Raw genomic sequence first — 57,671 nt, forward strand, 5'->3', positions numbered from 1 at the left:
GGCCACGCTCGGCTGGTCCGACACCGTCGTGGACGTGCCGCCCGGCGAGTACCGCTTCGTCCACCACTCCGGTGAGCGCGGCTTCGACCGTGACAGTGCCGACACCGTGGTCTTCGCTCACGTCGAGCGCATCTGAACGCCGCGCGGACCAGCCGCGGAGGGAGGCCCGCCACGCGCCGCCTCCCGCTCCGCCCGCACAGCGACACAGCCAACTTCCCCGGAGCTTGCCGCATCTACGGCAGAGCCTCCCGACGAAAGGAACACCGCGTGGGCGACAAGGTCATCTCCGAGAAGCACGTAGGCGAGTACGTGATCGACGGCCGGCGCGTGGAGATCACCCGTCTGGTCTGGCGTGACGCCGCCGGGCTGAGCTACGACATCACGGACGCGGAGACCGGCGACCTCCTGCGGGACGAATCCTTCGACGAGTACCCCACCGAGGAGCAGGTGCGCGACGCGCTCGCGGACTACAACTCCCCCGCGGAGGACGAGGAGGAACCCTCACCAGTCGGTTACTGCCGCTTCTGCAAGAGCGCGATCGCGCCCGCATCGTCCGGCCACCTCATCCACGCCGCGGAAGACGGTTCCAACCCCTGGTGCTGCGACGACTGCTGGGACCCCCGCCTGGGCTGATCGCTACCGGCCGCCGGAGTCGGCGGCCGCACACCGCACCGGGCTGGACGGCCGGTCGGGACACCCAGAGCACGAACCACCATGAAGAAGAAGGAGACCATGCCGACCGCCACCCCCCTTCCGCCCGAGACCGAGCAGCCGAGCATGAGCACGGTCAGGTGCGACTCGTACGCCTACACCCGCCAGCGCGGTGGCTGTGGAGCGGCCGCCACCAAGCTGCTGACCGTCACGTTCACCGAACGCCGCACCCGGCGCTACCGGCTGTGCGACCGTCACGCCGCCGGCGTGCACGAGGACGTGGCCGACCCCCTGTTCGCCTACCTCGGCTGCACCGGCGTGAGCGAGGCCCCCATCGCCCCAGCAGACAGCGCGACTTCGGCGGGCCGCTGACATCCGGCTGAACGGGCCTGGATCAACCGACGACCCGTCAACCCTCACCGCGCATGACACATAAAACTTGACACTAAAGCCCTATTTATATAGACTAATGAACGCCTCGAGAGTGTCCGTTCTGCCTCTCAGCCCAGCCCGCCGCCCCGCGTTCGCGTTCTCTGCCGGACGTCGGCCCGGTCGGCTCCATCTGTCCAGCGAGCCCGCCCTGCCGGCGGTTGCCCGCAGCTGCCCAGAAGGGAATGTCCGTATGAGCCAGAGCGCCGCCGGCGAGCATGAGGAGACCTACCGCGGCAGCCACATCCGCGTCGTGACCGTGCCGGAGCGCGAAGTGGGCGCCGGTGCAACGATCCTCACCCACCTCGCGCTGCGGGTGAACGGACAGCCGGTCACCACCCGGGCCCGCACCGTCAAGGCGGCGGTGAGGCGGGGCCGCCAGGCCGTCGACCGCGCGCTGCTGGATGCCCGGCTGCTGCCGGTCCTGCGCACGCTGGCCGCGGTGGGCCCCGGCGCCGCCGAATTGGTCGCCGCGGGCAAGGTCGGCGAGGGGGACACGGTGTGGGTCCACAGCTGGGGCCTGTGGCGGCGGGGGCAGGTCACCCGCATCGCACGGGTCAACGTGACCGTCTCCTACGTCACCGCGTCCTCCGACACGGTCCGCCACAAGACCGTCCACCCGCGGGACCTGCGCCGCGAGGCCTCCGCCGCGACGCCGTCCGCGGTGCCCGCGGTGCCCGCGGTGCCCGCCCGGAACGAAGCCGTGGACGACTGCCGCCGCTGCGGCAAGCGCATCGGGCTGTACAAGGGCCTGTGGTGGGGCGGGGACGACGACTTCATGTGCCCGGACGGGGAGACCCAGCACGCCCCCCGCGGACTGTGGCAGCAGCGCACGGACCGCCGGTCACCGGAACAGCTCACCGCCGCCCAGGGCTACTTCATGCGCTCGGTGAACGGCGGCACGGCGCGGCGCGTGCCGGCCCGCGCGGCGCTGGGCGAGATCGAGGCGGCGCTCGACGACGGCGTCCTGGTCGAGGACCTGCCCGGCGAGGCGGCCCTCCTCCCGTTCCGCGACCGGCGCGGCCGCATCGAGGTGCGCCCGGCGACCGCCGAGGAGAGCGCCGAGCCGGCGGTCGCCGACCATGACGTCTACGGACCGGGCAGCGAGGTCACCGTCCGGCCGGTGACGTGGGACCGGCAGAAGCGTGCGCACGTCGTGGGGACGGAGTTCGCCGCGAAGGTGGCGCACGGCGTCAACGGCGGCCGGTACAAGGTGCGCTGGTCCGGTGGCGAGGGCGTCTTCACGCTGGACGAGCTGCGCCCGGCGGGCGCGACGCGCCGGCCTGTCGAGGCGCTGCGGGCCGGGTCGCACGCGGTGTGGAACACCGGCGCCCGGGCCGGGGACACCACGTCCCAGCGCTGGCCGACCAGCCCGTTCGTGTACGAGTGCCGCGACTGCCGTACGCGCGGCACCCGTGGCGACCTTCCCAGCCGGCCGTGCACGGCGCAGGTCGAGACCGCCCTGTCGCTGAGCCGGGCGGAGGCTCTGCTGCCGGAGGCGTTCGCGCGGTGGGAGAGCCGGGTCACCACGGCGCGCGGTACCGACATCGGCGTCTTCCGCCGGGGTGTCGCGGTGGAGATGGCGGCGGCCGAACTGCGCGCCGGCGCCTCGCACTCCTGGGAGGACGACGGCCTGACCCTGCGCCGTGAGGGCTTCACCACCGTGCTGGAGCCGTACCGCAGCCCGCAGGAACGCGCGGCCGAGGCCGAGGCGCGCGCCGCCGAGGACCTGCGCTGGGAGAAGATCCTCGCCGACACCGAGGACGTCGCGTTCGAGGACCTGAAGGTCGGGGACGTGCTGGTGCGCGGCCACGGCGACGGGCGCCGCGCGCAGGTCGTACGGCCCGCCGAGGAGTTCACCGACCGGTTCGGGCGGACGATGCGCCGCCTGTGGTGCCGGGCCGTGGACGGCGGCGACCGGGAGGGCTGGGTCGAGTTCGGGCCCGGCGGGCGCACCCTGCGCCAGATCAACCGGGACGGCCATAACACCCCGGCCCTGCCCGAGGACGGCCAGCTCGCCGACTGCGCGCACTGCGGCGAGCCGATCACCTGGTCCTACGAGGACCCGGAGCCGGGCAGTGACAACGCCGTCGGCGCCTGGGCCGACGGCAGCGGCGCCGAGCAGTGCCCGGCCCGCCGGGACCTCGCGGACCCCGCCCACACCCCTGCCACCGACGGGGCGCTGGGCATGGGTGACGTCCGGGCCCGGTTCCGCCGGGCCATGGACCGGCTGGCGCACACCGACGCGGACGACCGCCTGGTCAGTCTGCTGATCCACGCGGCGGTGCTCTTTCCCGTCCTGGACGGGCGGGCCGACCTCACCGAGGTGCCCGAGCAGTTCCGCGCGGTGATGCACGCCGCCGCGTCGGTGACGCACCCGCCCGCCCTGGCCGCGCTCGCCCGCCGCGCCGGCCACCTGTGGGAAGGCGGCGCGGAAGGCGCCGAGGGGAGCCGGGACGCGTTCGTGGGCTGCCTGCCCGAGCACGCCGGGCACCCGGCGGTCCGGGCCGCGCTCGCGCAGGCCCGCAGTGCGGGTGTTCCGCTGGCGGTCATCGGCCGGGACTGGCGCTGGGGCTACGGGGAGCACGGCGCGCTCGGGCTCTTCGTCGTCCCCACCGGCGAGCGGACCGTGGAGTGCGAATGGTTCATCGACGGCTACAGCAACGAGACCGGGAAGCGGCCCGCGCAGGTCGGCAGCCTGCGCCCGGTGCGCAACGCTGCTCTCGCCGAGGTGCGCCGCAGCCTCTCGGACACCGGATGGAACGTGTGGGACAAGGCCAGCCGCCGCACGCACACCCACCGGCTGCTGAGCGTGCTGGCCACCATGCCGGACGCGAACGCGCCGGAGGGCTGAACGCGCTCCCCCACCGCGCTGCGGGCCGGGCGATGAACGCCTCCCGGCCCACGGCGCAGATCGAGCACAGGGGTGTGCGGCCTGCGGGCTTCAGCCCGTAAGGCCCTGGTGGGAGGGCCTTTCGCCGGTTCTCCCGGCCCCTCCGGAACATGGTTGACCATAATTCTTGACAGAGTTCAGCTTTATGTGTCATCATAATTCTTGACGGCGTTCAGCAATAGGGGAGAACATGGCCAGCAAGAAGGACACCCGACAGCTCATCAAGAAGCTGGAGAGCCAGGGCTTCGACGTGACACTGCGCAACGGCCACTACCGCGTCTTCAAGGACGGCAAGTTCGTCCAGGTCATGCCGAGCACCCCCAGCGACTCGCGAGGCCTGAAGAACGCGATGGCGTACTTCAAGCGCGCGGGCTTCCAGCCCTGATCTGCCGGAGGGCGCCGGGGCAACCCGGCGCCCCGGCCGTCGCGCCGTCACCGACGACTCCCGATGAAGAAGAGGAAGACATGACCGACTCCCCGCACTCCGTCTACGTGGAGTTCGCGGTGCCCGACGCGCCGGCGGACCTCTACGAGGGGCTGATCGACGCGCTGCTCGAGCGCCACCCGCACAGCGGGCCGAGCGCCGGCCCGGCCGGCAACGGCAACCTCAGCGTGCGCCTGTTCGTCGACGCCGCCAGCGTCGTCGACGCCGTCACCCGCGGCATCGAGTACGCCCAGGCCGCGGCCATGACCCAGGACATCACCCCCGACACCGTCATCGGGGCCGAGGTCATCACCGAGGCCGAGCTGGACCGCCGCAACGCCCAGCCGGCGGTGCCCGAGCTGGCCGGCGTCACCGAGGCCGCAGACATCGTCGGCGTCACCAAGCAGCAGATCAGCAGCCTCGCGAAGCGCATGCCCCTGCGCCGGCACGTCGTCCAGGAACTCGCCGCCGGCCCCGTCTTCCTCGCCGACGGCGTGCGTGCCTACGCCGCCACCGAGCACAACGCGACCCGCGGCGCCCGGATCTCCGACCTCGACCTCTCCCCTGTCGAGCGCGCGATCCTCAAGCTCCTGCACGCCATGGCCACGCAGCTCCCGTGGTCGGCGGACACGCCGGCGGAGCACAGCGCCGACCAGGCGCTCCACGTCGAGGAAGTCCTCGACGAAGGCCGCCTGCGCGTGCACCCGCGGCCCGCCGGCGACGTCGACCTGGAGGCCGTCCTGGGCCGGCTGGTCGAGCACCGGCTGCTGAAGACCCGCAAGCCCTACCGCGCCGAGCAGCTCCCCGACCACGACACCGACATCGTCGTCACCGTCACCGACAAGGGCCGCCGGCACGCCGGAGCGGCCGCCGCCGGCACCAACGCCCGCTGAACCGCCCACCACACCGCACTGCGACCAAGGGGGACACCACACCGTGAAGGACGACACCGGGAGCAAGGAAGACCGCGCGAGCAGCAAGCTCGTCGTGCCGCGGCTGACCATCGACCCGGACCTGCCGGCCGCGGTCCAGGAGGTGCTGCGCGCCGCGAAGCCCGCCGAGCTGCGCGATCCGGATCCTGCCGACGGCAGCATCTGGCGCGAGTTGAAGCTCCCCCTTCGGTGGGAGACGGGCATCGTGTGCGCCTGCGGTATCGCCTTCTTCAGCGGCGCCGGCCCGGATTCCCCCTTCAAGGGGCTCATGTGGCCTGCGGTCGGCGTCGGCGTCACCTGGCTGGTGCTCATGTCGATCATCCCGGTCGTAGGAGGCCTGGTGACCCGCAACCGGCTCCGCCGGATCCAGCAGGCTCGCGAGCAGTACGTCCTGGACACCGACCTGGTCCCCGCCGCCGGGCAGCTCCTGGCCCGCGCCGGCCACGCCGTCGCCGCCGTGCGCCGTTCGAAGGTGCACCGGGACGACTACCTCGACCGCCAGCGCAACGACGTGGTGCTGCCGGAGCAGGTCTGGGAGATCGCCGAAATGCTCCGCGCCTACAGCCGCGTGGAACGCTCCACCCCTACGTGGGCGAAGGGCCAGGAGGTCCGGCCCGTGCTGGATGCCCACCGCGCGGTACTGCAGACCACGCTGGACGGCATCGAGCGGCGGATGACGGCGCTGGAGACGTACGCCGAGCAGACCGCCGAGGCCGACTGGCGCTACGCCGAGTTCCTCCAGATCCAGCAGATCTCCGCGGCCGGCAGCGACCTGCTGGAGCTGCTGGCCCGCAGCGTCCGCGACGACCTCGCGGTCGCCGAGATCGACGGCCTGACCGAGCAGGCGACCACGGTGGGCGAAGCGTTCAAGACCGCCCTCGCCGAGGCCCGCGAGTCCGCGCACGCCCTGGCCGCCCCGACAGCCGCCTGACCGTCCCCGGCACCGGCCACCGCGGTCCTGCGCTGGCACCACCCCTCCGGAAGAGGAACCGATATGCACGATGATCTGCCGACGGTGACGTCCGTCGACGACGTCCGCGCGCTCGCCGAGCTCGCCCACGCCGGCCAGGTCGACAAGATCGGCACCGCGTACTTCACGCACGTCCAGGCCGTGGCCGACGGGCTCGCCCCGTTCGGCGACGACCTCGTCATGGCCGGCCTCCTGCACGACGTCGTCGAGGACACCGCCTGGACCGCCGAGCGGCTGCTCGCCGCGGGCGTGCCCGGCCGGGTGGTCGCGATCGTGGAGGCGGTGACCAACCAGGACGGCGTGCCGTACGAGGACAAGATCCGGCGCATCACCCGTGATCCGCTGGCCACGCTGGTGAAGATCGCCGACAACGCGCACAACTCCCGCCCCGACCGGGCCGCCCAGCTGCCGGCCGCCAAGCGCGACCGTCTCGCGGCGAAGTACCGGGCCGCCCGGGCCGAGTTGTGGCCGGCCGCGCACCGGAGCGACATCGAGGCGATCGTGCGGATCGTCAATCCGGCGCTGCTCACCGAGCTGGGCGAACACGTAGCGGGCGCGCCGGCCACGGACCCCGGCACTTCCGCCGGCAGCGCCGGACCCGCGTCCGTCACCTCGCAGAAGGGGTAGGGGGACACGGTGGCGACGGTGACGGCGGCGGATCTGCTGCGGATCGTTGAGGCCGTACCGCCGCGCCGGGCGCGCGCGAGCGAAGGAGTCCGTCTCGTCTACGACCAGGTCCACCTGACGATGTCCGCCGAGGACCGCCCGGCCGAGGAGTTGGCGCGGGCTGAGGTGGTCGGGTACCGGACGGCCCCGTGGGAGCTGACGATGTACGCGGTCAGCACGATCTCGGTCCGCGTCTGGCTGCTCGCGATGGAGGCCACCACGCCGGTCGACGTCAGCCCGTTCTGGGGCGGCCCCGGGCCCGTCCTTGTGGTCTTCACCGCCGGTGGCGCCTCCATACAGTTCCCGGTCATCGTCTGCCCCTCGGCGCCTTCGGCCTGATCAGCCGGCATTCCTGCCTCTCCGCCAGCTGGCCGCACATCTGGACCACCGCCTCGTGCCGCAGGTCTTTCGCGGAGTCGGCGCCCGCCGGGTCCACCCGCACTCCCGGCCTCGACGTCGCCGCGCGCAGTCTCCGGGCCCGCGGGGTGGCGGAGGTCTCTGTCCACAGGCAACTCCCCCGAACCTGACCCCTTGATCAGGCAGAGCACGAAGGCCAGTCAGGGGAGTTGAACGTGTGCAGGTCACTGGCACAGGGCGGACGACGGTGCCGCGGAAGCAGTCTGGCGATGCGACGGGCCCGGTACGCCACCAGTACGTCCGCCGCCGCGCGTATCTACCGGCAGGCCCTGGATGAGGGCGAGATCGACTACGGCGGGGCTGCCTGGGAGGCGCACGAGCGGGCGCAGGCCAGCGCCGAACGCGCCCGGGCCGCGGCCCAGTCCGGCGACCACGATGCCGCCGAGCGAGCGGCGATCGACGCCAAGAACCACATGAACCAGGCGGCCGCGGTGGTTCGGTACCACACGCAGGGGTCTGTGGCCCGGGTCGTTGAGTCCCGCAAGACGAACAAGCAGGTCGACAAGGCTCTGCACGCGGCCAACCCGCACTACCAGCAGGGCGTCCACGCCTACTCGCACAACTGCAGCCACGTTGCCCAGGCGTATGAGCTGCGTCGGCGCGGGCTGGATGTCGAGGCTGGCCCCGACTCGACGGACGGCCGCAACGTGGGCGAGCTCGGCGATGCATGGGGTGGGAGTTTCAGCTTCTGCGACAGCTCGGCCTCAGATGTCGGCCGGTCGGAGGTGGAGCGCGCCTTCGGCGAGCCCGGCTCCCGCGGGATGGTCGCGGTGTGGTGGAAGAACGGCGGCGGCCACGCCTTCACCGTCGAGAACGTCGGCGGCAAGGTCCGGTTCGTCGACGGGCAGCCGACCCCGCCGGTGACGGACGCTTCCCACTACTTCTCACTCGCCAAGGCCAGCGCGTTCATCCGGCTCGACGACAAGCCGACCCCGTCGAAGAAGACGCTGGAGCCCTTCATCGCCAGCTGAGCCGATGTCGGATTCCGGCCGGGCTCGCGTACGGGGACACGAAGCGCGTCGTCATCGCTGAAACCGACCGACACGTGGTCACCACGCTGCCAGCTGGGGTCCCGGCGTTCTGCACCGTGTCGGCTCGGCGCCCGAGCGCGAGAGGCTACGTGCCGCCGCCGGGGCTGCGCCGGCCTGTCGCCTCGTCGACGATCGCCCTGAGCTGTCGGCGCTGGCGGTCCTCTTCCGCGATCCGGGTGGCAAGCACGGCTCGGTCGGTATGGGGTTCGACGGCGGCCAGGACCAGGCGTTGCAGCTCGGCGGGGTCGAGCGCCTCGACTTCCCACTGCACCGGTCGGGCCGGGTCGAGTTGGTGCCGGCGGGCGAAGGCCGGCCAGCGCGGGTCACCGGCCTTGCCCGTGGCGGCCGGCAGGGCGTGGTCGCGGACTTGGTCGTGGGTGAGCAGGACCCGCTCCACGGAGTCCCAGCAGGCGGTGCGCGCCACCCAGTCGCGTTCGATATCGGCGCCGGAGGCGTCGAAGTCCCCGACGTAGAGCAGCGCGGTCGGGCGCGGGTCTCGGGATGTGCGTTCGCGGACGACCTGGACGTAGGTCTGGCTGCCGAATCCCCTGACGACAAGTACGGGGATGCCTGTGTCCTGCAGCCAGCCAGTGAGCTGGGCTCGCAGGGTGTCCTTTTCGCAGGCCACGTATACGGCTGCCTTCTGTCCTGTTGTGCGGTCCAGTGCGAACCAGTCTGGGATCGCGCGCAGGAACGTGGTGGCGTCCGGCCATGCGGGAGGGACGTGGATCTCGCGCAGAGGGTCGATGAGGTCGGGGAAGCGCTGCTGGCGGCGGGCCTGCGCAAGCTGCGCGGACAGGCGCCGGTAGGCCGGGGGCGTGTGCGGGATCGCCCCTTCGGAGACGAGCCGGTAGTAGACCTGGCGCAGGGTGCAGCCGCCGGCCGCCTGGTAGCTGGTGACGATGGCGGCAGCGCGTTCCACGATGCGCGCCCACTGGAGTCTGCCCACACCGGTACTTGTACCCGTCCGCGCCGGGAGGGGCTGGGCGGCAGGCCTGCGGCGGGTCGGCACGGACTCCTCTGGCCTTGCCCGGCAGGCCGGGAGGAGCTCCCGAGTACGCGCCCCTGGCCGAGCGCTCCCCGGCTGTGCCGGTTCAGTCCTGGCGTGGGACCCAGCCCGGGGAAGGGTCGCCCGGCGTGGTGAGGACGTGGGCGAGGTTGTCGGCGGTGGTGTAGGGGACGCGGGGGTCGGTGACGAACGCGGCGGGCTCCACAGCGCGGGTCACCATCAAGGGCAGGACCCGCCAGGGGTGTTCGGGGTCGGCCCGGCAGGCCGCCGCGGCCGGTGCGGGGAAGGCGGCGATGGTGGCCGTCTTGGCCAGGAGCTTGTCGCGGTAGCGGGTCGTGAAGCGCTGGATGTGCTGGAGGACTGCGTGCGGTGCCACGGCGGGCACCGGGTTCTTGGCCTCGATCACCCACAGTCTTCCGCGGTCCGGGTCGGCGATGAGCAGGTCGACTTCGCCGGTCAGGCCGGGGATGCCGAGGGAGGCGGCGGTCTTCTCCAGCAGGCGGAAGCGGTGGGGCAGCCCTGCCTGCTGGGCGATCTCCTTGAGGTCGCTCTCCAGGAGCTCGTCGAGCTGCTGACGGTGGCGGAGCAGGGCCGTCCCGACGGGATCGGGGACATCCGGACGGGGCAGTCGTCCTTCGTCGATGTAGCCGGCGTAGAGCTCCTGGGCGGCGTGGACGAGCCAGGGGAGGACGAGCAGCCGGTCCCCGGCGGTGATCAGGGGGTGGGTCATGGGGCGGGTGCGCCGCTCGACCTCGGTGTAGGGGTGCGCTCCGGCGCCGGCCGCGTTGCCCGGGTGCAGGGTCAGCCGCTCGGTGGCGGCGCTCAGCTCCTCTTCGGGCAGGTTCGACCAGGCGGCGGCTTCCCGTACGAGGTCTTCGGCCGTGACGGCGGTGGTGCCTTGCGGGCCGGTGGGCCAGTCGGCGGCGGTGGCCAGCACCGTGCCCAGGGCGGCCAAGCCGCAGTTCCAGTGCTGGCGCAGCAGCCGGTCGGCCTGGGCGAGGTGGCTGCGGGGCGGCAGGTCGGCCTGGGCATACTCGGTCGCCGTGCGGATGCCCGGGCCGGCCAGGACGGTGGCGGCGTCGAGCGGCTCGGGATCGGCGCTCGCGGCCCGGTGAATGCGGTGCTGCTGGCGGGCGCTTTGGTAGGCGTGGGCGTCGTAGCCGAGGTGGGCGGCGAGTTCGGCGTCCGCGCGCTGACTGTCGGCCGAGTCGGGGGTGTCGGTGAGAGTGAAGACGCCGGTGGGGTGGATCTGCAGGTGGAGGTCGTGCAGGCGTCGGGCGGCGGCGACCGCGGTGGTGCCGCAGTGGCGTACGAGCTCGGCCAGGGCGACGAGCTCGGCGACCGCGATCGTGTCGACGGGCTTTTCGCCGGCGGGCGGGGTGGCGATCGCCTGCTGGAGCAGGAGTTGCAGTGCGGAGGTCGCGTTGGCGCCGTCGCTCTGGCGCCGGCCTGCCTCCTCGATCCAGTTCTCCGCCCACGGCGCCGTCAGGTTCGCGGCGGCCTCGGCGTCGCCGCGCGTGCGGCTGGACCATGCGGCGTTCAGGTGGCGTGCCACCTCGTCGACCAGGTCGGGCCGGTGCGCGCGGACCTGCTCGGCGAGCATCTCCTCCAGCGCGTGCAGCAGTTGTTCGGCGGGACCGCCCCGGGCGTAGGCCTGCGGGCCGCTCCATGTGCCGGCCGGGATCCGGGCTCGGCGGACGGCCGCGGCCGCGGTGCGCAGGGCGCGGGCGTGCAGGTGGGGCGAGCGCGGCAGGGTGTAGGCGGGGGCGGTAGCGGGCCAGGAGTTGGTGGCGCCGCTCAGGCGCAGGACCGGGTGGGCTGTGTCCCATTCCGCCAGGTAGGTCTCCCGGTCGGTGCCGGGGCCGGCGCCGCGGGCCTGGCGGATCTGGTCGAGCAGGTGGTGCAGCACCTGGCCGACGATGTGGTGTCCCTGGCGGCCGTCGCCGGTGAACGCGGCCAGCAGCGGAGGGTCGATGTCGACGCCGATGCGGGCACGGTCCGGATCGGCGCCGACGTGCAGCAGCAGCCGCTCCCCCGCTTCCGGGTCGCCGTCGGGTTCGGTGTCCACGCCTGCGGTTGCCGGGGGCTGGTGGGGCTCGGCGGTTGCGGTCAGCTCGATGACGATAGGGGTGCCGTCGGGGAGCGTGGCGTGGTCGGCGACCGTCGGGCAGGTGACCAGGGTAGTGCGCAGGGCGTCCGCGAGTCCGGTCATCGTGCCCGGGTCGAGGAACGTGTCCGGGCCGGGGCGGACGGTGGCGAGGACCACGAGCGGTGGGAGCGTGGAGACATGCGCGATCATCTGGCCCGTTGAGGTGGGGTAGACGAGGTCGGCATGGTCGCCCACAGGGTCCGGGTCGGGCTTGTCCAGGCGGGCGAAGCGCCAGTGGAGGGCTTCGGGCAGTTCAGCGGCGGCCAGCACCTCGTCGGTGGCCGCCCACGCCGCGGCCCGGTCCCAGGACACATCGTGCACGGCCGGCGAGACGGCGGCGACCTCGTCGCGGTACGGGCCCGGCAGCAGAAGCGTCGCCTCGCGCCGCCACGCGGTCCACGCGTGCAGCACGTCGCGGTAGAAGACGCCGTGTACGCCGGGGTGTTCGGTCAGTTCCAGGACGAACAGCGCCAGTACGGCCAGGTCACCCTCAGCGTCGGCGAGGATCTCAGCGAGTTCCTCGGTGTGCAGGTAGACGGTGTCCTCGATGAGCTCCGGGCCCAGGAACCGCGGTCCGCCGTAGACGACCAGCCGACCCCGCCCCGTCGCCAACTCGCCCAGGACGGAACGGGCTTCCTCGATCCGGGACGACAGTGCGCCTTCGGCCAGCGCGCTGACGATCGCGATGTCGTAGCGGTCGGCGGGGGCGGACATCACGCACACCCGGCCGGGACGGGCCGGGACTTCTTCCATGCCCAGCAGCTGCGCGGTGCGGGAGACGACGAGGTCCTGCAACCTCTCCTCGGCGGCCTCCACCTCCGGGGCGGGAAGAGCGGCCAGCAGGCGGCCGGCGGCCGGGGCGAGGGCATCGGTCGCGGCGCAGGCCGGCACCGCTACCCTCCGGCCGTGCGCGGTGACCGCGAGGACCGGCCCGAGCAGCGGCGCCTGGGGGTGGTAGCGCAGCGGAAGGCCTTCGATCGGTTCGGTCAGCCAATCCAGCGCCCGCGCGGCGTCCGCCGGCTGCCCGCACATAGCGGTGACGGCGTCCAGGTCCGCGCCGGCCAGCAGACCGGCGGCGCCGACCTCGTCCTGGGTAAGCGCGCACACGACCTGCGGGTCCTCGTCCGGCGCGGCAGGCGGCCATGCCGGGGACACCGCGGTGAGGGTGTGGTCGCTCAGGCGCAGCGCGAGCTCGAGAACGTCGCTCAGGCCGAACCCGACCGCTGCGCGCGCCGGTTCATCGACAGCCAGCGCGGTCAGCTGCAGGCTGCGCAGGACGAGGAGGGGGTGCGCGAGCTGGCCGGGATGGACCAGCAGCCGCTCCCCCGCCCGGGTGGCGAACCGGACCCTGCCCCGTACGTCACTAGGAACCCGGTCGGTCACCACGCCGCGCCCGGGCGCCGCCCGCCCGGCGGCCTCGACCAGCCCCGGCAGGTCCGTAGCGGCCGCAGCAGCACCGGTACGCGCGGGAGTTCGCAGAGTGCGGGTCCACAGCAGCAGGAGATGGTCGTGAACGCGGGAACAGCCCGGAGACGCCAGCGCGGCCTGGAGGAGCACCGTGAGCGAATCGGTGGAGAAGGGGACCAACGCCCGGTCGATAGTCTTCCACTGCACCCGCCGCTGCTGAGCGGCGGTGAGCGAGCTGCGTGCCATGGTGCGTTCCATCCGTACGTCCCCGGTGATGCGAGGGCTCAGCCTGACAGGCAACACGGCACCCTCGCGCCGGTTTCGGCAGGCTGACCCACAAGACGCGCTGGTTCGTGCACCTCAGCGTTCCAGCGGTCTTGACATGAGCTTTCACATGTTCACTACCTAGGACACGGGGCGGGACACAGGGCGGGACACAGGGACACCCGGGAGACGGCCGCGCTTGGCGGCCGACAGCTGGGCGGCCCGGCCGAGCGACTCCTCCTGCTCGGCCCGCCAGTCAAGGTCGCGCCGGCCACCCAGGGAAGCTGCTTCGTTGAGCGTCGGACATGTCTCATGCCGGACTATCGGGCGTACCCAACCCGCGTCGTCGCTCGTCAACTCGCCGATGCGAGGTCGACGTGCCGGCATTCGCGCTCGACCCGTGCAACGCCCTACCGACAGGTACAAGTCGGTGGACTGACCGCGCCCCGACCTCCGGCCTCGGGCCAAGCGAGCCAACGCGTGAGGGATAGCCGATTCACCCGTTCGTGTCCTTCGTTGAGGCCATGAGCGCCGACGTAGTTCACCTGCTCCACGTCGGAACGGTCCGCCCTCGGAGGACGGATCCTCCCTCCCTCCGAGTCTTTGGCCGGTCGCGACGCAGCGCGCACGTGGGTTGAATTTACTTATTGACACGAATAGTTGACATACGCCTGATGTCTTAAATTAAGGCATTCGGGAGGAAGACCAAGGCGCAGATCGCTTGCCGAAGCCTCACAAGATCAGCTCTTGCGTTCAGTAAAGGAATCTTAAAAACACGCCTTGACCTGCGCTTTCACATGTTCACTACCCAGGACACAGGGAGGGACACAGCGCGGGACACAGGGACACGACCGGCTCTGTCAGTCGACCGCTCCCCCGAATCTCGACCAGCGAGTGCATTCCTGAATCCGGCCTGCAGACACTCCAGAGTCACACCCGGGCGACCCTAGACTCGCCCGGCGGACTGCGTTCCGAGCCGTCACGCCACTCCCCCTTGCGCGCTTCTTTCTGCGTGCCAACCCCAGTGAGTCATCTCATCTCTGCTAGCGTGAGCCCGCCGTCCAGTGGACTGGGTGGCACCCGGGCAGCAACCCAGCAAGTTCGGCGTCGCAGCGACCAGCCGTCGGGCATCAGCGATCGGGTCACGAGAAGCACGTAGGGCTTCACGTCACCCCATCAGGAAGCCCCACCACTACGGCACTCACCGCAATCTGAGGGTCGCCGAAGCATCGACTGACTGGACTGTTCGGCCGACAAGTAGCAACTCGCCAAGAAGTAAGCAGGTACTCCACTCTCATGCCTGAGCAACTCGCTACGGAGCAGGCCCAGGGCTTGGTGCCCTCTCCGGCCCGCGAAGCCGCTGCGGTTCCCGCGACGTTCCTTTCGGGGAACATCACGCCGCCTGCCCTGACAGTGCCTTCTCACGTCAGCACCGAAGTTCGGGAACTGATCTACAGCCTCCCGGAACCCTTGAGGACAGCCGTCCTCGCTGCCCTCAACACGCCTGACGGCGTGAAGATCACCATGGGCAACGCCAAGGGCGGCGTAATGAAGACGACCCTGTCGGTCTACGTTGCATTGATCCTGGCACTCACCGGCGAACCCGTTCTCCTCGTAGACGCCGACGACACCAACAAAACCTGCCTCAAATGGCAGGCCGCAGCCGGAGACGACTGGCCGCCCCTCGTAACCGTCGTCGGGTACACGGGCCCCGCCATGGCCAAGCAGGTCACGGATCTCATGGCGCGAGGCTTCAAGCACCTGGTGATCGACGTGGGCCCCACGGATAAGGGGGTCCTGAAGACCGCCTGGATGCTGACCAAGCGAGGGATCGTTCCGACCCAGCAGCACGTCGGCGATGTGGTCCAGTTGACGACTACGTTCGACCTCCTCAAGGAGATGGGCGAGCGCATCGACCTCTTCGTCATGCTCGCTAAGTCGTTCCCCAAGCGCAGCAGCTTCACCAACGCTCGCGACTACATCCAGGGGCTCATCAACGGGGAGAGCGCCGACCACCCGGACGGCCTTCCCAGCGTGGATCTCCTGGAGGGCACCATTCCTCTCCTCGAAGGCATCGCTGACACCTGGGGCTCGATTCCAGACGACTTCGGCCACTTCGGGTCAGTACTCGCCGAGGCGCTCGGAGTTCCGGCTTCCGTGATCGCCGAGCGAGAAGCTGCCTGGCTCAAGGACGAGGTGGAGGCCCAGTAATGGCTGAAGCCAAAGGAGGGAGTCAGACTCCCGCTCGACGGCGGAAGGCACCGAAGGCCAGCGCTGCTTTCGGAAAGCTGAACCAGCTGTCAGCGTCTGGCGCCCTTTCCAAGATCAACAGCGATCCCCAGGCGACGTCCGGTTCGGTACCTCCGGTGGACAGTGAGCCGGCCGGGCCTGTGCAAGAGCAGCCGACCGCCGACAGCACGCCGACCGAGCTCGCACCAGCGGCCGCACCCGAACAGACCGAGCCCGCGGATGCCGGCGCGTCTGCCAGTGCAACTGACGTACATGTGCCCGAGCCTCCGGTGGACAGTGAGCCAGCCGGGCCTGTGCAGGACCAGCCGACCGCCGACAGCACGCCAACCGAGCTCGCACCAGCGGCCGCACCCGAACACGTTGGAGTCGCTCACGAGGAGTCCGCGGGTACACGCACGCCCGCCGAACGCGAACCCGCGGCCGCGCCTGCGATCAACAGGCTGCAGGCTGCGGAAAGCGCACGGCTCGACACCCTGGACTCACCTGCGCCAACCACACCCATCCCTGCGCAGACGCCAGTTGAAAATCCGCCGCGCCGTCTCCGGTCTGAAGACCTCGCTGCCGCCGATCTGCCCGTCTACGGACAAGAGGCGCCAGGAGGTCGCGAGACGTCTGGGGGCGCAGTCACCCTTCGGAGAGCCGCTGGGCCTGCTTTCCCGGCCACCAGCGGATTCTCCGAGAGGCGAATGCTCGACGCTCTTCCGCCGCAGCTCGCCGAGAAGGTGCAGGGGCTGCCAGTCGCGTACATCGAGCTCGCGAGGAGTTACCGCCAGGCACAGGCGACACGAACCGGTACGAAGCCTGCAAAGCGCAACATCCGGCTCCATGCCGACGTCGCAATCGCGGTGAATCGCCAGATGGTCAGCGACAAGCGAATGCTCGGGCTCAGAAACCTCAAGCCGAGCCAGTACCTGGACGCCTCCATCACCCTGGCACGCCACGTCTCGGTCACCGAACTCATCAAGGCCGCTGACGAGTTCCGAGACAGTCACCTGGGGGAGGAGAGCGGTGCAGCGTCCCCCAACCACTACAGCATCAGCCGGGAGAACGACGACTGGCTGAACGACATGATGGACGAGCTTCTTCTCGCAAACACCACTGGTCTGCATGGCCATATGGTCAACGTGATCGTCCAGTCGTTCCTTGAGCAGTTGAGGGCTGAGGCCCCGGCAACGGACTGACACAAGCTCAAGGCCGGCCTGGGCCCAGTCGTCCATGAGGGGCGAGCCGCCGTCGCGGCTCGCCCCTCTTCCTTCAGCAACAATTCACATAAGCACAAGCTGGGACACGTGTCGGGACACGGCGCGGAACACAGGGACACGAGGGTTCCGTAGATGCCCTCGCGCCCGAGGATTGCCGTCCGCAGGCACGCACGCTCGGGGAACCCGCCGTCGGCCGAAGGCGCGTCGGCCCCCAAACTGCGCGACCCTCGTGCACTTTCGGGAATGCGGGACCCTCCCCTGCCAGCAGGCCAGCCCCCTCGGCGAACCATGCCCCCCGTCGCAATATGCCGATCTACCTGCGGATATTCGCCAATCGGGAGGTCCTGGCGTGGATGGATACCGCCAGCGCGTCAGCCTGGCGACACGCTGAAAACTATGGGTTTGCATCAGAGATGCGCGAGGGTCGTATGATTCGCAGCACAGCGCGATAGTCTCGTGCTCACCTGCCAGTTGCCAGCGGAGGGAGATCCAAGTGCCGCCACGTCGTTCACCCGTGCGCAGAAACGGGACGATGTCGCAGCGCACCGTGTCCGAATGGTCCGGAGTCGGCGCGGGAACTCTCAAGAACCTGGCTCGAATCGGCCTTCTACCTGACGCAAATCAGCTGCGCCCGCACGACGTTGTCCTCGCTCAGGTGGCTGCGGCCCTCGGCGCTACGCGGTCGACGAACCGGGATTCTCAACAGGGCGAACGCACTACGACAGCGTTCCAGCGCGACTGGGATGCCGTTCGGATAGTGATGGAACTGCTGGTCGCGGCTTCCGAGCCAGGCTCGGAAGACAAGATTCACCCGCGAACACGGCTCGTCGCCTTCCCCGAGTCAGTCGCCCTGGCGCACCAGGACTACCAACTGCTGCAGCTCAGCGAGGAGGCTCTCGCGAGCAAGCTGCCGTACCACGTCCTGCCCATCGGGACCTGGCACGAAGAGCTTCAGCAGCGCCTTGCGAACGAGTACGAAGAAGGAGCCGCCAAGGCAGCCGCATAAAAAAGAACGGCACCCACGTACCTGCCGCAAACAGGGTGGGTGCCGGACTGATAAGGCTAGGTAGCCTCTCTCGCCATCCTTGAGGTTACCAGCCCCCAGCCGAGTCGTCTCCACCCACCGGAGCCTCGGCTACACGTGTCTCCCTCGTCACGCTTGTGAAACTGGTAGCCCATGCCGTCTTGCCCCAGGCTGACGGCGCTCGCAAGGGGCCCTGCGTGCCCTGTCTTGCGGAAGCGCCCTCCCGGCCTGCTCCCTCGCACTACCGCTGTGCGCGCAGCTCGCCCTCTCGCGGCTGAGCCGCTGCCCGGCTGGCTGTCCCTCTACCCAGCGCCTGACTCTTTGCCACGTCATTTGGTGTGCGAGGGCCGGCGTCATACCTCGTCACGTCCCTACGCCGCCGTCCTCGAGGTCAAGGCTGCTGGCCAGCGCTGATCGTGCGCTCACGACGGGGCTAGGGGGCGCAGTTGGTGTTCTGCGCCCCCTAGCCCCGTCGAAGGGAGGTGATGCCCGCTCTATCTGAATATGTCGCGTCTGGCCCCTGTGCTTCCCCAAGCCGGCCGGACGGCGATGACGGTTTCCCTCATATCCCTCGACAGGAGCAGATCATAGCTGCCAGCCGTGGGGCTAGTTTCGTGTTGCCAAAAACGGACTCTCAGGAGTCTTCTTCGAACTACGCCCAAACATGCACAAAGAGGCCACGCTCGCTTCCTGGGTATCGGAACGCATCAGACCAGTGGTCGCCCTCACCCAGCGCGCCTAGGTCTGCCGATGCCTCAGCGTTGTCTGCGCCGTTGTTGTTGCTCCCGCGGATGCGGGAGCGTCTCTCTGACGCACTTGAGGCTCTCGTAACGGACCGATCGTTTCGTCGGCGTCCGCTGGTTGAAGCCCTGGCGGCTGTTGTCCTGCTGGCGAAGTCGCCAGCAGGCGGGTCACAACTTGAGCTTCGTGCAGGCCAGTTGGCCCGGTGGCTGGGCGTGTCTGAGTCTTGGGTCGATCACCGCGTGCTTCCTGGCCTTCGTGGTTCGGGTGCGGTGGCAACCAAGGTGGTGACCAAGACCGTCGGCGGGACTCGGCGGGTTGATGGACTGCGCTGGGAGTTGCTTCCTCTGACGGCTGCTCAGGCTCGTTGTCGCCCGGACGCTCTGGTGCTGGAGAAGCGTGAGTTGTCGGTCCTGTTGGCGTTGTGTGAGGCGTTGTTCGCGCCAGGGTGGGCGCCGGTGGGCAAGCGGGAGACGCCCGCGGGTCTACTTGGTGCTCGGCGAGGCCGGGGGGCTGCGGCGGAGCGGCTGGCCTTGCTGCGGTTGGTGCTGGCGGCCCGGCCGGATGGTCGGGTGCGGCTCGTCGGCGGGGCGGTGGCGGCTGACTACGACCGGGCGGATGCGACGGTTGCGCGACTGTTGGCGTGCTCGGTGGCAGAGGCGGCCCGGGTGGTGGACGGGCTGGTACAGCAGGGGGCGTTGGAGGTGCGGGGCAGGGGTGTGCCCGGTGCCCGGATTCGGATGGTGGTGCCGGCGGTGGCGGCCGCGCATGGCCGGGGTGCCGCGGCCGAGCTGCGGATGGTGCCCGATCTGGCCGAGGATCAGCGGGCGGAGGAGGTCGCTCCAGAAGCGGAGCGATTCTGCGCGCACTGTGCTTCGGGATTGGACGAGGCGCGGCCAGCGGAGCCGGGGGAGGGGTGGGTTCAGCAGGGGTTCTTCGATGTCGTGGACGGCGGCCTGGATGACGGGGGCGATGGTGCACTCAGGGATCAGGAGGGTGCCAAGGAGCTCTGGACCGGCCCGAAAAGTGCTTCTGACCTGGGGGAACGCGAGGACAAGGAAGGGGTCAGGGCGTCGGAGGCAGAGGCTGTTGGTGCACTGCTCCACGCCGACCACGCGTCGGTGGTTATTCAAGGTGGTTCTGGTACTGCTTCATCTCGCTTTTCCGGCGAAGCCGCGTTGGGGTTCCCACCGTTGCCGGAGCGCGCGGACGGGCGCGAGGTCGAATCCGGCGCGGGCAGGATCGGCGTGGTCGACGAGCCGGGTGATCAGGGTGGCCCGCTTCGCGGGGAACAGCAGCCGGATCGAGCGGGGGTGGGGCAGACGGCTCCCGGGCCGGTCGTCGCGAAGCCGGTCCGGTTGCGGTGGTCGTTGCCGCGGGGCTTGGAGCGGGTGCTGGACCCGGTGCAGCTGGAGTGGGCTCGGATCGGGCATGCCGGGGGCGTACCCGGGTGCGGGTGGCGCTCAAGGCCGAGTTGCAGCGGCTGGCCGGGATCGTGGGCTCGGAGCAGGCGCCGGTGGTGCTGGCCGAGCGGCTGGCCCGGCGGCTTGCTGCTCAGCACGGTGAGCGGGTGCGCGAGCCGGTCGGTTGGCTGTTGTCGCGGGGTCTGCCTCAGCGGGCGAAGTGCTACGCGACGGCGTGCGATGACCAGGTGCGGATGGACACCGGTCTGGTGTGCCCGAGCTGCGAGCTGTTGATCGGGGACCGGCGGGCGCTGCGGCACGAGGTCGTCCAGGCCGTGGCCGCCGAGCTACCCGGCCTGGCGCCGGCCGAGGCCAAGGCGGAGGTCGAACGGAGGCTGAGCCGGGAGGTCGCCCTGCGGGCCGCGCGGGACGCCGTACGGCGCGAGCGTGCCGTGGTGGAGCGGGCGCGCCGCGAGGTGGTCTGGGCGCAGCAGCGCGAGGAACTCGAGGTAGCGAAGGCGGAGTTGGCGGCACGGGCGTGTGAGGAGTGCGGGGTGCCGGAGGCCGCTGGTCTGTGCCCGGTGTGCTCGTACAACCGCAAGGTCCGTGCGGCTGTGGAGGAGGCGGCGCAGGTCGCGGCCGCCGTGAACGGGCCGGTGAAGGATCTAGGCGTGGTGGCGGACCGGCTGGCCGTGTACCGGGTCCGGCTGGAGGGCGAAGTCGACCGCGCGACCGATCGGTTGCGGCGCGAGGGGATGCCGGAGGCCGCGGTGGCCTGGGAGGCGCAGAACCTGGCCGAGGAGCTGCTGCGGGCGGAGCGGGCCCGCGCGGTGGACGCTCTGCTGGACTCGGCGGAGGCCCAGACGGAGGCCGAACGGGTCTTCGCCATCGAGCGGGCGCGGCGCAGCGGTGAGCTGCAGGCCCGGGCGGCGTCCGAGCAGGCGCGGCAGCGCTGCGCGGAGCTCCTTCTCGCCCAGCGGCTCGGCCAGGTCAGGGCCGCGGATCGGCCGTCGGCTTCCGAGGAGGCCGTCGGTTGGCGTCAGCGGATGGTCGAGCTGGCGGCGCGTCCGCTCGACGACGAGATCCGCGTGCCGCGGCCGGCGGCGGGCGAGTGCCGACAGGCGGTGAGCGCGGCGTGATCGGGGGACTGGAGTTGGCCCTGCGGTGCGCTGAGCGGGGGTGGTCGGTGCATCCGCTGCTGCCGGGGTCGAAGCGTCCGGCGGGCAACTGCCGCAGGTGCCGGCCGCCGTCGACCGGGGCGCGCCCGCCGTGCGGCTTCCCTGATGCGGACGGGTGTGCGTGCGGTGAGGCCGGGCGGTACTGCCACGGGGTGCGGGCGGCAACGCGGGAGCGGGAGCTGATCCACCGCTGGTGGCAAGGCCAAGACTTCGGCGTCGGCGTGGCCACGGGACCGTCCGGCCTGGTGGTGGTCGACCTCGACGACCACGACCGTCCGCCGCCGGAGCAGGCGCTGTTGCTGCCGGGCGTCGACCTGACGCAGCACCCGGACACGGAGCTGGACCGGGTGCGGACCGGGGCGGACGTGCTGGAGCTGCTGTGCCGGGTACGGCGGGCGGCCAGCCTGCTGGAGACCCCGGCGACGCTGACCGTGCAGACCCCGTCCGGCGGGATCCACCTCTGGTACCGCACCGGGGACACGAGCCGATACGTGCAGGGAGCGGGCCGGCTCGGCTGGCAGGTCGACGTACGGGCCGGCTGGTCCACCGCGGTCGCTCCCGGCACCGTCACCGCGGCCGGCCGCTACCGGATCGCCGGCCACCAGGACAGCCCGGTCCGTCTGCCGCGCTGGGTCGCACTGGAGCTGGACCGCGTCGGACTGCGCCACCGCGACCCGGCCGCCGGCCCGCCCCACCGGGTCCGGCTTCCCCGCCCCACCCGCGAACACGGTCCGAGGGACGCCTCCGCGTACGCCGCCGCGGCGCTGCGCGGCGAACTCGAGGCGGTGGCATCGGCCCGCGCCGGCCGCAACGACCAGCTCAACCGCGCAGGTTTCCGGCTCGGGCAGCTGGTCGGGGCCGGGCTGCTGGAGCACGACCAGGTCCACCAGGCGCTCACCGACGCCGCCGAGCAGGCCGGGATCGACCCCGGCGAGGCCAAAGCCCAGTCCACCCTCCGCCGCGCACTTCAGGCGGGCATGCGCGCGCCGCGCACCATCCCGAGCCCGGGAGCACGGTCATGAACCACCCCCTCACCTCCCGCGCCGCGCTGCCCTCCCCGACCCGAGAACCCCAACCCGCCGAACAGGCCGGCGAGGGCAGGCCGCAGGAGCCCCGCCCCGCCGAACGGGAGCCGAAACTGAACCAGGCCGACATCCTGCTGCACCTGGGCATGGACCAGTACCACCTGGTGAGCCACGACCAGACCGCGTACGCCGTCCCCGTCGACGGGCCGCCCATCGCCCGCCCGCTGCGCGCCAAGGGCGGCTTCGGCGGAACAGGCTCCCTGCGCCAACTCCTCAACCGCGCCTATGTCCTGCGCACCGGCCGGTCCCCGTCCCAGGGATGCCTGACCGACGCGATCGCCTCCATGGACGCCCTCGCCCTGGACGCCGAGGAACAGCCGGTCTGCCTGCGGATCGCCCCCGACCCGGCCGACGACCAGGCGACCTGGCTCGACCTGGGCCGCTCCGACGGGCGCAGCGTGCTCATCGAGCCGGGCACCTGGTCGGTGACCACGCCGCCCACCGGCGAGGGCCCGCTGTGGCGGCGTACCCGGCTGACCGGCGAACTCCCGCTGCCCGAACGCGATCCGGGCGGCTGGCAGGCGGGGCTCGGGCTGCTGCGTGAGCTGTCCGCGCTGGCCGAGCCGTCCTGGCGGATGGCGGTCGCGTGGCTGCTGGCCGGCCTGAGACCCGACATGCCGCGCCCGATCGCCTACTTCAACGGGGAACGCGGCACCGCCAAGACCACCTCCGCCCGGCAGCTGCTGCGCGTGCTCGACGGGATCCGCGCCGAGGTCCGCAACGTGCCCCGCTCCGAGGACGACGGCGCGGTCGCCGCCTCCGCCGGGTGGACCATGGGCCTGGACAACCTCGCGGGCATCCCGCAGTGGCTCTCGGACTTCCTGTGCCGGGCGGTCACCGGGGCCTCCGTTGCCAAGCGCGAGGTCTACACCGACGACGACGTCACCTCCTGGGCCTACCAGCGCCCGGTCCTGCTGACCGGCATCGACGTCGGCGCCCTGCAGCCCGACCTCGCCGAACGCCTGTTGCCCTTCACACTGGAGGCCATTGATCCCAAGGCCCGGCGCAGCGAGCACGACCTGTGGCGCAGCTACCGCGCCGCCCACGGCCGCATCCTCGGCGGCCTGCTCGACCTGGCGGCCGCGGTGTGGGCGCGCCTGCCCGACGCGGCCGACCAGCTCGACCAAAAACCGCGGATGGCCGACTGGGCCGAACTGCTGTGGGCGCTGGACCAGGTCACGGGCTGGGACACGCTGAACACCTACACCGGGTCCCAGGACGCGATCACCGACGACGTCATCGACGCCGACCCGGTCGCCACCGCGCTCACCCGCTGGTCCGCCACCGCCGGCAGCACCGAGTGGCGGGCCACCACGGGCCAAATCGACGAGGTTCTGCGACCACCGGGCCCCGTCCCCGAGACCTGGCCCAAGACCACAGCCCTGCTCTCCGCCCGCCTGACGTCCCTCGCACCGGCCTTGCGTCAACGCGGCATCGACATCCGCAAGCTGCCCCGCACGAGCGCCACCCGCGGCTTCCTCATCACCCTCAACCCCGCCTCCGGACCGCCGGCCTGACCTCCGGCGACCGCCCGACCGCGAACCAGTCCCCATAGCGTCACCGAACCCGCCGCCGGGGCGTGCGGGCCTTCTGCATGTCCCGGCACCCCCGGCCGACCGGTCCGCACGGACCGAAGGCGCCCCCTGGGGTGCCGGCCGGCTGTCCCGGGCCGTCGCGAGCCGGGCCTGGGCGCACGTCGACGGCCGCCGAGGCGCCGGGGGCGGCCTCGCTCTGCAGGCGGTGACGCTGTGCTGACGCTGCCCATGACGCACCCGGCGCCCGGCCCGCACGACAACGACCTGGGGTTTTCCCCTTCGGCCAGCAACCCCATGACGCTATGACGCTCTCACCCCTCATCTCTCTGAAAAAAGAGAAGGAGGAAGGGGAAGGAGTAGTGGCAAGGTGCGCCAGAGCGTCATCAGCGTCCGCCAGCCGCATCCTCGGACGGCGAAAGCGCACGTCAGCACCAGGGTCGGGGGGACGGTGCAGCGTCAGTTGGCTGCGTCACCGATGCGGCGCGCGCGTCACCGCCTCTGCCGCATCCGGCGATCCGCTGACCTGTGACAGCGGTCGTTGACCGATTGCCACTGAAGGCTGGTGGATGGCTATTGGTGCCATCGAAGGGTGACCGCGCAGGTCGGCGGCCCGGCGGTGCTGGTTCTGGTGCAGCGCGGCAGTGGAATTGCGGGACTTGCCGCCGTCGCTTCGCACGTCGCGAGACGATGAGGATGCTCTTCGGTGACACGGCACCCCTGTGGAGGAACTTCGTGGCCAGGATCCTTCTCATCACCGACCACGTTCACGGCCCGGGGCGCCGGCGGTACTCCCCGCCCGCCGCCTCCGAAGAGAAGAGGCAGGGCGCTGTCGTCGGCCTGGCGGCGCAGCTCTATGACGCTGTCCTGGACAACTGCGCAGAGTGCCGGCAGCAACTGTTGGCCCACCTTGCGGACGATTCCGCGACCGCGGGCGTGCTGGTCGGCTGGGCCTGTCTGATCGTCTCCGAGACGTACGGCGGAGTGCCGGAGCTCCTCCTGGACGGAAACGAGCGGGACGACGCCCCTTTCCATCCGACCGCCGCGTTCCGCGCCATCGCCGGCGCCTACGAGGACACCGGATCCGACGGCGTACACGCCGCTTGCGAAGCGTGCACCGTCGAAGAACGGCTGGACGCAGCGCAGACGGCTCTCGAACTCGTCGTCGGGCTAGCCGACTTCGGCACCGACTTCATCAACCAGTGACCCCTTGCCCGAAGCATCTTGGTCTCTTGTCCACGAATGGTGACCGCGTGCCACGGCGCCCTGACCTGCGCGGTCATCCTTGGATGACACGATCGGCCATCCATCAGCCTTTGGTGGCAATCGGTCAACGACCGCTGTCACAGGTCATCCGCCCTGTCCCCGGGCCGGGGAGACCCTCCGCCGCGCACCGGCCGAGCCCCCAGCTACGTCGCCAGGATCCCGCACTCCCGGGCGGGCAACGCGTGGTCTCTGTCCACAGCCGGGCCGGTGAACGCTCGGGTCCATGTCGCGTTGGAATGAGCAGTCCGAGGGACGCCTGCCGAACCGTGTGCAACTGAGCCGCGCTCAGCGCGGATTGGTCTCCGTCGTGGTGATCGGGGCGGTCGCCATCGCCGCTATCGGCTTCATCGGGTCGTACGGCGCCGTCCGCACCCTGGCGCAGCGCAAGGGCTTCGGAGACTTCGCGGTCGTCTTTCCCATCGGGATCGACGCCGGCATCTGCGTCCTGCTCGCGCTGGACCTGCTGCTGACATGGTTGCGGATCCCGTTCCCGATGCTGCGCCAGACGGCGTGGCTGCTGACGGTGGCGACGATCGCGTTCAACGGAGCGGCGGCCTGGCCCGATCCGATCGGCGTGGGCATGCACGCCGTGATCCCGCTGCTGTTCGTCGTCGCTGTCGAAGCGGCTCGGCACGCGGTGGGCCGGATCGCCGACATCACCGCAGACCGGCACATGGAGGGTGTGCGGTGGGTGCGGTGGCTGCTGTCCCCGCTGCCGACGTTCCTGCTCTGGCGGAAAATGATCTTGTGGGAGATCCGCCGGTACGACGACGTCATCTCCGCGGAGCAGGACCGGCTGGTCTACCAGGCGGAGCTGCGCATGCGTCATGGGCGGGCGTGGCGGTGGAAGGCCCCGGTGGAGAAGCTGCTGCCGCTGCGGATCGCACGGTTCGGTGTCCCGCTGAAGCCCGGCACGGCGCTGAACGGTGCAGGGCGGGGGCCGGGAGCCGGCCGGGAACTGGGCGCGGCCGACGACGCGGAAGAGAAACTCCTGGCAGCGGAGGCGGCAGTCGAGAAGCCGTCCGGCCACGGCGCTGCGGAGGAACCCGCGCGCACGATCGCGGCCGCGGCGGTCGCCGACGAGCCCGGCCGGAAGGCCGCCCGAAGCGAGGGATCGCACGCCGAGCCGGTGGCCGAGGCCCAGAGGGCCGCACAAGCACGCGAGCCCGATCCGGTGCAGGAGGACGACACGGCAGCCGGCGGCAGCGGGGACCCGATCACCGCGGACCAGCAGACGCCAGAGCCCGAGGACGAAGCGCCGCCTCCGGAAGCGGACGGCACGGCAGACACCACGGAGGCATCCTCGACCGCGCCGGACGAGACCGACGGCGCCCCGTCCCCGGCGCCGGCCGAGGAGCACGAAGTGGTACTGGCTGGCCTGTCCAGCAACGCCGCCGCCGTCCGCTACGCGATCGAGGTACTCGACAGCACCCACACTCCGGAGATCGTCGAGTGGCTCAAGCAACGCGGACGTCCCGTGAACAGGGGGCAGGCGCACAGGATCACCGAGACCGAAGCGGCCAAGCGTCGCAAGTCGCGCATGCGCATGGTCACGACAGGCGCGCGGTAGGGCGCTCGCCCCCGCAGGCCTGCCCCCTGCTCGGCCAGGGCCGCCGGACGTTGCGTCGGGCCTTCGCGTGTCCGGGCCGCGTTCGCGGGGCCTGCCCGACCGTCGCCTCCAACTGCCGGATGAGGACAATCTGCTGCTCGGCGTCGTCCAGGTCGGGCGCGGTGACGTGACCGCGCCCGACCTGATGTTCGCCGCGGATGCCGTGTGGATCGTGGTGCAGGCCTGGCCTGGCCGCCGATGAGCCGTGCGATGTCCGGGCGGCCCTGCCGGTCACGCAGCCGCTGCGGGCACCGGTCCACCGCGATCATCATGCGCAGGGTGCTCAGGCCGATCAGCCCGTGGCACCCACCGAAGGGGCGCATCCGGTTCATCACCTTCTGGGCATCGGTCAGGTCGCCCGGCGTACTCGTGGCGCGGTTGGGCGCGTAGGCGCCGGCGAAGTGACCCAGTACGGCCGGTACGCGGGGGTGCCCGCCGGAGGAGTCGACGAAGTCGGCATGCCGCAGACGGGTGCCGGCACCCCGGTGCGCGTTCTCCCCGTTCCGTTTCCCGCCCGGAGAGTCGAGCGGGCGCCGAACTCTGTCCACAGGCAGGCGCTTCTACCGTCCGACGTGATCGCCCAACCGCCCCGCGGCGGAGGGCAGGTGACTGCGCAGCGGAAGGGACGGTGGTCATGGCGCGCACCGAGATGGACCGGCAGATCGAGGAGGGAGTGGAGCAGGCCGCGGTGTTTGTCGGCCGGTTCGTCAGCGGTGCCCCGATGGGGGAGCAGCCGCGGGCGCCGGGCGGGATCCCGCGGGGTGTCCACGCCCTGCTCCGGCTGGCCGTCGTGGCGTGGGCGGGCTGGGGTGCCTGGATGTGGTGGGGGCTGCACGAGCACCAGCGGGTGATCCGCGCCGCTGTGATCACCGCGTGCGTGGCGGCCCCGCTCGCGCTGATCCTCGCGCTGCGCGGCAGGACGCGGCGCCGGCACATGCGCAGCCTGGTCCTGCCGATGGCGCTGGCGATGAAGGACATGCTCCCGGCCTGGGACGACCACCAGCGGCTGCGCGCGCTGACCATCCCGCTGGACCGCTCGTTCGTGAAGATCCGGCTGCCCGACGGCTGGCACGGCCAGGACGGGCACAAGGACATGCTGCGCGAGCTGGTCCAGGACCGGATGGGCGGGCAGTGGTCGGGGGAGTGGAACCTGAAGTCCTATCCCTTCAGCGTCGTGTTCACCCCGCAAAAGCCGCGCCCGAAGCTGGAGCCGCCGGAGACGGTCGACTTCTTCGACGCCGCGGTGCAGCAGGCCATCGCGCAGTGCAAGCCGGGCCAGCTCGTCCTGGGCATCGACGAGCGGCACAAGCCGGTGTTCAAGTCGATGACCGGCGAGACCGCGATGTGGGCGCTGAGCGTGGGCTCCGGCGGCGGCAAGAGCTCGTTCCTCCAGATGATCATCACCCAGCTCGTCGGACAGGGCGCGACCGTGGTGGGCATCGACGTGAAGATGGCGTCGATCATCTGCTTCGAGGGCGTCCCCGGCGTCCACCTGTACACCGACCCCGGCAACGTCGGCGACATGCGGTCCGCGATCAAGTGGGTCGCGCGTGAGGTCGAGGCACGGAACTACGTCAAGAAGAAGGACCCGGGAAAGAACTTCGACCGCCTGACCCTGATCCTGGAAGAGGGCAACGAATTCGGCGACGCGTCGAAGGCGTACTGGAATGACACCAAAGAAAAGGGCGACCCCGCCGGCGACCCCATCTGGGGCGACATCGCCTCGGTCATGCGCATGGGCCGCCACGTCAATGTGACCATCATCGGCGTTTTCCAGGACCTCCGCGAAGCGGCGGTGGGAAGCCGGGGCCTGCGCAATATGTTCCGCCTCATTCTGATGGGCAACTACAACGCCAATCAGTGGAAAATGATCGTCAACACGACTCCCGTTCCGGAGAGCATCGACCGGGCGGGCCGCATGATGATCATCGAGGGCAACCGGCGGATATGGATCCAGGTCCCCTACGCCGACCCGGACGCCTTCCGCGACCACAGCCTCAAGCTGCGCCAGGAACGCGGGTACAGCACCGAGGACCTGTACGGCACACCGCCCTCCGCGAGCCCGCAGCGGCTGCCGTCGCTGCTGCAGGAGTCGACGCCGCTGCTGACCAAGGAGGCGGCCCCCGCGCTGGAGGCCGCGGACGCCGAGGACGGCGGGGGAGTGGTCACCCTGGTCAAGGACGAGGAAGCAGAGCCAGGGGACCCGGAGTTCGACGAGGACCTGGACGAACTCGCCGACGACGAGGACGAGGAGGAACCGGCGGCGGAGTTGCTGGCGCTGGCGGAGATCTCCCGGCGCCTGGCCGAGGAGGGCATCGAGGTGAGCGCGGAGCTGATGCGCCAGCACAAGCGGCGGCGCGCCGACTTCCCCGCCGGCGAGACTGTCGACGGCAAGGACCTGTTCACCTACGAGGCGATCGCCGGCTACTACCGGCCGGACACCGCCGACTGACCCCCTGCGGCAGCGCGCCGCACCCCGAGAAGTGGCCACGGGCTTGCCCGTGGCCACTTCTTTGCGTCCCGCCCCAAGCCTGCCCGGCCGGAGTTCGCCGGACTTTATCCACAGGGGAGCGCTTCTAGATTTCTGGATGTGATCTTCCCCGTGCGGGTGGCGCGCTGAATGGGCGTTCCCGGGCGGCGGAGCCGGATATCGAGAATGCGGCCGAGGAGTCGGGATGAGTACGTTGCGGAAGATGCTGAATCTTCCCGAGAAGCAGCCCCGGGGCGGTGAAGAGGAAAAGACCGCCGCAGGGGACGAGAGGGAATTCGGCAGCGGCCCGGAGGAGCCCGGGCGCCGGCCTGCGCCGCGGGCCGGGCTCGGCTGGGCCGAGGAGGAGGAGACCTCCGGGCGCTCCTTCGCCCGGCGCGCCGGGCGGGTGGCGATCTGGTGCGTCATCGCCCTGGCGGCGCTCACCGGCGTGCGCACCTGGGTGTTCCCGGCGAAGACGCCGCCGCCGGTGACCCAGTCCGATCCGCAGGCCGAGGCCCGCAAGAACGACGTGCCGGTGGAGGCGGCCCAGCAGATCGCCGCCCGCTTCGCGCGCAGCTACATGAACCTCAACTCGGCCGACAAGGACGCGCGGACCAAGGAGCTGGAAGCGGACCTCGCCAAGGGGATCGATCCCAAGCTCGGCTGGGACGGCTCGGGCATGCAGCTGGTCGCCCAGACCATCCCGGGCGCGGTCACCCAGACCGGCGCGCACCGGGCCCGGGTCTCGGTCGACGTGCGCGTCAGCGTGACGACCACGGTCAAGGGCAAGGCGGCGACGACGTCGGGCTGGAGGGCCCTGGAAGTGCCGGTCGCGCAGGTCGGCGACCGGGTGGTCGTCACCGGGCAGCCCGCGCTGGTGGGCCTGCCGGGCGCCGTCTCCTACAACGCCCCCGAAGGACCCGAGGCGGACTCGGGCCTGTCGAACGCCACCCGCGAGGTCGTCAAGGACTTCCTCACCGCCTGGGCGGCCGGCGACGCGGACCAGGCCTCCGCCCCGGGCGCCGACATCCAGGCGCTGGGCGCGGGCATGTCGCTGGACGCGCTCGACTCCTGGGTCGTCGACGCGGGCACCGGCGACCGCCGCACCGGAACCGCGGTCGTGCGTTGGGCCCTGGCCGGCGCGCAGCTCCAGCAGACCTACCAGATCACCATCACCAAGGTCTCTGCCGGCGGCGCGAGCCGCTGGCAGGTCGACGCGGTCAGCGCGAAGACCGCGTAAGGCCGCAGCCGCATCCGGCCGGCCTCTCCCGGGCCCTCGACCGGCACCCACCCAACCCCCTTTTTCGCACTACCTCGATAGGAGTCGATCCGCCATGTCCGATAACGGGCTTGTGAGTTGGATTCTCACGGTCGTCGGGTCCCTGTTCGCGGCCGTCCTGGCCGTGCGCGGATTCGGCCACTGGATGAAGAAAGAGTGGGGTGCGCTGATCACGCACATCGTCGGCGGCGCCGTCGTCGCCGTCATGATCTTCACCCCGAACCAGGCCGTGACGATCCTCAAGTTCATCGGCGCCAAGATCACGACCGTCTTCACCGGCTGAGGCGGCCGGCGATGCGCACCTCCAACACCTACTCGCGCCACTGGGACATCGAGACCCGCCAGCACGAGCTGCTCGGCCTCGACCTGGGGGAGGGGCTGCCCCGCACCACGCTGAAGTACGGGGCGGTCATCTTCCCCCTGTGGTGGGGGATCTGGCTGCTGCTGATCGGCTTCCCCCCGCAGCCGGCCATCCCGCTGTTCCTTCTGCCGCCGCTCGGCCTGACCTACTTCGGGGCGAAACGTTCCACCGCCTACTGGCGGCGCACGAACCTCCTGATGTGGGGGGTGCGGCTGAACTTCCTCCACCACGGCGTCAAGCCCGTCATCGGCCGCGGCCGCATCCCCGCCCCCAAGGGCGGCCTGCGGCTGCGCGCCCAGCGCCTGGGCGAACGGGCCCCGCAGCTCACGGAGATGCCCGCCTTCGGGCCGCTGTTCACCACCGACTCCGACTCCCCCGACGCCGCCGAGTCCTTCGGCCGGCCCGCCCACCTGCGCCCCCGCCTGCGCATGTACGGGCCGGACGCCGTCGCCAAGGCCCGCGCCAAGACCGCGAAGAAGCAGCGCCGCGCCGCGCGGAGCGCCCCGAGGAGCACCGAGAAATGAGCACCTCCCAGACCTCCATCCCCCTGACCGCCCTGCGCAGTTCGGTCCGCCTGAGCGACCGGTACACCCTGGCCGCGCTCGACGCCGCCGCCGACACACCCCTGCTCGGCCTCGCCGACGCCGACCGGCCCGTCCTCCTGCCGGCCGCGGCCGGGCACGTCCTGGTCGCCGCGGGCGCCGGCGGCGGCACCACCAGCGTGCTGCGCTCCCTGGCCGCCCAGGCGCTCGCCCTGGGCGCCCGCGTCGACGTCATCGACCCCAGCAACACCGCACAGGCCTGGGCGCGCGGACTGCCTGGCGTCACCTACCTGTCCCGGATCGCCGCCATCCACGACCACCTGCTGCTGACCGTCGCCGCCCTGCAGGACGGCTGCGCGGACTGGGACGGCGGCTGGCCGGGCCGGCGCGTCCTGGTCGTGGAGAACACCGGCACCGTCGCCTACGGCCTGCGCCAGTACTGGATGCACACCCGCCCCGAGACCCAGCTGGAGGAGGCGCCCGGCGTCGAGGCGCTCGCCGTGCTGCTGGCCACCGGCTGCTCCTTCGGCGTGCAGGTCCTGGCCGGCAACCCCCGCGGCGACATCCCCGGCCTCGGGCACGTCCCCACCCACCAGGTCTTCACCACCCGGCTCCTGGCCTGCGGCGGACCCACGCTGTGGAAGCGGGTGGCCCCGGAGATCTGGGCGCCCCCGGCCGGCTCCGCGATCCCCGGCCGCATGCACCTGGTCGACGAGGGCCGCACCACTGCCGTGCAGGGCCTCTACTTCACCGACGACGAGGCCCGCACCTTCGCCCGCGGTCTTCCCACCCCGAGGCGGACCGCATGAAGCAGAACCTGCCAACCCGCCGCATCCCGGCGGCCGTTCACCTCAACCGCGGCCCGGGCCTGCGCGCGGCCCGGGGCAGCGAGCACCCGCTGATCGGACTCGCCGCCGGCAACCAGCCCGTACGCCTGACGCCAGAGGACGGCCACCTCCTGCTCGTCGCGCCGGCCGGAATGGGCACCAGCACCGTCCTGCGCACCCTCGGTGCGCAGCACCTGGCCACCGGGGGACACCTCGACGTCCTCGACGTCCACCTCGACCAGCAGGCCTGGGCCCGCGGCCTGGACCGCGTGGCCTACCTCGACACGGCCGAGGCGATCGCCGTCCACCTGCACGGCCTGGCCCACCAGGCCCGGCGCCGCGCCGAAGCGGGCCGTCCCGGCCCGCGGCGGCTGGTGCTGGTGGAGGACTGCGGCACCACCGACGTCCTCCTCCACCACCACCTCGACGCCCGGCCCAACGGCACGCCCCTGGACGCGCTGACCGCCGTGCTCGCCCACGGCCGCCTGGCCGGGATGCAGGTGGCCCTGGCCTGCCAGGCCATCCCGCCGGCGCTCGCGCACATCACCGCCGACCTGTTCACCACCCGCCTGCTGATCGCCCCCGACGAGGACACCTGGCAGCGCGCCGGCAGCCCGGCCGACACCCGGCCGCCGCCCGGAAGCAGCCGGCCGGGCCTGTGGCACCACTGCACCGCGGCCGGCGCCCGGCAGGTCCGCGCCGCACGCCTCGACGAGGACGCCGCCACCGCGTGGGCCGCAGACCCCACCCCCTCCCGCTCCGGGCGCCTGCCCGCAGCCCGCACCACGAAGGAGTCCGACCGATGAGCACCTCGACCAAGGCGGCCAAGAAGTCCGTCTCCCGATTCGGCCGGCTGCTGGGCCTGGGCGCCGAGCGGATGATGCGCGAGCCGCAGCTCGTGGCGATCGCCGACGGCCTGGTCGTCACCGACACCGCCGCGGAGGCGTGGTTCACCCTCTCCGGCGCCAACACGGACTTGATGCCCGAGGAGCGCCAGGACATCGAGCAGGACGCGGCCGCGCTCGCCCTGGCGAAGGTGCTGCCCGGCTACGACTGCCACCTGAAGATCGTGTGGTCGCGCCTGGACGGCGAGGTCTACCGCGAGGAGGCCCGGCAGATCTTCTCCGCCGGCGACGTCGAGGCGGTCGCGGACATGTGGGCCGCCCGCCTGGACGACCTCGAACTGCCCCAGCGGCACCTGCTGTTGGGCATACGCATCGCCGAGCGGGACTCGGCGACCAACGCCACCGTGAAGAACAGCGTCTCCGGCGCGCTCGGCGTCGCCCACACCGGCCTCGACGAGAGCGAGCTCGCCCACCTCGACGGTCTGGCACGCCGGATGGAACGCCGCCTGGAGGCCACCCCGTGGCGGGCGCGGATCGCGCCCGCCGAACTGCTGGCCTGGGCCGTGTCCCGCGAGTCCTTCCGGCCGCAGCCCGCCCCGCCCCACCTGCCGACCGTCACCGGCGCGGCCCTGGTGCGCCTGACGCAGTCCAAGGCCATCCCGCACGCCGACCACCTTCGGCTGATGGACTCCCGCGGGCAGACCGCGGCCTGGGTGAGCATCCTGGCGATGCCGGCCTTCCCCGAGGAACTGATCACCCCGGGCGAGCAGGAGTGGCTGCGCTGCCTCAGCGAGATCCGCTACCAGCACCCGGTCACCGGAGACGACCCGCTGGTGTGCCCGGAGGCCTCGATCCGCTTCACGGTCTGGCGCAAGGGCGCCGCGATCAAGGCCGTCGACAAGCAGCGCCAACTCGCCAAGGAACAGCGCAAGTCCGCGGCCGAGGGCAGCGCGGGGGAGACCTTCGCCGAGACGGAGGAGACCGAGGCCGTCATGGAGGACCTGCGCCGGCAGATGTCCCGCGACGGCATGACCCTCCTGGAGGACCACCCGCGGATCATCGTCTCCTCCACCGAGTCCCTGGAGGACCTGCGCGCCCGCTGCGACGGCGTCATCTCCCACTACGCGGGCCTGAGCATCGACGTGACCGTCGCCTCCGAGGAACAGCGCGAGCTGTGGCTGGAGGCCCAGATCGGCGACATGCTGCGCGTCGCCGACCTCGGACACATCCGCACCACCGACGCGCTCGCGGCCTCCATGTTCTGGGGCGGGTCCGAGTCCGGCGACGACGAAGGCCCGATCGCCGGGCTCCTGACCGGCACCACCCCGGGCGTCTGCCGGATCGACATCACCGCCGGCTCGGCCAGGGGCGACGCCACAACCACCGCATTCGTCGGCAGGTCGGGCCGCGGCAAGACCACCAGCATGATGCTGGCCACCCTGATCGCGGGATTGAAGGGCGCCTTCTCCCTGATGCTCGGCTTCAAGGGGGACGAGGGCGGCCTGATCAAGGCCGGCGAATACCTCGGCCTGGACTCCCATCACGTCACCTGCGGTGTCGACACCCCCGCCGTCGCAGACGTCTTCCGCCTGCTGCCCAAGGGCGACGCGGCCCTGCAGGTCGTCTCCCAGCTCCTGATCATCCTGCCCGAGCGGATGCGGGACGCCGGCGTGGAGACCCACCTGCTGCGCGCCGCGAACACCATCGCGGCGCACGAAGACGCCGCCACCTGGCGCGTCATCGAGTACCTGCAGGCCAGCGGCGATCCCCTGGCCGTCGAGGCCGGCGACGCCCTCTCCGAGCTCTCCCGTACCCAGCTCGGGGCGCCGCTGCTGGGCACCCCGAAGGCCGGCGCGTCCCCGCTGCGCCCGGAGCCGGGCCTGTGGCTGGTGCAGGTGCCCGGACTGACGATGCCGCAGGCCGGCACCCGCCCGGCCGACATGACCATGACCGAGCGGGTGTCCCTGGCGCTCATGCGCGGCCTGATCGCATACGCGCTCAGCACGTCGGCCCGCGCTGACCTGCGCAACCTGCCCAAGGTCGTGGCGATCCCGGAGGTGCACGTCCTCACCGGCACCGACGACGGCCGCCGCTTCCTGGACTACATCGCCCGTACCGGGCGCGCCCTGGACACCTCCCTGGCCATCGACACCCAGGACCCCAAGAGCCTCATGGGCCTGGACGGTGTCCTGGAAGCGATCACCACGGTGTGCGCGTTCGAGCAGTCCACGAAGGCCCAGCAGGACGCCATGGCCGAACTGCTGCGCCTGCCGCTGTCCGACAGCACCCGGGCTCTCCTGCACGGCGTGGGCAAGGACGCCCACGGCGACATCCGGCACGGGCACTGCATCGTGCGCGACCGCCGCGACCGCGTCGCCACGATGCAGTGGGACATGCCCTCGCTCGAACTGCGCGACGCGCTGTCCACCAACCCCAAGGACCAGGCCGCCGCCCACGAAGCGGCCCTCAAGGACGCCGAGTCGGTCGAGGAGTTCGCGGACTCTGTCCACACCCCGCCGCAGGAAGGGTCGGAAGCCGCATGACCACCCCCATCCGCCGCAGCGGGCCGGCCGGCGCCGCCTGCACCCTTCCGGGAGGCCCCGTGATCCCCACGCTCACCGCGCGAACCGACCAGACCCGCCGCGGCGTGCCGGGCCGGCTGCGCCGCCTGCGCGCGGCCTACCGCGACGCCGCGCTCGACAACGCCCGCGCCTTCCACGAGGCCACCGGCCTGCCCGCCGGCGCCCCGACACCGAAGGGGACCGCACGATGAGCCCCCTGCTGCGCCGGCCCGGCGAAGCCCTCAGCCCGCGGCCCGCTCCCCGCACCGTCCTGCGCCACAGCGCCGCGCACGGGATGTCCCGGGCGCGAGCCGCAGCCGGCCGGGCCCGCTACCTGCTGCTCAGGCTGTGGCTGTCGATGCCCCGGCTGCGGATGCTGCTCGCACCCACCGCCGGGATCCTGGCCACCCTCGCGGTGTTCGCGCCGTCCGCGGCGGCCGACGGCTCCGACGACTACAAGCCCGGCGGCATCGGCGACATGATGCCCAGCCCCTTCAAGCCGCCGGGCCAGGGCACCCTGTTCGAGTCCTACAGCCCCGAGGTGTACCAGCTCGACAAGCAGCTCTCCGACGACCTGACCGGCGGCGACCTGATCGACGGCTGGCTGCACGGGTTCGGGAACATGCTCATGCAGGTGTTGACGTTGGTGGGTCGCGCCACCGTCGTCATCGTCGGCTGGTGCTTCAACGTCGTCGAGCTGCCCGGCATCGAGCCCGCGATCTCCAAGGCGATCGGCGCGGCGGCCGGACCGATGATGCAGATCTTCCTGCCCTGCGCCGTCGCGGTCGGCGGGTTCATCGCCTGGGCCAAGCGCTCGGAGAGCTCCCCGCTCGGGCAGCTCGCCTGGGTGGCCGCGTCCGCGGCGATCGCCACGACCTTCCTCGTCGCCCCGGCGACCTGGGTCAAGGGGGTCGACAACGGGCGTCAGTTGGGCGCCAGCGTCGCGATGACCACCATCGGTGCCGGCCTGTCCGGCAGCGACGACGCGGCCATGCCGTTCAAGACGCCCGAGCCGAAGTGGAGCAGCAACCAGAAGGACAACACCGTCCGGCGCGCGGGCGACGCCGTGTGGAGGACGTACGTGGCGACGCCGTGGTGCATCGCGGATCTTGGTTCGGTCGCTGCCTGCCAGCGCTGGGGCGACGACGTCGTCAAGCTCGGCACCGACATGGACGCCCGCGAGGACTTCCTGGCCAAGACCCTCAACACCGAGACGGTCGGCAAGGAGGCCGTGAAGTGGCGCCAGGGCCATACTCCGGGCGGCCGGATCGGCGTCCTGATCGCCGGCATCATCTCCTGCGTCATCTTCGCGGCCCTGGCGATCACGATGGCGTTCACCACGTTGGCGTCCCTCATCGGCGCGCTGATGCTCCTCGTGTGCGGAGTCGCGTTCGCGACGCTCTGGTGCATCCCCGGCAAGCCGAGGCAGTGGGGGGTCCAGTGGTTCGAGATGCTCCTGGGCCTGGTCATGGTGTCCTTCACCGCGACGATGCTGCTCGGCTCGGTGATGGTCGTCTCGGTGGCGATGATGTCGCTCCTGCCGACCTATGGCTGGCTCATGGTCTCCGCGCTGAACATCTGCGCGGCCGCCATGGCCTTCAAGGTCAAGGGCCGCCTGGACGGAATCGTCTCGGCCGGCGGCGCGCAGATGGCAGGCCGCGGCGTCCTGAGCACCATCGGCCGCATGGCCAGCGCCCGCCGCCTGCACCGCGCGGTGGCCGGCCGCCGCCGCGGCGGCTTCGGCGACATGGACCGCCACCCCGCCCCCGACTCCGGGCGCGGACGCGGCGGCAACTCCCCCAGCACGTCGAGCGGTTCCGGCTCCAGCGGATCGGACGACGGCAGTCCGGTGCGCAGCCGTCCGACCCGCACCTTCCCGCCTCCGGCCAGCTACCCGCCGCCCGGCCTGCCGTCGGCCGGCACCAGCCGGCCGCCCTCCACCGGCCCCGGCGGACCGACCGGCCCGGCCGGAACCGGCCCTTCGGGACGCCGCGGACGGCCCACCAGCGGTCCACGCCCCGGCCCCAGGCGCGCCGGCCGCGGGCCCGGCCGCCCCGGCTCGCCCACCACGGCCGGCGGATACACGGTGCGGCCCGGAGCACCCCGCCGCACCGGAGTGCCCGACGCCAGCCGCCGCACCGAACCCCGCGTGGTTCAGGGCACGGTCATCAACCGGGGTGCCCAGGGCGACGGTTCACGCTTCCGCTCCTACCCGCCGCCGCCCTCGGCGCCGGCCCGCCCCAGCCGCACGCCCGGCCAGGTCCCGCCCCGCACCGCGGGTCCGACCTCGTCCGGCACCCGGCCCGGACCGCCGTCCCTGCCCCGCGGCTCCTCCTGACCCCGCGGGCCTGACCGGCCCGAACCCAGCCCGCCACCACCACCCGAGAGCCCCGGCGGTCCGGCCGCCCCCGCGGCCGGACCGCCCCGGGCCATCTCGCCATGCCGCCATGCCCTCCGTCCGAGACCGGGAGCCACCGTGCACCACGACACCGACCCCGCCGACGAGCACGCCTCCACCAACAAGACCCGCGCGCCCGTCCCGCAGACCGCCGCCGAATGGCGCGAAGCCCTGCGCCGTGAAGAACTGCCCCCCGAACTGGCCGAACTGCCGCGCCGCCAGCGCCGCCGGGCACGCAAGCACTGGCGCTCCGCGCGCCGTGACGCCCGCACCGAATGGATACGCGCCGAACGCCGCAAGACCCCCACCCCCCTGGTCGTGCCGATCCTCGCCCTGATCGTCGCCGGCGTTGTCGCCGGTGCCGCCTGGCTGATGCCCGACCACCACGCCACCAGCACCCCGCAGGCCCGCCACACCGCCACCCCGCCTCGCAGGCCCCCGGACCCGCCGGCGAGGACCCGGCCGTCGACGCGTCCCCCAGCCCGACACCGACCCCCACCACCCCCGATCAGGTCGCCAAGGCCTTCGTCACCGCATACACGACCCGCTTCCCGCTGAAGGACCAGGACCACGACGCCGCCGTCGAGCGGGCGGCGCCGTACGCCTCCACCCCGCTGGTCGCCAACCTCAAGAAGCACGACGACAAGGACTTCAACCAGCTCGTCGCCGCTCAAGCCGTCTCGGCCAAGCCCACCGAGGTCACCATCGGCCAGCCCAGCGACAAGCAGCGGCCGGCCGTGGACACCTCGATCCGGGTGTGGCGGCAGGCGGACATCACCATCGCCGTCACCGGCACCGACGACTACACCTACACCCGCCACCTGACCGTCGAGGTCACCCGGGCCGACGCCGCCAGCCCCTGGATGGTCACCCGAGTCCTGGGCATCCAGGAGTAGCCGTGGACGAACGTGACATCGTCCGGGGCGCCCTGCAGGCCACCGGCATCGTCAAGAAGGGACTGCAGCTCAAGGTCGGCGCGATCGCCGCCGTGGTCTTCGTCGTGGCCCTGCTGTTCATGGGCATGCTCTTCCCCGGCGGCCCGGCCGAGGCCGCATCCTGCCAGGACACCGGTGCCGGAACCTCCGACGCGTCCGCCGAATCGGGCGCCTCCAGCGGCCAGGCCACCGGCACCCTGCACCAGCAGCAGATCAGCTACGCCAAGACCATCGACTCCGTCGCGAAGAAGTACAAGCTGCCCGGCCGTGCCACCCTGATCGCGCTGATGACCGCGATGCAGGAGAGCACCCTGCAAAACCTCGACCACGGACACCTCGACAGCGTGGGCCTGTTCCAGCAGCGCCCCTCGATGGGGTGGGGCACCAAGGCGCAGATCACCGACCCCACGACCGGCCCGGAGTTCGCGGCCACCTCGTTTTTCGAAGGACGCGGCGGCAACCGAGGCCTCGTCGACGTCAAGAACTGGCAGACCCTGCCTCTGGGCACCGCCGCCCAGAAGGTCCAGAACTCTGCTTACCCCAGCCTGTACGCCGGCCAGGAGAGCGTGATGCGCGCGCTGGCCAAGGAGGCCGGCATCGACGTCGACCGGCCCGGCAGCGCCGGCACCCCCACCGATGCCTCCACCGGCGGCGCCGCCAGCGCGGCCCCGATCACCAGCCAGAACAACGGCTGCCCCGACACCAGCCAGACCGGCGCGGGCGGCGGGGCCAGCAGCGGCACGTTCACCGACGGCAAGGAGACCTGGACCCTGCACAACCCGCGCTCGGTCGCCGAGGCCATCCAGTGGGCCAAGGACCACGCTGGCGCCAACTCCACGGCCAACTGGTACCAGCGCTGCCTGGCGTTCACCGCGAACGTGTACGGCTGGTCCTTCTCCGGCGTCAACTACGCGATCGACCACTACAAGGTCGTCCCCGCCTCCATGCGGCACGACGGCGACCGGCATCCGCCGCCGGGCGCGTTGATGTACTGGGACACCGGGCACCGGGCGGGCCACATCGCCGTCTACCTGGGCGGCGGCAAGATCGCCAGCAACGACATCCTGCGGCCGGGCTACATCGACGTCGTCGACGCCGGGCTCATCGAGAGCAAGTGGGGTGCGAAGTACATCGGCTGGACCCCGCCGGACTTCCCGAAGGCCGGGTGAAACCGGCGCGGGGTGAGGGTCAAGGGGACGTCGGCGGCGCAGCGGCATCCGCGCCGCCGGCCCTCTGGCCGTGCTGCTCCAGCAACTGCACGAGCCGGGACGCCGTAGCGATCGCCTCGCCCATCTCCGCGGAGGCGGGGGGGCCGTTCCACCAGGGCGAGCAGCTGCCCGACCTGGCGCCGCCAGTCGGTCACCTGCTCGCTCGGACCGTCGTAGGGGAGTACCTCGCCCCGGCACGTGACCTGCTCGACGCGCTCTTCGACGTCGACGAGGAGTTCGGCTCGCCACACCAGTTCCGTCAGCTTCTGCAGCGCGTCGGCGCCGGGCGGGCCGGTCTCGGTGTCGCTGTTCATGCCCCGATCGTAGGGCTGCCCGCGGGGCCGCCGCGGCCCTTTCCCCGCACACGCTCCAGCGCCCCGGCTGCCACATCTGCGGCGGCGCGCCGGCGAACTGTATCCACAGGCCGGACGCTCCAGGATCGCCGCACCCGAGAGGCAGACGGTCCAGCGTCCCCGCTGGCCGGCCGGACCTGCCCAGTGCTGCGGAGGCAGATGACGCTCATGGACCGGATCCGTACGCGCCCTCCAGATTCCCACCCGCTGAACACCGGCGCGGACACGCTCACGGCGGCAGGCGCCACGCGTCCCGTCGCGCGGCGGGGGGCGGGATCACCGTGAGCGGACTGGGCACGACGACCTCTGCGCTGCCGGCGGGACATCCCGCAGTGACCTACCGGGACGTCCTGCGCGTGCGGTACCTGCTGCGCCTTCAAGTCGGCACACTCACAGGCCGCCTGCCCAACGGGATGGCCCCGCTGGCCATCCTGCTCAGCACCGCGCACCCGTACGGGTACGCGACGGCCAGCGGCCTCGCGTCCCTCTACCTGATCGCCAGCGCGATCGGCGGACCGCAGCTCGGACGCCTCGTCGACCGCCGGGGCCAGACCCTGCCCTTCACCCTCGGCGCCGCGGTGAGCAGCGCGGCCCTGGTCACCATCGTGGCCGGCCCCCAGCAGCAGGCCTTCACGGCCGTCGCCGTGCTGCTCGCCGGCGCGGCCAAACCACCACTGGAGTCAGGCCTGCGGTCGCTGATCAGCACCGGCCACCTCATGCCTTCACGCAGCCACGAACGGGTGGCCCTGGCCCTGGACGCGGCACTTCAGGAGCTGATCTACATCGCGGGGCCGCTCCTGGTGGCCGTCATCGCGTGGAGCACGTCCGCGGCCGCAGCGATGGGCGCCACCGCCGCCGCCGGTGCGGCCGGCACGCTCCTGGTCGTCACCACGCCGCCCTCGCACGCCTGGCGGCCCGCTGCCGTCCGCCCGGCCGCCTGGCTCGGGCCGCTCAAGTCGCGGCCGCTGCAGGTCCTGTACCTGTCCATGGTCTGCTACGGCATCCCGATCGGCGCGCTGACCCCGCTCGCCCTGGCCGCCGCCACAGAGCATCACCTGCCGGCGCTGTCCGGTGCGCTGCCCGCTGCACTGTCCGTCGGTGCCGTGCTCGGCGGGCTCCTCTACGGGGCGCGCTCATGGCCCGGCACGACAGCGGACCACCTGCTGGTCCTCGCCGCGGCCAGTACGGCTGGCTGGAGTGCGTACGCGCTCGCCAACAGCCCCGTCGCGCTGCTGTTCACCACGCTCATCCCCGGCCTGGTGATGGCCCCGCTGCTCGCGGCCGCCTTCGCAGCAACCAGCGCCCTGGCCCCCCGGGCTCTGATCACCGAAGCGCACGCCCTCCTCGTCGCCGCCCTCGACCTCGGATGCGCGGCGGGCACCGCGAGCGCGGCGGTCCTGCACGAAGTCCTCCTGCCGGCCGCGGCCGCCGCCGCAGCCCTCACCCTCGCCGCCGCCCGACACCACCCAGCGCTGACCGCCCCACCGAAGGAGTCACACTCGTGAGCCCGTTCCGCCTCACCCGCACCCTGAACGACGACACTCTGGACGCCGCGTTGCGCCACGACGTCCTCCACGGCCTCGGCAGCACGCCGAAGACCCTGCCGCCCAAGTGGCTCTACGACGCCCGCGGCAGCGAGCTCTTCGAGATGATTACGTGCCTGCCCGAGTACTACCCGACCCGCGACGAGCGCGAGTTGCTGCGCACGCACGCCCCCGGCATCGCAGCGGAAGCCGGCGCTCGGACCCTCATCGAGCTGGGCTCCGGGTCGTCCGAGAAGACCCAGCACCTCCTCGACGCCCTTCCCGACCTGCATACATACGTGCCCGTCGACGTGAGCGACAGCGCCCTCGATCAGGCGGGACGCGCCCTCGCCCGCGAGCGGCCACGGCTCGCCGTGCACGCTCTCGTCGCCGACTTCACCCGGACCCTCGATCTGCCCGACACCCCCGGTCCCCGCCTGCTCGTGTTCCTGGGCGGCACCATCGGCAACCTCACCCCGGCCGAGCGGGCCGAGTTCCTCACCTCCGTGCGGTCCCTGCTCGGCCCAGGCGACGCGTTCCTGCTCGGCATGGACCTGGTCAAGGACGCGTCGGTGCTGGTCGCCGCGTACGACGACGCCGCCGGCGTGACGGCCGAGTTCAACAAGAACCTGCTGGCGGTCCTCAACCGCGAGCTCGGCGCCGACTTCGTCCCGGACGCGTTCGCCCACGTCGCACGATGGAACCCCGCGGACGAGTGGATCGAAATGCGGCTCCGATCGCTCACGCGGCAGACCGTGAAGATCCCCTCCCTCGGCCTCACCGTCGACTTCGCCGACGGCGAGGAACTGCGCACGGAGGTCTCCGCCAAGTTCCGGCGCCCCGGCATTGCCCGCGAACTCCACCAGGCCGGACTCCAGATGGACCGGTGGTGGACCACGGACACCAGCAGCTACGGCATCGCGCTGGCCCGCCCACTGCCCTGACGCGCCGCACACCACCGACCGCGGCACCCCCGTTCCGCGCTCGCGGACCCGGGCCGTGGGCCAACAGCCCGGCCCGGTGCCCGCCACGGCCGGGCCGCCGAAATCGCCGAACTCTGTCCACAGGCAGCCCGGCCCAAGATCGAACTACCTGCAGGAACTTCGCCTCTGCGCGGCACGAGCGCACAGGCGGTCCTGCTGTTCAGTCACAGGAGGCTGATCTCTTCCATGCGTAGAACCCGTACGCGCGTCCTGCGCCGTGTCGCGGCGACGGTCGCCATGCTGGCCGCGTCCTCGGCGCTGGCCGCTCCCGCGGCACTGGCCGCGGACGCGGACTCCGCGCCGAAGCCGGGCGCCAGCGCTCCGGACGAGGCGTCCCTCGCCCTGACCGCGAAGGTGTCGGCAACCGCTGGCGCGGAGGTCTCCGCCTCGGCGGGGGCGCAGGCACCGGCCGATGCGAGTGACGGTCCGAGCGCGGACCCGACGACCGATCCGACCGACCCCGGTGAGCCGGGCACGGACCCCACCACGCCGCCGACCACCGATCCCACGGATCCCGGTGAGCCGGGCACGGACCCCACCACACCGCCGACCACCGACCCCACCGACCCGGGCACCGACCCGACGGACCCGCCGACGACCGATCCGACCGATCCGCCGACCACGGACCCCACGGACCCGCCGACGACGGACCCCACCGATCCGCCGACCACGGACCCGACGGACCCGCCGACGACCGATCCGACCGATCCGCCGACCACGGACCCGACCGACCCGGGTACGGATCCCTCCGACCCGCCGACCACCGACCCGACCCAGCCGGGTGGCGGGGAGCCGAGCCCGGGACCCAGCCACGACGGCTCCAACAAGCCGGGCCAGCAGGGCGGTTCGGGCAAGGGTGGGTCAACGGCCCACGGCACTCCCACCTCGGACCAGCAGCTGAGCGCCGACACGATCACTCCTGCCGGAAGCCTCGCGCACACCGGCGCTGAAGGAGACACCCAGCTCGCCATGGCCGCCGGCGGATTCATCGCCGTCGGAATGGCAGCCGTAGGCGCCGTCGGCTACGGCAAGCGCCGCGCCAGCCGCCGCTCCGACGCGAGCTGACGACCGGCCGGGGCGTCCGCGCCCCGGCCCCCGCTCCCGGTCAACTCCCGCCACGACAGAAGGACTTTCCCGTGAAGCACGCACGACGACTGGCCACCGTGACCCTGTCGCTGTCCCTGCTCGGCGGCACCGCCGCAGCACTCGCCCCGACCGCGTCCGCGGCCTCGGCGTCCACCTGCACCTACAACCTGGCCGACCACGACGCCCGCGTCGACGGCAACGGCATCAACTACCGGACCGGGCCCTCGACGTCCTACAGCAGCAAGGGCTTCCTCTACGACAACGACCGCCTGCGGGTCTACTGCGGCAAGGGCGACTGGTACTACACCAAGCTCATCCGCCGCTCCAAGAGCGGCCTGAGCTCCGGAACCTACGGCTGGATCCGCAGCGACATGCTGCTCCAGCTCGCCGGCTGACCCGCGCCGGCGGGACGCCACACGGCGCCCCGCCGGCCCGCGCACGGCCGTCTGCCCGCCCCCTCCTCCCCCTGTGCCGCCCGGGGCGCCCCGCCCGTCCCTCCCGCCTCGCGAAAGGCGCCCCATGACCGACCTCACCCCCCACGCGGCCGCGCTGACCGACCTGCTGACCACCAGCCGGCGGCCCGCTCTGGGAGCCTTCCTGCCCGCCGGCTTCCCGAACTGGACCGCCGGGATCGACACTCTCGCCCAGTTCGCCCAGCACGGCGCCGACTTCCTCGAAGTGGGCGTCGCACACCACACCCCGGTCCTCGACGGACCCGACATATCCGAGGCCTACGCCACCGCCCTGGGTCAGGGCGCCGCGATGGCACACGTCATCTCCACCGTGCGCCTGACCGCCGCGAACACGCGCAAGCCGGTCGTCGTGATGAGCTACTGGCAGCCCGTGCGCGCCTTCGGACCCCAGCGCTTCGCCGAAGAACTCGCCGAAGCCGGAGCGGCCGGCGCGATGATCCCCGACCTGCGCGGGGAGGCCGCCGCCCAGTGGCATGCCCTCGCCGCCGCGGCCGGTATCCACGCCCCGCAGTTCGTCTCCCGCCGCGACAGCGACACCGAGCTGGAGCAGACCGCCGCCGCGGCCTCCGGCTGGATCTACGCACCGGCCGCCGACACCCGCACCGGCTTCCAGGGCGACCTGGACATCCCCGGCCTGCACGCCTTCACCGGCCGGCTGCGCGCCCGCACCCGCCATCCCGTCGTCGCCGGGATCGGCATCTCCACGCCCGCCCGCGCCGCCGCGGTCGCCCCGTACGTCGACGGACTCGTCATCGGCTCCCCGCTGGTGCGCCCCCTGCTCAAGGCCGGCGAGGGCCAACAGCACGCCCTCGATCTGCTCACCGCCTTCGCGCAAGCCCTGCGCCCCGCGCCCCAACTGCGGACCCTCCCCGCATGAACCCACCCGTCAACGCCACGGATCGAGAACGCCGTTGAAGACCTGCCTGACCGCCGCCGGCACACTCCTGGCCCTGGCCGTGGCCGCCTGCGGCTGCGCCCCGCACCTGCCCGGCAGCTCCAGCCAGCCACGGGGCGCCTCCGCACCGGCAGCCGCCCGCGCCGCCGGGCCGGCCCTCGGCGCGCTGAAGACGCTGCCGGTCAAGGGCCGCGCCCCACACACCGGTTACGACCGCACCGGCCGGTTCGGCCCGGCCTGGTCGGACACCACCTCCGCCCCCGGGGGACATAATTCGTGTGACACCCGAAACGACATCTTGATCCGCGACCTGCACGACGTCCGCTTCCGGCCCGGATCGCACTGCACCGTCGCCTCCGGGACCCTCCCCGACCCTTACACCGGTCGGAACATCGCCTTCACCCGAGGACCGCGCACCAGCCTCGCCGTCCAGATCGACCACGTCGTCGCGCTCAGCGACGCCTGGCAGACCGGCGCGCAGACACTGACCCAGCAACAGCGTGAGGCATTGGCCAACGATCCGCTCGAGCTCGTGGCGGCCTCCGGTCCGGCCAACACCCAGAAGTCCGACGCCGACGCGGCCTCCTGGCTGCCGGCGAACAAGGCCTTCCGGTGCACCTATGTCGCGCGGCAGATCGCCGTCAAGGCGAAGTACCGTCTGTGGATCACGCCGGCGGAACACACCGCCATGGCCCGGGTGCTGGCGGCCTGCCCCGACCAGCAACTGCCGCGCGACGACAGCCAGGGCGTCGCCCTGAACACCCCGACGTAGAAGCAGGAGCAGCCCGTGCATCCCGTGCGCTCTGCCCGACCGCCCGCCCCCGGACCCGCCCCGCCGCCACCGCGCCGCGCCGCCCGCGGACCCCGCCGCTGGGCCCCCATCCGGAGTGGGAGCACCACAGAATCTTCCAGGAGCCGTACTACCAAGATCCCCTCATCCGCTGGGAGATCGAACAGGACATCGCGGACTTCGAGGTCCCGCCAGCGCGACGCACCGGCCCCCGCCGCCCGCCGTCCTGAACCGGCTCGCCCACCGGCGGCCCCGGGACCGCCACCCGGGGCGCCGCCCCCACCCGCCGCCCCGCGGCACAGGAGCCCGCCACCGCCCGAACCGAACTGGAGTGCCATGCCCGCCCTCGCTGCCCAGCAGACGCTCCCGCCCGCGGCCGCGCTGTCCGCCACCCAGCCCAACCGCTCCGCACGCGCCTTCGCCCGCGTCGTCCGCGCCCTGGTCCAGCTCGGCGCCGACGCCGAGCACCAGGTCGCCGACATCGCCCGCACCGCGGGTCTGCGCCCCGGCCACGCCTCGCGCCTGCTCCTGACCGCGGTCGAGGAGCACTTCGCCGAGCACGGCGGCCGCTACGGCACCTACCGCCTGACCCGCGACGCCACCGCCCTGTTCGGCCCGGCCCCCGCCCGGCCGGCAACCCCGGAGATCACCGAGGCGCTGCACCGCCTGCACCAGGAGACCGGGCTGGCCGTGGCCTGGCACGAGCCGGGATGGCGCCCCGGCACCGGCCTGCACCTCGACCTCGTCGACGTGCTGTGCCGCCAGCCGGCCCTGCGCGCGGACGCCGCCCAGCTGCACAGCGACCTGTCCCGTACGGCCGCCGGTCGCATCGCGCTGGCGTACCTGCCGCCGCAGATGGCCAGCACCGCCGACGGCCGGCCCCTGCGTCTGCCCGAGCACCTGGTCCACGCCGTCACCGACAGCAGGATCGCCGCCAGCCGCACCGCCTCAACCCACAGCCTCGCCACGCCCGTTCAGCGCGGCAGCGCCCTCATCGCCACCCTCACCGTCACCGGGAGCCCCGCCGCCTTCGCCGACCCGCTCACCGTGCAGGAGCACGCCGTCCTCCTGCGGCGCGCCGCCGCGCGCGCCAGCCTGTCCCGCACCGCCGACCTGCGCCAGACCGCCTGAACCGAGCCGACCCGGAAGGGATGCACCACCATGCACACCGCCCGACCTCTCGCCAACGGACTGAGCACCGACCACCCCCAGCCCGGCCTCGTGTTCGTCGACGACACCCACCTCCCCCTCGGCGAGAACAGCCGGCTGAAGGACACCGCGCTGCGCACCGGCGACTTCCACGCCCGAAGCGACGGCCAGTGGTGGGCCTACCTGCCCGACCCCGCCCGCCCGGACCTGGCCTGGTGCGTCCGCCACCACCCCGTGCACGGCCGGTCCGTCCTGCTCTACCCCCTCGCCCAGGCGCCGGCCGTACTGCGCGAGTGGTGGGGCGGGGCCCTGCTGCACCGCGCCGGCGGCTACTGGTGGGACGGCGCCACCTGGCACCGGCCGGGGCAGACCTGGGACCCCGAACGCGCCGCCTATCGGCCCCGCCCCGTACCGGGCGCCACCACCATCACCGCCGACACCTACCGTGCCGACCGGCCGGAGACCACCCCGGCCCGCCCGCTGCGCACCGCCGACATCATCGCCGACGAACCGGCCCTCGCCGAGCACTGGCACGACGACCTCGCCCGGTGGACCGCCCGGCACACCGAGACCGGCGGCCGACCGCTGAGCGCGTGCGTCATCACCCTGCACGCGCCGGAGCTGGACGCCTCCCAACTGCTGGGCGTGCCCGCCGTGGCGGCCACCGCCGGGATCTCCCCCTCCACCCTGCGCGCCTACATCTCCCGCGGGGACTGCGACGTTCCAGCACCCCAGGCGGTCGTCGGCCGCCGCAGCCTGTGGGCCCGCCCCGTCGCCGAGGAGTGGGCCGAGCAGCGCCGCACCGTGGCCGATGGCCCCGTCACCAGCCCCCGGGACACCGCCGGCCTCTCGCCCGGCGCCGCCGACACCCAGCACGCGTTCGCCCGCCTGTTCTTCGACCAGCTCTGGCAGCGCCCCGAGATCCGCAAACGCTGGAACACGCGCCACCGCACCGAGGACGAGGTCCGCCAGGTCGCCGACGAGCTCGGCCGCGCGGTCACCGCGCGCCTGGACGACATCCTTCCCGCCGACGCCCTCGCCGCCACCCTCACCCGCGCCCTCCTTGACGCGCTGACCGGCCGCGCCCGGCCCGGCGAGGACCGCCCGGCCGGCGTGGACCCGTCCCTGGCCGCGATGCTGCTCTGGCTCGACCGCCACCACCCCGACCTCGCCCGCCAGGTCATCCGCGACACCGCCGAAGACGCCCGCCGCCGTCGCGGGACCGCGCCCGCGCACACCGAGCAGCTGCTGCACCGCCTCCTCGCCGACCCGGCCCGCCCGGCCGCCCCGGCCAGCGCCGCCTGACCAACCCCCGCAGCCGCACGTCCGAAACGCCCGATTCCCCGATGAGGAGAGGGCGCACAGCAGCAGATCTCCGGGACGGGAATCACGAACACCGCCCCCGGCGCGCGCTTCCTACCGTTCTGCCAACCCCGGCTCCCGGGGCCCGGCCTGTGAGAGGAGGTAGTCATGCGTCCCTGCCGCAAGAGCGTCCGCTCCGTCCGGTCCGTGCGCAAGGTGGCCTGACCCACCGAGCACGCCCCACCGAAGGCGGCCGCACCCCAACGGGGTCGGCCGCCTTCGTTCTTGCCGCCCCCCCCCACCGCCAGAGCCTCTCCAGGAAGACCCCGTCATGGCCACCGACGCCCCCCTGGGCACCCTCCTCACCGCGCCGGCCCGCACGGCGCGCTCTGTCGTCTGGATCCTCCTCGCGAGTTCCCTGGCCGTGAAGGCCGGCGGCTTCGCATGGGACTTCCTCTCCTACTACGTCGCCACCGGAACCGGACACGGCACCGCGGCCGCCGGCGGCGCGCTCACCGTCTTCGGCGTCGGCTGGTGTCTGGGACAGGCCGGCAGCGGCTGGCTCACCGACCGGCTCGGACAGCGCAGCGCCCTGACCGTGCTGATGCTGCTGTCCGCCGCCGCCTGCTTCGCGCTCGCCCTCGTCCGCTCCCTGCCGGCCCTGCTGACGGTGTCCCTGTTCCTGGGCATGACGATGGAGGCGCACCGCCCGGCGGTCTCCTCGGCGATCAACGACGCCATCGACTCCGACGCGGGACGCACCCGGGCCCAGGCGATGCTGTACTGGTCGGCGAACATCGGCATCGCCGTCTGCGGCGGCGCCGGCGGCTACATCGCCCACCACCACGGCTACCGCGGCCTGTTCCTCGTCAACGGCCTGGTCTGCATCGGCTTCGCCCTCGTCGCCCGCCGTACCCTCTCGGCCCGGCCGCCGGCCGCCGAGCGGCAGGCCCACTCCTACCGGCAGGTGCTCGCCGACCCCGCCCTGCGCTGGATCGGGCTGGCCGCCGTCTTCGCCATGGTCTGCGCCTGGGGTCTGGTGTCCGTCCTGCCGCTGCTGATGACCTCGGACGGCCTGCCGCCGTCCGCGTACGGCACGGCCATGGTCGCCAACACCGTCAGCGTGCTGGTCCTCACCCCGCCGATGATGCGGGTCCTCGTCGGCCGCGGCGAGCAGTTGAAGTACCCGCTCGCGCCGATCCTCGCCGCCGGCTCGGCGATCCTCGGACTGGGCATCACGGTGGCCGCCATGCAGCACACCACGATCGGCTACTCGATCGCCGCGGCGATCCTGGTCCCGGGGGAGATCTGCTACAGCGTCGCCATCGGCGCGTTCATCTCCACCGCGGCGCCCGCTGGCGCCACCGGCCGCTACCAGGCCGTCCTCAGCGGGGCCGGTGCGATCGCCTCGCTGCCGCCGCTGGGGATCGCCCTGGCCCTCGACGCCGGAGGGCGCGTCCTGGTCGCCGTGCTCCTGGGCTCCTGCGCGCTGGCCGCCGTCCTGGCCTGCCGGCCGCTGGCCCGGTCGCTGCGCTCCACCACCCTCCCGGCGCAGGCCGAGACCCGCGCCCTGGTCCCGCAGGAGGCGCCGTGACGTCGAAGTTCACCAACCTGCCCTGGCCCGCGCCCGGCCGCCCCGGCGGAGAAGCACCGCCCGGCACGGGCTCGGACTCCGGACCGGACCGCCCGGACGCCGGCGCGGCGGAGGAGGACAAGACGGCTGGCTGAAGGAACACCGAAGAGGGGCCGGTCCCGCGACGCGCGGGACCGGCCCCTCTTCGTGGGTGGTGCGGTGGTTCAGTGGTCGGCGCAGATGTACGTCTTGATGCGGGGACTGCCCAGGGAGCCGACCTCCGCGGTGACCTCGCCGGTGTTCTCGCAGCCGGAGAAGGAGCACTTCGCGGTCAGCGTGCGCACCATCTCCTCGCCGACCGCGCGTGTACGCGGGGGCAGCCGCATCGTCAGCGGGCGCTCTGCATCGGCGGTGAGCTCCAGGCGCCACAGCCGCGGATCGTCGTCCTGGCCGCTGTGGGTGACGGTGAACAAGGTGGCGCCCAGGGTGTCCATGCGGACCTTGTCTCCCGGGTGGAAGCTGGAGAGCCACCAGGACCTGTCCGGCCGCGGGTCGCCGTCGATCAGCAGGACCTCGGCGCTGGTCGTCGTCATGCGGTTCCTCCGTGGGCAGTTGGGGTCACGAGGCGCTGGCGAGCAACTCGGCGACGGGGTCGGCGCTGTGGGCGTACTGGTCGCCGTCCGCCTCCGCGCTCTGCGCTATCCGCCAGGCACCGTCCTCCTTGACCAGGCGCAGGGCGTAGCGGAAGGGGTCGTTGCCGGCGCGTTTGCAGGTGGCCAGGGCGCCCTTGCCGGCGGGCCGGGTGCCGGACGCTGCGACGTCCTGGACGTGGTCGATGGTCACGGTCAGCGTCGTGTTGTCCGGTTTCTGGTCGGCGAAGTAGCCGGTGTAGGTGGTGACGCAGCCCTTGAGGGAGCCGCCGTCCTTGGAGTAGTTGGGGCGCGCGGCCTTCGTCTCGAGGTTGCACATCTTCTCGGGCTGCGAGGGACGCGACATCCAGGCGGTCATGTAGCTCTGGGCGGTGTTCGTCACCTCCTTGGTGTCCCGCTGGGCCGTGTCCTGCCCGGACGGTTTGCCGTCGTCGGAGCTGCCGCAGGCGCTGAGGGTGAGCAGAGCGGCTGCGGCCGCGGCGGCGGTCAGTGCGTGTCGTGCGGTCACGGCGGGCTTCCTCCTTGGCGATCGGCCGGGCCCGAGTGGCCGGCCGCGGTAGACCGATCATGAGTTCTTCGACTGTTTCACGTGCAAGTTGAGGCGCGTGGTTCTCCTGGGGCACCGTCGGGATCCGGCCGTGTTCACGGGAGCGGGTCACCGCGGGCCGGGGCGCTGGGCGGCGGCGGTGATCCACTGGGCGAGGTCCTGCTCGTAGCGGCGGCGGGCGACGATCGCGCCGCCGTGGAGGGCGGCCAGGTCGGGCTCGTGGGCGTCGATGTCGGCGGCGAGCCAGTCGGGCATGACCTTGATGAGCTCTTCCACGGTGCGGCCGCGGCCGGGAGTCGCGCTGCGGGCCAGGCAGTTGGTGACGAGTTCGGTGAGAGCGGCACGGTCCTGGCGGGGGCTGCCGGCGGCGGCCGCTGCTCCGGCGAGTTCGGCCAGGATCACGTCGTGCATGAGGCGGTTGTAGTGCGCGTCGTTCAGGGCGTGGTGCTCGGGGGTCTGCTGGGCGGGGACGGTGATGCGGAAGTCCTCGATCAGGTCGGCGAGTTCACGGTGCCGGTAGGGGACGCCGTCGGGCATGAGGCCCCAGTCGTGGTCCCACAGTGCGTGGATGCGGATGAGATCGCCGGCCCCGAAGTAGGCCCACATCCGTGCGCCGACGCGGGGGGCGTAGTAGGCGGCGATCTCCTGGCGGATCCGGTCGACCGGCTTGACGTCCGGGTGGGCCCGGTCGAGGGCGAGGTCGGCGGTGAGCGGCAGGAGCGGCCACACGTGCTGCCTGAGCCAGACGGCCGCCTCGTCGCCGGAGTGCCGGACGTAGTGCTCGTCCATGTCGGCGTTGACGGCGTAGTAGTCACGGCCGGCGCGATCGGTGATGCCGACCGAGATCAGACCGCGCACGGTCAGGTCATGCCGGATGAACTCGCAGTCGGCGTAGGTGTCGTGCGGGGCGGGAAGCACGGATTCTCCTTGATCGTGGTGCTCGGGGCAGGATGCCGGACGGCACTGACACCGCCGGCGGGCCGGCGCCGGTGAGGGTGCCGGCCCGGGCGGGGTCAGCTGGTGATGCGGCCGGTGACGAGGTCGAGGGTGAGGGTGTCGGAGCTGTCGGGGTGGGTGACGGCGGAGAGGTCGGCGAGGTGCTCGGCGACCTTGTCACCGCAGTCCAGTGCGCTGACGGTGCCGTCGGCGTGGACGAACTCCGCGCTCATCTCGCTGTAGAACACGCCGTTGTCCCAGGTGCCGGCGCCGAAGCGCACCGTGGTGACCGGGCTCCTGCTCCAGGTGTCCCCGCTGGCGACAGCCAGCGAGGCCTCCCAGCGCACGGACTCCAGGAGCCGGGAGCCGAAGCGTCCGGCCATGCGCTCCTCGCACAGGGCGCTCAGCGCGCACAGCCGGTCGACGTTGAGGGAGTCGAGCCAGGTGCCGAACGTCGCCTCGAATTCGCGGCGGGCGGCGAAGTACGGGTGGGGGACGTGGATGGTGGCATCCGGGGCCGTGGGGGCGGGCGCGATGCCGGCGGGCGGGGCGGGGGCGAGGAGCGCGGCGGTGATGGGTGTTCCTTCCTGATGGGGCGGGGGTCAGACGGGGCGGTTGGTGCGGCGGGCGAGCATGCGGGCCTTGATGAGGGCCTGGTCCGGCATGGCCCAGGTGTGCCAGCCGGCAGCGGTGGTCCAGCGCTGGAAGTGGCCGTCCCGGTCGAGGCCGCAGTGGCGGCAGGCGGTCGGGGCGGTGGGGCGGCGGGTCAGGGGCACGGGCTGGCGGTTCCTTCCGGGACGGGTCAGGCGACGAGGCCGAAGCGGGCGAGGTAGCCGGTGCGGGTCAGGCCCAGGCGCTCCAGGTACGCGGCGGCGGCCTGTTCGCCGACGTGGCGGCGGATCGCGTCGCCGGGCTCGAAGGCGAGGGGACCGTCCGTCTCCTGGCGGCGGCGTGCCTCGGCGACGACGTCGGCGAGGGAGAACTTGTGGGTGAAGCGGTGGCCGATCCGCTGTTCGACGTCGACGTACGCGGCCGGGGTGTCCAGCTTCCACAGCCAGCACAGGCGGGTGGCCTCGACGAGGACCTCGAACGGCGCGAGGATGCAGTACGTGCAGCTCAGGCGGGGGATGTTGGTGTCGTAGACGGGGTGGTACTCCAGGGTGCGGGAGGCGATCTGCTCCCAGATGTCAGCCTCGGTGAGGTCGAACGCGGGGTGCCAGGTCAGGACGAGCCGGCGCCGGGTGCTGGCCCTCTTGTCGATGGCCAGGTTCCGCTTGCGGCGGCGGGCGGGGGACTCGGCGGCCCGGATCCCCAGGCAGTTGAGGATGACCGCCTGTTCGTCCAGGTTGAGGGCTCCGGCGATCTCGGTGAACAGCTTCGCCGCCTCGTCCCTCTTCAGCGTCGCGGTGCACAGCCTGTTCTGGGCATCGGGGAACATCCCCCGGCCCTCGACCATCGACAGGAACGTCTTGGGCGAGCGGACCGTGACGAACCGCAGCCCGTAGCGGCGGGCCTGGCGCTCGGCGAGCTCGCGGACCCCCGGCCAGTCGGCGCCCTGCAGATCGGCGTGGACGACGACCACCTTCTCCAGGCAGCCGGCCTCCATCGCCCAGGTCGCGATGCGGTCCACTACGACGACCGAGTCCTTGCCGCCACTGGACTGCACCGTGATGGCCGACACCGCCCGCAGGAACTCCGGCGGCATGGAGGCGAGTTCGTCCAGGAGACGCTCGGCCGCCGTGCGGTGCCCACCGTCGCCCAGGGGGCCTGCTGCGGCCGTGCTCCAGGCCTGGGCGAAGCGACCGTGGGTGGTGCGGACCGCCGTGGCCGCGCGCCGGCGCCGTCCGGCGGCCGCGAGCTCGGTGTCGCAGAGCTGCTGGTAGGTGTCGAGCGTCTGCTGCAGGGTGAGGGCGGCGTGCTGGTAGTCGTCGCCTGCGGTGGAGGCGGCGTGCTGCCAGCGGCAGAGGTCGGCGAAGGCATCCTCGCGGGCACCGAGGATGGTGCGGTGCTTGCTCTCGGCCCGGGTCAGGGCGCTGTCGGCGACGTCGGCGAGCCGGGCGTGCTCCAGCAGCCGCAGCCGAGTGGCCACGTTCACCGGGACGCCCCGCAGGCGGGCGCCGCAGCCGGTGCGGGAGTCCGGGCGGTCAGGAGGGCGGCCAGGGCGTGAGCCGCCCTGGAGCTGTCGGCGGCGCAGTCCATACCGGTGCGGTCACTGACCAGCAGTTCGGCGTAGTCGCCGCCGTCGTCGACGAACCCGTACCAGCCGCCGTGCATCCACGCCGGGTGGTTGGCGCTGTAGCTCTCTCCGGAGCCGAGCACCCGGTAGAAGAGGACCTCGAAACCGGGGGCGCGGTGGGCGACGTGACTGTTGCCCGCCTTGTCGCTCTCCACCGACGCCTCGATCCCGCGTGCGGCGAGCGCCTCGATCAGCAGTTGAGAGGCCGGGCGTTCGTCGACGGCGGGAAGTCCTGCCAGACGACGGCCCAGCACGCTGATGTAGGCGGGGTCGGCTGCGGTGCCGGGGACGCCGTGACCGGTGAGCCGCACAGCGAGGCCCTCGCGCAGCAGGGACTCCAGCGTCGGCCAGGCGACGGCGGGGGAGATGCGCCCGGTGGCTTCCGAGCTGAGCAGGGCGTTGAGCTTCGGCACGGTCAGCAGCGCGGCACGGCCTTCTGCCGTCAGGGAGTAGCGGACCGGGCCCGGTGCGCCGTCCGACTCCGGCTGGATCCACTCGCGCCGGGCCATGGTGGCCAGGGACCGGGCGGGGATGTTTTCGGGCATCAGCAGGTCGTTGTCACCAAGCGCGGTGAACATCCAGCCGCGCTGGCGGCTGTTGGGGGGAGTGGGGGGCATGTCCGGGAACCTCCTCGATGGTCAGTCGTGCAGGGCGACGCGCAGGACCGCGCCGAAGTCCGGTGCGCGCTCCAGCTCCTCCAGGAGTTCGGCGACCTCGGTGTCGGAGAGGTCGGCGGGGACGGCCCGGGCAGCGAAGTGGAGGGTCGCGAAGTGCGGCGCCCACTCCTTGAGCGAGTTGAGGTCGAAGGACACCGCGTCGGGGCGCTCTTCGCCGGTCGCGGTGAAGTGCTGACGCAGGGTGGTGCGGATCTCTTCGAGCTCGGCGGGGCTGACGAGGGGCGGCCGCAGGTCGCTGATGCGGCGCCCGTTGGGCATGCAGCCGCAGCCGTCGCACAGGCGGGTCCCGCGCGGGTTGTCGTCGCGGCAGGCGGGGTTCTTGCACTGCCACAGCAGGCCGGCCCGCCGCAAGACGTCCCGTACGACCGGGTCCTCCGGGTCGGTGGCGGCCGTCAGTGCTTCGTCGAGGACAGAGGCGAGAGTCAAGGGGCGAGTCCTTCGCGGGAGCGTCACTGACAGCCGCCCCACCACCCGGCGACACATAAAGTATATCGCCAAATAGGGCTTTGAGTCAAGTTTTATGTGTCTAAATCTGTGGGGGCGCACAGGAGCGTGAAGCGGTGGATTCGGCCTGCGGGCCCGCGTGAGGCTCTACGATGGCCCCCTGGCCAGACGCGTACTGCCACGGTCGCCCGCCGCTTGCGTCCACATCCGCAGCGGCACCGCGGCGGCGAGGGTTTGCGGACCCCGCGCGGTTGCCGGTGTACCTACGCGCTTCAGCCGCGGCACGATGTGGGCGCCCCGCGCCGCGGCAGAGGAGCCGATCCTGATGACCAAACGACGCACCACCGCCCAGCAGCGCGCCCGCGAGATGCAGCGCGCACCCGGTGCCCGGATCACCTACGGGCGGGCCCTGGAGTCGGCCCGGCGGGCGCCGAGCCCGGACCAGGCCCGCGCGGTGCTGCGCGACCTCGCCGTGGCCGCCGGCGTCTGCGTCTCCTGGCGGGAGCGGATCCGCCACCACCTGGCCGGCGCGGACCGCGATGGCTGGCCCGGCCAGGTCCAGGCCGCCGAACTGCGCGAGGACCTGCACCTGCTGGCCGGCGCGACCCCTCCATCGCGCGACATGCCCGCAGTCCCCGCGGCGTTCGAGCACTTCCCGCTCGCCGTCCTGCACCAGGCCGCCAGCGGGAGCGGGGAGGCCTTCGCGGCGGCGGCCGTGTGCGCACTGGGCGGACCGCTGCGCCACCTGCTGCGGCACCCCTACGGGCAGCCGCCGCGCCTGGACGACGTGGTCTACCGCTCCCGCACGGCGCCGACCACCGCGCCGCGCCGCCGGCTGACGGTCGAGACCTCCGACGGGCTGCACTTCCAGGACGTCTTCTACCCCAGGCCCTGGGGCACCCAGGACGTGGCCGGCTTCTACCGCAGCGACGCGGCCGGCGGAGGGCGCGAGGCGGCCCGGGCCGTCCTCGCCCATGCGCTGGGCGGCGCCGCGCCGTCGAGTCTGGCGGCCTGCCGGGCCTGCCACGGCAACGGCTGGCTCAGCGCGCTGGACGGCGGCCACGACGAGCACGCCCCGGCCTACCGCTCCGACGGCGGCCCGGTGTGCGTGTGCGCCGCCTGCCGCGGAACAGGCCTGCGCCCGCTGCCCGCGACCGAGTTCGACGATCGCTTCGGAGGCCGACTCGAGGACGCAAGGCGCGGGGCCGGCGTGACGCGCAGCGAGATCCTGGCGTGGGCCGCCGACCGGCTCCCGGCCGGACCGGGCGAGCCCGCCGGATGCGGCGAGGGCCTGCAGAGCGGGTACGCCGCGGCCGTGGTCGACGCCGTGCGGGCGGCCGGCTTCACGGTCGAGGGAGAGGAGCCCTGCGAGCTCGACTTCGACGTCGACGGCGGACTGGGCGCCCACTTCTACGCCGGCGGCGAGGCCGCCGAGCGCCGGTTCGGCCGGCCGCGGGTACTGGTCATCTGGTACGACGACCGCGGCTGGAGCGTGACCGGCTTCGGCGGCCACCACCTGCTGCTACCCGGCGAGTTCGTCCCCGCGCCCGAGGATCTGGCCCGGGAGCTGGCCGAGGGCGGACAGGCCGCCGACGAGCGAGAGGAGCGCATCGCGCTGCGCCCGCGGGACGTCGACGTCTACACCGCGGTCCTGTCCTACCTGGTGCCGGCGGCCGGTTGACGGCAAGCGGCCCGCGCGGCGCCCGGTCGGGGCGCGGCGCGGGCCGCGGGCGGCTCAGCGCGGGCCGTCGTCCGGCGCGCAGCTGGAGCACTGCCCGCCGGACTCGGCCTCATCGTCGGTCAGGGCCGTGTCGCAGGAGTCGCACCAGCCCGCGGGCCAGGTGAAGCCGAGGCGGGAGAGGAGGTCGGCGATCTCCATGTAGGCGTCGGCGCCGGAGAGGTTCTGGTCGGCGATGTGCACCAGGGTGACGCGGACGGCGGCGACGGGGTTGGGCACGTCGCACCGGCGGGTGACGTGGTCGGTGAGGGTGACCAGGAGCCGGGCGAGCGGGTTGAGCAGGACGCGGGACGCGGTGCGCAGGGTGCGCAGACGGCTCGTCATCAGGCTGCCACCTCCGCGGCCTTGGCGCCGGTCG

The 57,671-nt window shown here is 72.3% G+C and carries 54 protein-coding genes (2 of these 54 running past the window's edge); 41 read left to right on the forward strand and 13 right to left on the reverse strand.

The window, feature by feature from the left end; genetic code table 11:
* The 10 genes from BS72_RS00610 to BS72_RS00655 all read left to right on the forward strand — a co-directional run.
* A protein-coding gene (locus BS72_RS00610; protein WP_037905250.1) for a hypothetical protein crosses the window boundary here: on the forward strand, nt 1-136 show its 3' end. Its footprint begins 557 nt before the window's first position; only the last 136 of its 693 coding nucleotides appear in the window; its start codon lies beyond the left edge, outside the window; it ends in the stop codon at nt 134-136.
* Nucleotides 137-267: 131 nt separating this feature from the next.
* Nucleotides 268-633: a DUF433 domain-containing protein gene (locus tag BS72_RS36965; RefSeq protein ID WP_063835932.1), complete on the forward strand. Its 366-nt coding sequence runs from the start codon at nt 268-270 to the stop codon at nt 631-633.
* Between the two features lie 81 nt (nt 634-714).
* Nucleotides 715-1,023 carry a hypothetical protein gene (locus tag BS72_RS00620; RefSeq protein ID WP_037905254.1) on the forward strand — a complete coding sequence of 103 codons (309 nt, stop codon included), beginning with the start codon at nt 715-717 and terminating at the stop codon, nt 1,021-1,023.
* A 250-nt stretch (nt 1,024-1,273) separates the two neighbouring features.
* On the forward strand, nt 1,274-3,934 hold the full coding sequence (locus tag BS72_RS33425; protein ID WP_051950342.1) for a hypothetical protein: 2,661 nt from the start codon (nt 1,274-1,276) through the stop codon (nt 3,932-3,934).
* A gap of 229 nt (nt 3,935-4,163) precedes the next feature.
* On the forward strand, nt 4,164-4,358 hold the full coding sequence (locus BS72_RS00630; RefSeq protein WP_037905258.1) for a hypothetical protein: 195 nt from the start codon (nt 4,164-4,166) through the stop codon (nt 4,356-4,358).
* Nucleotides 4,359-4,438: 80 nt separating this feature from the next.
* Nucleotides 4,439-5,290 carry a hypothetical protein gene (locus BS72_RS00635; RefSeq protein WP_037905261.1) on the forward strand — a complete coding sequence of 284 codons (852 nt, stop codon included), beginning with the start codon at nt 4,439-4,441 and terminating at the stop codon, nt 5,288-5,290.
* A gap of 43 nt (nt 5,291-5,333) precedes the next feature.
* Nucleotides 5,334-6,260, forward strand: a complete 927-nt coding sequence (locus tag BS72_RS31840; protein ID WP_051950344.1) for a hypothetical protein — start codon at nt 5,334-5,336, stop codon at nt 6,258-6,260.
* A 63-nt stretch (nt 6,261-6,323) separates the two neighbouring features.
* Nucleotides 6,324-6,926, forward strand: a complete 603-nt coding sequence (locus BS72_RS00645; RefSeq protein ID WP_232792167.1) for an HD domain-containing protein — start codon at nt 6,324-6,326, stop codon at nt 6,924-6,926.
* A gap of 9 nt (nt 6,927-6,935) precedes the next feature.
* Complete coding sequence (locus BS72_RS00650; RefSeq protein ID WP_157856102.1) at nt 6,936-7,304, forward strand: hypothetical protein; 369 nt, start codon at nt 6,936-6,938, stop codon at nt 7,302-7,304.
* A 287-nt stretch (nt 7,305-7,591) separates the two neighbouring features.
* Complete coding sequence (locus BS72_RS00655) at nt 7,592-8,353, forward strand: toxin glutamine deamidase domain-containing protein (RefSeq protein ID WP_037905266.1); 762 nt, start codon at nt 7,592-7,594, stop codon at nt 8,351-8,353.
* Between the two features lie 145 nt (nt 8,354-8,498).
* Here BS72_RS00655 and BS72_RS37620 read toward each other — a convergent pair whose 3' ends face one another.
* Together BS72_RS37620 and BS72_RS00665 are read right to left on the reverse strand one after the other, a co-directional pair.
* Nucleotides 8,499-9,362: a hypothetical protein gene (locus tag BS72_RS37620; RefSeq protein ID WP_037905271.1), complete on the reverse strand. Its 864-nt coding sequence runs from the start codon at nt 9,360-9,362 to the stop codon at nt 8,499-8,501.
* A gap of 145 nt (nt 9,363-9,507) precedes the next feature.
* On the reverse strand, nt 9,508-13,224 hold the full coding sequence (locus BS72_RS00665) for a hypothetical protein (RefSeq protein ID WP_037905677.1): 3,717 nt from the start codon (nt 13,222-13,224) through the stop codon (nt 9,508-9,510).
* Between the two features lie 1,314 nt (nt 13,225-14,538).
* Between BS72_RS00665 and BS72_RS31850 the strand changes: the two genes are divergently transcribed.
* From BS72_RS31850 to BS72_RS00765, 20 genes are all read left to right on the forward strand, one after another.
* Complete coding sequence (locus tag BS72_RS31850; RefSeq protein WP_051950352.1) at nt 14,539-15,453, forward strand: AAA family ATPase; 915 nt, start codon at nt 14,539-14,541, stop codon at nt 15,451-15,453.
* 725 nt (nt 15,454-16,178) lie between these two features.
* The gene (locus BS72_RS00675) at nt 16,179-16,673 is read left to right on the forward strand and encodes a hypothetical protein (protein ID WP_037905283.1); all 495 of its coding nucleotides are present in this window, start codon (nt 16,179-16,181) and stop codon (nt 16,671-16,673) included.
* Between the two features lie 553 nt (nt 16,674-17,226).
* Complete coding sequence (locus BS72_RS00680) at nt 17,227-17,700, forward strand: hypothetical protein (protein WP_157856103.1); 474 nt, start codon at nt 17,227-17,229, stop codon at nt 17,698-17,700.
* Nucleotides 17,701-19,915: 2,215 nt separating this feature from the next.
* On the forward strand, nt 19,916-21,001 hold the full coding sequence (locus tag BS72_RS36155; RefSeq protein WP_157856104.1) for a hypothetical protein: 1,086 nt from the start codon (nt 19,916-19,918) through the stop codon (nt 20,999-21,001).
* Nucleotides 20,998-22,062 carry a bifunctional DNA primase/polymerase gene (locus BS72_RS00695; protein WP_265736765.1) on the forward strand — a complete coding sequence of 355 codons (1,065 nt, stop codon included), beginning with the start codon at nt 20,998-21,000 and terminating at the stop codon, nt 22,060-22,062. The genes BS72_RS36155 and BS72_RS00695 overlap by 4 nt, the downstream gene beginning before the upstream one ends.
* Nucleotides 22,059-23,642, forward strand: coding sequence for a hypothetical protein (locus BS72_RS00700; protein WP_078900908.1), 1,584 nt, complete (start codon nt 22,059-22,061; stop codon nt 23,640-23,642). The genes BS72_RS00695 and BS72_RS00700 overlap by 4 nt, the downstream gene beginning before the upstream one ends.
* Before the next feature lie 705 nt (nt 23,643-24,347).
* Nucleotides 24,348-24,863, forward strand: coding sequence for a hypothetical protein (locus BS72_RS00705; RefSeq protein WP_051950357.1), 516 nt, complete (start codon nt 24,348-24,350; stop codon nt 24,861-24,863).
* Nucleotides 24,864-25,146: 283 nt separating this feature from the next.
* The gene (locus BS72_RS00710) at nt 25,147-26,493 is read left to right on the forward strand and encodes a DUF2637 domain-containing protein (protein WP_051950358.1); all 1,347 of its coding nucleotides are present in this window, start codon (nt 25,147-25,149) and stop codon (nt 26,491-26,493) included.
* Nucleotides 26,494-26,560: 67 nt separating this feature from the next.
* A complete protein-coding gene (locus BS72_RS36160) occupies nt 26,561-26,734 on the forward strand; it encodes a hypothetical protein (protein WP_157856105.1) in 174 nt (57 codons plus the stop codon).
* Nucleotides 26,735-27,166: 432 nt separating this feature from the next.
* Nucleotides 27,167-28,984, forward strand: coding sequence for a hypothetical protein (locus tag BS72_RS00715; protein ID WP_037905294.1), 1,818 nt, complete (start codon nt 27,167-27,169; stop codon nt 28,982-28,984).
* A 241-nt stretch (nt 28,985-29,225) separates the two neighbouring features.
* Entirely contained in the window at nt 29,226-30,242 is a 1,017-nt protein-coding gene (locus BS72_RS00720; protein WP_232792168.1) for a conjugal transfer protein, read from the forward strand.
* A 112-nt stretch (nt 30,243-30,354) separates the two neighbouring features.
* Entirely contained in the window at nt 30,355-30,564 is a 210-nt protein-coding gene (locus BS72_RS00725; protein ID WP_107498648.1) for a hypothetical protein, read from the forward strand.
* Between the two features lie 11 nt (nt 30,565-30,575).
* Nucleotides 30,576-31,166 carry a hypothetical protein gene (locus tag BS72_RS00730; RefSeq protein ID WP_037905299.1) on the forward strand — a complete coding sequence of 197 codons (591 nt, stop codon included), beginning with the start codon at nt 30,576-30,578 and terminating at the stop codon, nt 31,164-31,166.
* Entirely contained in the window at nt 31,163-31,993 is an 831-nt protein-coding gene (locus BS72_RS00735; protein WP_037905301.1) for a hypothetical protein, read from the forward strand. The genes BS72_RS00730 and BS72_RS00735 overlap by 4 nt, the downstream gene beginning before the upstream one ends.
* On the forward strand, nt 31,990-32,817 hold the full coding sequence (locus BS72_RS00740) for a hypothetical protein (RefSeq protein ID WP_037905302.1): 828 nt from the start codon (nt 31,990-31,992) through the stop codon (nt 32,815-32,817). The genes BS72_RS00735 and BS72_RS00740 overlap by 4 nt, the downstream gene beginning before the upstream one ends.
* Nucleotides 32,814-35,399 (forward strand): ATP-binding protein, encoded by a 2,586-nt coding sequence (locus tag BS72_RS00745; protein ID WP_051950359.1) that lies wholly within the window; start codon nt 32,814-32,816, stop codon nt 35,397-35,399. Before BS72_RS00740 ends, BS72_RS00745 begins: the two co-directional genes overlap by 4 nt.
* A complete protein-coding gene (locus tag BS72_RS00750) occupies nt 35,396-35,629 on the forward strand; it encodes a hypothetical protein (protein ID WP_037905304.1) in 234 nt (77 codons plus the stop codon). Before BS72_RS00745 ends, BS72_RS00750 begins: the two co-directional genes overlap by 4 nt.
* A complete protein-coding gene (locus BS72_RS00755) occupies nt 35,626-37,755 on the forward strand; it encodes a hypothetical protein (protein ID WP_037905306.1) in 2,130 nt (709 codons plus the stop codon). The genes BS72_RS00750 and BS72_RS00755 overlap by 4 nt, the downstream gene beginning before the upstream one ends.
* A 335-nt stretch (nt 37,756-38,090) precedes the next feature.
* Nucleotides 38,091-38,711: a hypothetical protein gene (locus tag BS72_RS00760; protein WP_157856106.1), complete on the forward strand. Its 621-nt coding sequence runs from the start codon at nt 38,091-38,093 to the stop codon at nt 38,709-38,711.
* Nucleotides 38,712-38,713: 2 nt separating this feature from the next.
* Nucleotides 38,714-39,919: a C40 family peptidase gene (locus BS72_RS00765; RefSeq protein WP_037905308.1), complete on the forward strand. Its 1,206-nt coding sequence runs from the start codon at nt 38,714-38,716 to the stop codon at nt 39,917-39,919.
* Here BS72_RS00765 and BS72_RS36165 read toward each other — a convergent pair.
* The gene (locus tag BS72_RS36165) at nt 39,826-40,272 is read right to left on the reverse strand and encodes a hypothetical protein (RefSeq protein ID WP_157856107.1); all 447 of its coding nucleotides are present in this window, start codon (nt 40,270-40,272) and stop codon (nt 39,826-39,828) included. The genes BS72_RS00765 and BS72_RS36165 overlap by 94 nt on opposite strands.
* Nucleotides 40,273-40,592: 320 nt before the next feature.
* Here BS72_RS36165 and BS72_RS00770 point away from each other — a divergent pair, with 320 nt between their 5' ends.
* The 10 genes from BS72_RS00770 to BS72_RS36175 all read left to right on the forward strand — a co-directional run bounded on the left by BS72_RS00770 (nt 40,593) and on the right by BS72_RS36175 (nt 50,240).
* A complete protein-coding gene (locus tag BS72_RS00770) occupies nt 40,593-41,816 on the forward strand; it encodes an MFS transporter (protein WP_232792169.1) in 1,224 nt (407 codons plus the stop codon).
* Complete coding sequence (gene egtD / locus BS72_RS00775) at nt 41,813-42,778, forward strand: L-histidine N(alpha)-methyltransferase (protein WP_037905310.1); 966 nt, start codon at nt 41,813-41,815, stop codon at nt 42,776-42,778. The genes BS72_RS00770 and egtD overlap by 4 nt, the downstream gene beginning before the upstream one ends.
* Before the next feature lie 225 nt (nt 42,779-43,003).
* On the forward strand, nt 43,004-43,882 hold the full coding sequence (locus BS72_RS00780) for a hypothetical protein (RefSeq protein ID WP_078900910.1): 879 nt from the start codon (nt 43,004-43,006) through the stop codon (nt 43,880-43,882).
* A gap of 71 nt (nt 43,883-43,953) precedes the next feature.
* A complete protein-coding gene (locus BS72_RS00785; RefSeq protein WP_037905314.1) occupies nt 43,954-44,298 on the forward strand; it encodes an SH3 domain-containing protein in 345 nt (114 codons plus the stop codon).
* Between the two features lie 124 nt (nt 44,299-44,422).
* Entirely contained in the window at nt 44,423-45,253 is an 831-nt protein-coding gene (trpA, locus tag BS72_RS00790; RefSeq protein ID WP_037905695.1) for a tryptophan synthase subunit alpha, read from the forward strand.
* A gap of 34 nt (nt 45,254-45,287) precedes the next feature.
* On the forward strand, nt 45,288-46,043 hold the full coding sequence (locus BS72_RS00795) for an HNH endonuclease family protein (RefSeq protein ID WP_051950362.1): 756 nt from the start codon (nt 45,288-45,290) through the stop codon (nt 46,041-46,043).
* Between the two features lie 354 nt (nt 46,044-46,397).
* Nucleotides 46,398-47,192, forward strand: coding sequence for an IclR family transcriptional regulator (locus BS72_RS00800; protein WP_037905316.1), 795 nt, complete (start codon nt 46,398-46,400; stop codon nt 47,190-47,192).
* Nucleotides 47,193-47,222: 30 nt separating this feature from the next.
* The gene (locus BS72_RS36170) at nt 47,223-48,515 is read left to right on the forward strand and encodes a helix-turn-helix transcriptional regulator (RefSeq protein ID WP_051950365.1); all 1,293 of its coding nucleotides are present in this window, start codon (nt 47,223-47,225) and stop codon (nt 48,513-48,515) included.
* A gap of 328 nt (nt 48,516-48,843) precedes the next feature.
* Nucleotides 48,844-50,106 (forward strand): MFS transporter, encoded by a 1,263-nt coding sequence (locus tag BS72_RS00810; protein ID WP_051950367.1) that lies wholly within the window; start codon nt 48,844-48,846, stop codon nt 50,104-50,106.
* The gene (locus tag BS72_RS36175) at nt 50,103-50,240 is read left to right on the forward strand and encodes a hypothetical protein (RefSeq protein ID WP_157856108.1); all 138 of its coding nucleotides are present in this window, start codon (nt 50,103-50,105) and stop codon (nt 50,238-50,240) included. The genes BS72_RS00810 and BS72_RS36175 overlap by 4 nt, the downstream gene beginning before the upstream one ends.
* 69 nt (nt 50,241-50,309) lie before the next feature.
* Here the strand turns inward: BS72_RS36175 and BS72_RS00815 are convergent, their stop codons facing one another.
* From BS72_RS00815 to BS72_RS00850, 8 genes are all read right to left on the reverse strand, one after another.
* A complete protein-coding gene (locus BS72_RS00815) occupies nt 50,310-50,678 on the reverse strand; it encodes a hypothetical protein (protein WP_037905318.1) in 369 nt (122 codons plus the stop codon).
* Nucleotides 50,679-50,703: 25 nt separating this feature from the next.
* Nucleotides 50,704-51,243, reverse strand: coding sequence for a hypothetical protein (locus tag BS72_RS00820; protein WP_037905320.1), 540 nt, complete (start codon nt 51,241-51,243; stop codon nt 50,704-50,706).
* A gap of 147 nt (nt 51,244-51,390) precedes the next feature.
* A complete protein-coding gene (locus BS72_RS00825; protein WP_051950370.1) occupies nt 51,391-52,200 on the reverse strand; it encodes a hypothetical protein in 810 nt (269 codons plus the stop codon).
* A gap of 95 nt (nt 52,201-52,295) precedes the next feature.
* Complete coding sequence (locus BS72_RS00830) at nt 52,296-52,601, reverse strand: hypothetical protein (RefSeq protein WP_037905323.1); 306 nt, start codon at nt 52,599-52,601, stop codon at nt 52,296-52,298.
* A 219-nt stretch (nt 52,602-52,820) separates the two neighbouring features.
* Nucleotides 52,821-52,994 carry a hypothetical protein gene (locus BS72_RS36180; RefSeq protein ID WP_157856109.1) on the reverse strand — a complete coding sequence of 58 codons (174 nt, stop codon included), beginning with the start codon at nt 52,992-52,994 and terminating at the stop codon, nt 52,821-52,823.
* A 26-nt stretch (nt 52,995-53,020) separates the two neighbouring features.
* Entirely contained in the window at nt 53,021-54,313 is a 1,293-nt protein-coding gene (locus BS72_RS00840; RefSeq protein ID WP_232792170.1) for a phosphoadenosine phosphosulfate reductase domain-containing protein, read from the reverse strand.
* Nucleotides 54,310-55,071, reverse strand: a complete 762-nt coding sequence (locus tag BS72_RS00845) for a hypothetical protein (protein WP_037905328.1) — start codon at nt 55,069-55,071, stop codon at nt 54,310-54,312. Before BS72_RS00845 ends, BS72_RS00840 begins: the two co-directional genes overlap by 4 nt.
* A 21-nt stretch (nt 55,072-55,092) precedes the next feature.
* Entirely contained in the window at nt 55,093-55,557 is a 465-nt protein-coding gene (locus BS72_RS00850; RefSeq protein WP_037905333.1) for a hypothetical protein, read from the reverse strand.
* Nucleotides 55,558-55,900: 343 nt separating this feature from the next.
* On the opposite strand from BS72_RS00850, the gene BS72_RS00855 reads away from it, so the two are divergent.
* Nucleotides 55,901-57,256 (forward strand): DnaJ-like cysteine-rich domain-containing protein, encoded by a 1,356-nt coding sequence (locus BS72_RS00855; RefSeq protein ID WP_037905335.1) that lies wholly within the window; start codon nt 55,901-55,903, stop codon nt 57,254-57,256.
* 54 nt (nt 57,257-57,310) lie between these two features.
* Here BS72_RS00855 and BS72_RS00860 read toward each other — a convergent pair whose 3' ends face one another.
* Nucleotides 57,311-57,637, reverse strand: a complete 327-nt coding sequence (locus BS72_RS00860; RefSeq protein ID WP_037905339.1) for a hypothetical protein — start codon at nt 57,635-57,637, stop codon at nt 57,311-57,313.
* Nucleotides 57,637-57,671 carry the 3' end of a hypothetical protein gene (locus BS72_RS31860; RefSeq protein ID WP_051950372.1) on the reverse strand. Its footprint extends 682 nt past the window's final position, so only the last 35 of its 717 coding nucleotides appear in the window; its start codon lies beyond the right edge, outside the window; its stop codon occupies nt 57,637-57,639. Before BS72_RS31860 ends, BS72_RS00860 begins: the two co-directional genes overlap by 1 nt.

It is taken from the genome of Actinacidiphila yeochonensis CN732 (genome assembly GCF_000745345.1).
Lineage (GTDB): Bacteria > Actinomycetota > Actinomycetes > Streptomycetales > Streptomycetaceae > Actinacidiphila > Actinacidiphila yeochonensis.

Excerpts from the sequence above, each read along its gene's own strand:
- BS72_RS00800 (WP_037905316.1), top strand. The coding sequence starts at position 46,398 with ATGCCCGCCCTCGCTGCCCAGCAGACGCTCCCGCCCGCGGCCGCGCTG.
- BS72_RS00830 (WP_037905323.1), bottom strand. The coding sequence starts at position 52,601 with ATGGCCGGACGCTTCGGCTCCCGGCTCCTGGAGTCCGTGCGCTGGGAG.
- BS72_RS36165 (WP_157856107.1), bottom strand. The coding sequence starts at position 40,272 with ATGAACAGCGACACCGAGACCGGCCCGCCCGGCGCCGACGCGCTGCAG.
- BS72_RS00635 (WP_037905261.1), top strand. The coding sequence starts at position 4,439 with ATGACCGACTCCCCGCACTCCGTCTACGTGGAGTTCGCGGTGCCCGAC.
- BS72_RS31850 (WP_051950352.1), top strand. The coding sequence starts at position 14,539 with ATGCCTGAGCAACTCGCTACGGAGCAGGCCCAGGGCTTGGTGCCCTCT.
- BS72_RS00630 (WP_037905258.1), top strand. The coding sequence starts at position 4,164 with ATGGCCAGCAAGAAGGACACCCGACAGCTCATCAAGAAGCTGGAGAGC.
- BS72_RS00735 (WP_037905301.1), top strand. The coding sequence starts at position 31,163 with ATGAGCACCTCCCAGACCTCCATCCCCCTGACCGCCCTGCGCAGTTCG.
- trpA (WP_037905695.1), top strand. The coding sequence starts at position 44,423 with ATGACCGACCTCACCCCCCACGCGGCCGCGCTGACCGACCTGCTGACC.
- BS72_RS00700 (WP_078900908.1), top strand. The coding sequence starts at position 22,059 with ATGAACCACCCCCTCACCTCCCGCGCCGCGCTGCCCTCCCCGACCCGA.
- BS72_RS00750 (WP_037905304.1), top strand. The coding sequence starts at position 35,396 with ATGACCACCCCCATCCGCCGCAGCGGGCCGGCCGGCGCCGCCTGCACC.
- BS72_RS00675 (WP_037905283.1), top strand. The coding sequence starts at position 16,179 with ATGCTCGACGCTCTTCCGCCGCAGCTCGCCGAGAAGGTGCAGGGGCTG.
- BS72_RS00845 (WP_037905328.1), bottom strand. The coding sequence starts at position 55,071 with ATGCCCCCCACTCCCCCCAACAGCCGCCAGCGCGGCTGGATGTTCACC.
- BS72_RS00620 (WP_037905254.1), top strand. The coding sequence starts at position 715 with ATGAAGAAGAAGGAGACCATGCCGACCGCCACCCCCCTTCCGCCCGAG.
- BS72_RS33425 (WP_051950342.1), top strand. The coding sequence starts at position 1,274 with ATGAGCCAGAGCGCCGCCGGCGAGCATGAGGAGACCTACCGCGGCAGC.
- BS72_RS00810 (WP_051950367.1), top strand. The coding sequence starts at position 48,844 with ATGGCCACCGACGCCCCCCTGGGCACCCTCCTCACCGCGCCGGCCCGC.
- BS72_RS00760 (WP_157856106.1), top strand. The coding sequence starts at position 38,091 with ATGGATACGCGCCGAACGCCGCAAGACCCCCACCCCCCTGGTCGTGCC.
- BS72_RS00720 (WP_232792168.1), top strand. The coding sequence starts at position 29,226 with ATGCTGAATCTTCCCGAGAAGCAGCCCCGGGGCGGTGAAGAGGAAAAG.
- BS72_RS00740 (WP_037905302.1), top strand. The coding sequence starts at position 31,990 with ATGAAGCAGAACCTGCCAACCCGCCGCATCCCGGCGGCCGTTCACCTC.
- BS72_RS00745 (WP_051950359.1), top strand. The coding sequence starts at position 32,814 with ATGAGCACCTCGACCAAGGCGGCCAAGAAGTCCGTCTCCCGATTCGGC.
- BS72_RS00755 (WP_037905306.1), top strand. The coding sequence starts at position 35,626 with ATGAGCCCCCTGCTGCGCCGGCCCGGCGAAGCCCTCAGCCCGCGGCCC.
- BS72_RS00680 (WP_157856103.1), top strand. The coding sequence starts at position 17,227 with ATGTCGCAGCGCACCGTGTCCGAATGGTCCGGAGTCGGCGCGGGAACT.
- BS72_RS00645 (WP_232792167.1), top strand. The coding sequence starts at position 6,324 with ATGCACGATGATCTGCCGACGGTGACGTCCGTCGACGACGTCCGCGCG.
- BS72_RS36170 (WP_051950365.1), top strand. The coding sequence starts at position 47,223 with ATGCACACCGCCCGACCTCTCGCCAACGGACTGAGCACCGACCACCCC.
- BS72_RS00860 (WP_037905339.1), bottom strand. The coding sequence starts at position 57,637 with ATGACGAGCCGTCTGCGCACCCTGCGCACCGCGTCCCGCGTCCTGCTC.
- BS72_RS00705 (WP_051950357.1), top strand. The coding sequence starts at position 24,348 with ATGAGGATGCTCTTCGGTGACACGGCACCCCTGTGGAGGAACTTCGTG.
- BS72_RS00665 (WP_037905677.1), bottom strand. The coding sequence starts at position 13,224 with ATGGCACGCAGCTCGCTCACCGCCGCTCAGCAGCGGCGGGTGCAGTGG.
- BS72_RS00780 (WP_078900910.1), top strand. The coding sequence starts at position 43,004 with ATGCGTAGAACCCGTACGCGCGTCCTGCGCCGTGTCGCGGCGACGGTC.
- BS72_RS00655 (WP_037905266.1), top strand. The coding sequence starts at position 7,592 with ATGCGACGGGCCCGGTACGCCACCAGTACGTCCGCCGCCGCGCGTATC.
- BS72_RS00815 (WP_037905318.1), bottom strand. The coding sequence starts at position 50,678 with ATGACGACGACCAGCGCCGAGGTCCTGCTGATCGACGGCGACCCGCGG.
- BS72_RS00710 (WP_051950358.1), top strand. The coding sequence starts at position 25,147 with ATGTCGCGTTGGAATGAGCAGTCCGAGGGACGCCTGCCGAACCGTGTG.
- BS72_RS00730 (WP_037905299.1), top strand. The coding sequence starts at position 30,576 with ATGCGCACCTCCAACACCTACTCGCGCCACTGGGACATCGAGACCCGC.
- BS72_RS00715 (WP_037905294.1), top strand. The coding sequence starts at position 27,167 with ATGGCGCGCACCGAGATGGACCGGCAGATCGAGGAGGGAGTGGAGCAG.
- BS72_RS00855 (WP_037905335.1), top strand. The coding sequence starts at position 55,901 with ATGACCAAACGACGCACCACCGCCCAGCAGCGCGCCCGCGAGATGCAG.